The 55,887-nt window shown below is 66.5% G+C and carries 57 protein-coding genes and 2 rRNA genes (2 of these 59 running past the window's edge); 30 read left to right on the top strand and 29 right to left on the bottom strand.

Annotated elements, in window-relative coordinates; genetic code table 11:
* Together OU996_RS08280 and rrf are read left to right on the top strand one after the other, a co-directional pair.
* Positions 1–1,581 (top strand): 23S ribosomal RNA (locus tag OU996_RS08280) (it extends 1,240 nt beyond the left edge of the window).
* A gap of 91 nt (positions 1,582–1,672) precedes the next feature.
* A 5S ribosomal RNA gene (gene rrf / locus OU996_RS08285) occupies positions 1,673–1,787 on the top strand.
* Positions 1,788–2,393: 606 nt separating this feature from the next.
* Here the strand turns inward: rrf and OU996_RS08290 are convergent.
* Together OU996_RS08290 and OU996_RS08295 are read right to left on the bottom strand one after the other, a co-directional pair.
* On the bottom strand, positions 2,394–4,154 hold the full coding sequence (locus tag OU996_RS08290) for a chloride channel protein (RefSeq protein ID WP_267585126.1): 1,761 nt from the start codon (positions 4,152–4,154) through the stop codon (positions 2,394–2,396).
* A gap of 97 nt (positions 4,155–4,251) precedes the next feature.
* Positions 4,252–6,381, bottom strand: coding sequence for an ATP-binding protein (locus tag OU996_RS08295; protein ID WP_267585127.1), 2,130 nt, complete (start codon positions 6,379–6,381; stop codon positions 4,252–4,254).
* A gap of 431 nt (positions 6,382–6,812) precedes the next feature.
* On the opposite strand from OU996_RS08295, the gene OU996_RS08300 reads away from it, so the two are divergent.
* Genes OU996_RS08300 through OU996_RS08320 form a run of 5 tightly spaced genes read left to right on the top strand, consistent with a single transcriptional unit; the run spans position 6,813 to position 11,416 of the window.
* On the top strand, positions 6,813–7,259 hold the full coding sequence (locus OU996_RS08300; protein WP_267585128.1) for a hypothetical protein: 447 nt from the start codon (positions 6,813–6,815) through the stop codon (positions 7,257–7,259).
* Complete coding sequence (locus OU996_RS08305; RefSeq protein ID WP_267585129.1) at positions 7,240–8,976, top strand: ATP-binding protein; 1,737 nt, start codon at positions 7,240–7,242, stop codon at positions 8,974–8,976. The genes OU996_RS08300 and OU996_RS08305 overlap by 20 nt, the downstream gene beginning before the upstream one ends.
* A 9-nt stretch (positions 8,977–8,985) precedes the next feature.
* Positions 8,986–9,384, top strand: a complete 399-nt coding sequence (locus OU996_RS08310; RefSeq protein ID WP_267585130.1) for a response regulator — start codon at positions 8,986–8,988, stop codon at positions 9,382–9,384.
* A 2-nt stretch (positions 9,385–9,386) separates the two neighbouring features.
* Complete coding sequence (locus OU996_RS08315; RefSeq protein WP_267585131.1) at positions 9,387–10,604, top strand: EAL domain-containing protein; 1,218 nt, start codon at positions 9,387–9,389, stop codon at positions 10,602–10,604.
* Positions 10,604–11,416, top strand: a complete 813-nt coding sequence (locus OU996_RS08320; protein ID WP_267585132.1) for a response regulator — start codon at positions 10,604–10,606, stop codon at positions 11,414–11,416. Before OU996_RS08315 ends, OU996_RS08320 begins: the two co-directional genes overlap by 1 nt.
* A 39-nt stretch (positions 11,417–11,455) precedes the next feature.
* Here OU996_RS08320 and OU996_RS08325 read toward each other — a convergent pair whose 3' ends face one another.
* Positions 11,456–12,130, bottom strand: a complete 675-nt coding sequence (locus OU996_RS08325; RefSeq protein WP_267585133.1) for a response regulator transcription factor — start codon at positions 12,128–12,130, stop codon at positions 11,456–11,458.
* Between the two features lie 267 nt (positions 12,131–12,397).
* Positions 12,398–12,781, bottom strand: coding sequence for a response regulator (locus OU996_RS08330; RefSeq protein ID WP_267585134.1), 384 nt, complete (start codon positions 12,779–12,781; stop codon positions 12,398–12,400).
* 185 nt (positions 12,782–12,966) lie between these two features.
* Here OU996_RS08330 and OU996_RS08335 point away from each other — a divergent pair, with 185 nt between their 5' ends.
* Positions 12,967–13,716: a protein phosphatase CheZ gene (locus OU996_RS08335; protein ID WP_267585135.1), complete on the top strand. Its 750-nt coding sequence runs from the start codon at positions 12,967–12,969 to the stop codon at positions 13,714–13,716.
* A 147-nt stretch (positions 13,717–13,863) separates the two neighbouring features.
* Here the strand turns inward: OU996_RS08335 and OU996_RS08340 are convergent, their stop codons facing one another.
* The 24 genes from OU996_RS08340 to motA all read right to left on the bottom strand — a co-directional run bounded on the left by OU996_RS08340 (position 13,864) and on the right by motA (position 35,331).
* Positions 13,864–14,406 (bottom strand): lytic transglycosylase domain-containing protein, encoded by a 543-nt coding sequence (locus OU996_RS08340; protein ID WP_267585647.1) that lies wholly within the window; start codon positions 14,404–14,406, stop codon positions 13,864–13,866.
* Positions 14,384–16,144: a flagellar hook-length control protein FliK gene (locus OU996_RS08345; protein WP_267585136.1), complete on the bottom strand. Its 1,761-nt coding sequence runs from the start codon at positions 16,142–16,144 to the stop codon at positions 14,384–14,386. The genes OU996_RS08340 and OU996_RS08345 overlap by 23 nt, the downstream gene beginning before the upstream one ends.
* A complete protein-coding gene (locus tag OU996_RS08350; RefSeq protein ID WP_267585137.1) occupies positions 16,141–18,114 on the bottom strand; it encodes a hypothetical protein in 1,974 nt (657 codons plus the stop codon). Before OU996_RS08350 ends, OU996_RS08345 begins: the two co-directional genes overlap by 4 nt.
* Positions 18,111–19,412 carry a MotB family protein gene (locus OU996_RS08355; protein WP_267585138.1) on the bottom strand — a complete coding sequence of 434 codons (1,302 nt, stop codon included), beginning with the start codon at positions 19,410–19,412 and terminating at the stop codon, positions 18,111–18,113. Before OU996_RS08355 ends, OU996_RS08350 begins: the two co-directional genes overlap by 4 nt.
* 5 nt (positions 19,413–19,417) lie before the next feature.
* Positions 19,418–20,083, bottom strand: coding sequence for a hypothetical protein (locus OU996_RS08360; RefSeq protein ID WP_267585139.1), 666 nt, complete (start codon positions 20,081–20,083; stop codon positions 19,418–19,420).
* Positions 20,083–21,732, bottom strand: coding sequence for a flagellar basal-body MS-ring/collar protein FliF (gene fliF, locus OU996_RS08365; protein ID WP_267585140.1), 1,650 nt, complete (start codon positions 21,730–21,732; stop codon positions 20,083–20,085). The genes OU996_RS08360 and fliF overlap by 1 nt, the downstream gene beginning before the upstream one ends.
* Positions 21,733–22,095: 363 nt before the next feature.
* Entirely contained in the window at positions 22,096–23,349 is a 1,254-nt protein-coding gene (locus tag OU996_RS08370) for a flagellin (protein WP_267585141.1), read from the bottom strand.
* Positions 23,350–23,647: 298 nt separating this feature from the next.
* A complete protein-coding gene (gene fliP / locus OU996_RS08375) occupies positions 23,648–24,409 on the bottom strand; it encodes a flagellar type III secretion system pore protein FliP (RefSeq protein WP_420712722.1) in 762 nt (253 codons plus the stop codon).
* Positions 24,406–24,909, bottom strand: coding sequence for a flagellar basal body-associated FliL family protein (locus OU996_RS08380; RefSeq protein WP_267585142.1), 504 nt, complete (start codon positions 24,907–24,909; stop codon positions 24,406–24,408). The genes fliP and OU996_RS08380 overlap by 4 nt, the downstream gene beginning before the upstream one ends.
* A gap of 26 nt (positions 24,910–24,935) precedes the next feature.
* Positions 24,936–25,652, bottom strand: a complete 717-nt coding sequence (locus tag OU996_RS08385; protein ID WP_267585143.1) for a flagellar basal body L-ring protein FlgH — start codon at positions 25,650–25,652, stop codon at positions 24,936–24,938.
* Positions 25,649–26,425: a MotE family protein gene (locus tag OU996_RS08390; protein ID WP_267585144.1), complete on the bottom strand. Its 777-nt coding sequence runs from the start codon at positions 26,423–26,425 to the stop codon at positions 25,649–25,651. The genes OU996_RS08385 and OU996_RS08390 overlap by 4 nt, the downstream gene beginning before the upstream one ends.
* Before the next feature lie 86 nt (positions 26,426–26,511).
* Positions 26,512–27,639 carry a flagellar basal body P-ring protein FlgI gene (gene flgI / locus OU996_RS08395; protein ID WP_267585145.1) on the bottom strand — a complete coding sequence of 376 codons (1,128 nt, stop codon included), beginning with the start codon at positions 27,637–27,639 and terminating at the stop codon, positions 26,512–26,514.
* On the bottom strand, positions 27,636–28,244 hold the full coding sequence (gene flgA, locus OU996_RS08400; protein WP_267585146.1) for a flagellar basal body P-ring formation chaperone FlgA: 609 nt from the start codon (positions 28,242–28,244) through the stop codon (positions 27,636–27,638). Before flgA ends, flgI begins: the two co-directional genes overlap by 4 nt.
* Before the next feature lie 15 nt (positions 28,245–28,259).
* Positions 28,260–29,048: a flagellar basal-body rod protein FlgG gene (gene flgG, locus OU996_RS08405; protein ID WP_267585147.1), complete on the bottom strand. Its 789-nt coding sequence runs from the start codon at positions 29,046–29,048 to the stop codon at positions 28,260–28,262.
* Positions 29,049–29,061: 13 nt separating this feature from the next.
* Positions 29,062–29,385, bottom strand: a complete 324-nt coding sequence (locus OU996_RS08410; protein ID WP_267585650.1) for a flagellar hook-basal body complex protein FliE — start codon at positions 29,383–29,385, stop codon at positions 29,062–29,064.
* Positions 29,385–29,804: a flagellar basal body rod protein FlgC gene (gene flgC, locus OU996_RS08415; RefSeq protein WP_267585651.1), complete on the bottom strand. Its 420-nt coding sequence runs from the start codon at positions 29,802–29,804 to the stop codon at positions 29,385–29,387. The genes OU996_RS08410 and flgC overlap by 1 nt, the downstream gene beginning before the upstream one ends.
* Before the next feature lie 2 nt (positions 29,805–29,806).
* Complete coding sequence (gene flgB / locus OU996_RS08420; protein ID WP_267585148.1) at positions 29,807–30,190, bottom strand: flagellar basal body rod protein FlgB; 384 nt, start codon at positions 30,188–30,190, stop codon at positions 29,807–29,809.
* A gap of 95 nt (positions 30,191–30,285) precedes the next feature.
* A complete protein-coding gene (locus OU996_RS08425; RefSeq protein ID WP_267585149.1) occupies positions 30,286–30,738 on the bottom strand; it encodes a hypothetical protein in 453 nt (150 codons plus the stop codon).
* The gene (locus OU996_RS08430; RefSeq protein WP_267585150.1) at positions 30,725–31,801 is read right to left on the bottom strand and encodes an EscU/YscU/HrcU family type III secretion system export apparatus switch protein; all 1,077 of its coding nucleotides are present in this window, start codon (positions 31,799–31,801) and stop codon (positions 30,725–30,727) included. Before OU996_RS08430 ends, OU996_RS08425 begins: the two co-directional genes overlap by 14 nt.
* Positions 31,802–31,809: 8 nt before the next feature.
* Positions 31,810–32,838, bottom strand: coding sequence for a flagellar motor switch protein FliG (locus OU996_RS08435; RefSeq protein ID WP_267585151.1), 1,029 nt, complete (start codon positions 32,836–32,838; stop codon positions 31,810–31,812).
* 15 nt (positions 32,839–32,853) lie between these two features.
* The gene (gene fliN / locus OU996_RS08440) at positions 32,854–33,180 is read right to left on the bottom strand and encodes a flagellar motor switch protein FliN (RefSeq protein ID WP_267585152.1); all 327 of its coding nucleotides are present in this window, start codon (positions 33,178–33,180) and stop codon (positions 32,854–32,856) included.
* On the bottom strand, positions 33,177–33,512 hold the full coding sequence (locus OU996_RS08445) for a hypothetical protein (RefSeq protein WP_267585153.1): 336 nt from the start codon (positions 33,510–33,512) through the stop codon (positions 33,177–33,179). Before OU996_RS08445 ends, fliN begins: the two co-directional genes overlap by 4 nt.
* Complete coding sequence (locus OU996_RS08450; protein ID WP_420712723.1) at positions 33,493–34,431, bottom strand: flagellar motor switch protein FliM; 939 nt, start codon at positions 34,429–34,431, stop codon at positions 33,493–33,495. The genes OU996_RS08445 and OU996_RS08450 overlap by 20 nt, the downstream gene beginning before the upstream one ends.
* Positions 34,432–34,440: 9 nt before the next feature.
* Positions 34,441–35,331, bottom strand: a complete 891-nt coding sequence (motA, locus tag OU996_RS08455; RefSeq protein WP_267585155.1) for a flagellar motor stator protein MotA — start codon at positions 35,329–35,331, stop codon at positions 34,441–34,443.
* 167 nt (positions 35,332–35,498) lie between these two features.
* Between motA and OU996_RS08460 the strand changes: the two genes are divergently transcribed.
* The 22 genes from OU996_RS08460 to OU996_RS08565 all read left to right on the top strand — a co-directional run bounded on the left by OU996_RS08460 (position 35,499) and on the right by OU996_RS08565 (position 55,779).
* Complete coding sequence (locus tag OU996_RS08460) at positions 35,499–36,266, top strand: DUF1217 domain-containing protein (RefSeq protein ID WP_267585156.1); 768 nt, start codon at positions 35,499–35,501, stop codon at positions 36,264–36,266.
* A 3-nt stretch (positions 36,267–36,269) separates the two neighbouring features.
* Complete coding sequence (gene flgF / locus OU996_RS08465; RefSeq protein WP_267585157.1) at positions 36,270–36,989, top strand: flagellar basal-body rod protein FlgF; 720 nt, start codon at positions 36,270–36,272, stop codon at positions 36,987–36,989.
* A gap of 1 nt (position 36,990) precedes the next feature.
* Positions 36,991–38,313: a flagellar protein export ATPase FliI gene (gene fliI / locus OU996_RS08470; protein ID WP_267585158.1), complete on the top strand. Its 1,323-nt coding sequence runs from the start codon at positions 36,991–36,993 to the stop codon at positions 38,311–38,313.
* Positions 38,314–38,470: 157 nt separating this feature from the next.
* Positions 38,471–39,727, top strand: a complete 1,257-nt coding sequence (locus OU996_RS08475) for a flagellar hook protein FlgE (protein ID WP_267585159.1) — start codon at positions 38,471–38,473, stop codon at positions 39,725–39,727.
* Between the two features lie 7 nt (positions 39,728–39,734).
* A complete protein-coding gene (gene flgK, locus OU996_RS08480) occupies positions 39,735–41,189 on the top strand; it encodes a flagellar hook-associated protein FlgK (protein WP_267585160.1) in 1,455 nt (484 codons plus the stop codon).
* The gene (locus OU996_RS08485) at positions 41,189–42,226 is read left to right on the top strand and encodes a flagellar hook-associated family protein (RefSeq protein WP_267585161.1); all 1,038 of its coding nucleotides are present in this window, start codon (positions 41,189–41,191) and stop codon (positions 42,224–42,226) included. The genes flgK and OU996_RS08485 overlap by 1 nt, the downstream gene beginning before the upstream one ends.
* 16 nt (positions 42,227–42,242) lie before the next feature.
* Positions 42,243–42,590 (top strand): flagellar biosynthesis regulator FlaF, encoded by a 348-nt coding sequence (flaF, locus tag OU996_RS08490; protein ID WP_267585162.1) that lies wholly within the window; start codon positions 42,243–42,245, stop codon positions 42,588–42,590.
* Between the two features lie 10 nt (positions 42,591–42,600).
* Positions 42,601–42,999, top strand: coding sequence for a flagellar biosynthesis repressor FlbT (flbT, locus tag OU996_RS08495; RefSeq protein WP_267585163.1), 399 nt, complete (start codon positions 42,601–42,603; stop codon positions 42,997–42,999).
* Positions 43,000–43,009: 10 nt separating this feature from the next.
* Complete coding sequence (gene flgD / locus OU996_RS08500) at positions 43,010–43,408, top strand: flagellar hook assembly protein FlgD (protein WP_267585164.1); 399 nt, start codon at positions 43,010–43,012, stop codon at positions 43,406–43,408.
* Between the two features lie 2 nt (positions 43,409–43,410).
* Complete coding sequence (fliQ, locus tag OU996_RS08505) at positions 43,411–43,677, top strand: flagellar biosynthesis protein FliQ (protein ID WP_267585165.1); 267 nt, start codon at positions 43,411–43,413, stop codon at positions 43,675–43,677.
* A gap of 6 nt (positions 43,678–43,683) precedes the next feature.
* Complete coding sequence (gene flhA / locus OU996_RS08510; RefSeq protein ID WP_267585166.1) at positions 43,684–45,771, top strand: flagellar biosynthesis protein FlhA; 2,088 nt, start codon at positions 43,684–43,686, stop codon at positions 45,769–45,771.
* Positions 45,768–46,520, top strand: coding sequence for a flagellar biosynthetic protein FliR (locus OU996_RS08515; protein ID WP_267585167.1), 753 nt, complete (start codon positions 45,768–45,770; stop codon positions 46,518–46,520). The genes flhA and OU996_RS08515 overlap by 4 nt, the downstream gene beginning before the upstream one ends.
* Before the next feature lies 1 nt (position 46,521).
* Entirely contained in the window at positions 46,522–46,923 is a 402-nt protein-coding gene (locus OU996_RS08520) for a hypothetical protein (protein WP_267585168.1), read from the top strand.
* Positions 46,924–46,964: 41 nt separating this feature from the next.
* Positions 46,965–47,513, top strand: coding sequence for a rod-binding protein (locus tag OU996_RS08525; protein ID WP_267585169.1), 549 nt, complete (start codon positions 46,965–46,967; stop codon positions 47,511–47,513).
* Positions 47,510–47,893 (top strand): hypothetical protein, encoded by a 384-nt coding sequence (locus tag OU996_RS08530; RefSeq protein ID WP_267585170.1) that lies wholly within the window; start codon positions 47,510–47,512, stop codon positions 47,891–47,893. Before OU996_RS08525 ends, OU996_RS08530 begins: the two co-directional genes overlap by 4 nt.
* The gene (locus tag OU996_RS08535) at positions 47,893–48,411 is read left to right on the top strand and encodes a hypothetical protein (RefSeq protein ID WP_267585171.1); all 519 of its coding nucleotides are present in this window, start codon (positions 47,893–47,895) and stop codon (positions 48,409–48,411) included. The genes OU996_RS08530 and OU996_RS08535 overlap by 1 nt, the downstream gene beginning before the upstream one ends.
* A gap of 22 nt (positions 48,412–48,433) precedes the next feature.
* On the top strand, positions 48,434–50,107 hold the full coding sequence (locus tag OU996_RS08540) for a methyl-accepting chemotaxis protein (protein WP_267585172.1): 1,674 nt from the start codon (positions 48,434–48,436) through the stop codon (positions 50,105–50,107).
* A gap of 66 nt (positions 50,108–50,173) precedes the next feature.
* On the top strand, positions 50,174–52,870 hold the full coding sequence (locus OU996_RS08545; protein ID WP_267585173.1) for a hybrid sensor histidine kinase/response regulator: 2,697 nt from the start codon (positions 50,174–50,176) through the stop codon (positions 52,868–52,870).
* Positions 52,867–53,340 carry a chemotaxis protein CheW gene (locus tag OU996_RS08550; protein WP_267585174.1) on the top strand — a complete coding sequence of 158 codons (474 nt, stop codon included), beginning with the start codon at positions 52,867–52,869 and terminating at the stop codon, positions 53,338–53,340. The genes OU996_RS08545 and OU996_RS08550 overlap by 4 nt, the downstream gene beginning before the upstream one ends.
* Positions 53,341–53,363: 23 nt before the next feature.
* Entirely contained in the window at positions 53,364–53,744 is a 381-nt protein-coding gene (locus OU996_RS08555; protein ID WP_267585175.1) for a response regulator, read from the top strand.
* Positions 53,741–54,937, top strand: a complete 1,197-nt coding sequence (locus OU996_RS08560) for a protein-glutamate methylesterase/protein-glutamine glutaminase (protein WP_267585176.1) — start codon at positions 53,741–53,743, stop codon at positions 54,935–54,937. Before OU996_RS08555 ends, OU996_RS08560 begins: the two co-directional genes overlap by 4 nt.
* Complete coding sequence (locus OU996_RS08565) at positions 54,934–55,779, top strand: CheR family methyltransferase (RefSeq protein ID WP_267585177.1); 846 nt, start codon at positions 54,934–54,936, stop codon at positions 55,777–55,779. The genes OU996_RS08560 and OU996_RS08565 overlap by 4 nt, the downstream gene beginning before the upstream one ends.
* A 24-nt stretch (positions 55,780–55,803) precedes the next feature.
* Here OU996_RS08565 and OU996_RS08570 read toward each other — a convergent pair whose 3' ends face one another.
* Positions 55,804–55,887, bottom strand: the final stretch of a protein-coding gene (locus tag OU996_RS08570; RefSeq protein ID WP_267585178.1) for an AprI/Inh family metalloprotease inhibitor. The gene runs 675 nt beyond the window's last position; only the last 84 of its 759 coding nucleotides appear in the window; its start codon lies off the right edge, out of view — the gene reads right to left on this strand; it ends in the stop codon at positions 55,804–55,806.

Here is a 55,887-nt window from a genome sequence, read left to right on the forward strand (position 1 = left end):
GCAAGCGGTAGCGGAGCGTTCCGTAAGCCTGCGAAGGAGGACCCGTGAGGGCCTCTGGAGGTATCGGAAGTGCGAATGCTGACATGAGTAACGACAAACAGTGTGAGAGACACTGTCGCCGAAAGTCCAAGGGTTCCTGCGTAAAGCTAATCTGCGCAGGGTTAGCCGGCCCCTAAGGCGAGGCCGAAAGGCGTAGTCGATGGGAATCAGGTGAATATTCCTGAGCCTGTGGGTAGTGACGAATCCCGTGTGTTGTCAGACGAATTGGTTCTGTTCTGGCTTCGAAGGGGTTCCAGGAAATAGCTCCCACATTATAGACCGTACCCGAAACCGACACAGGTGGACTGGTAGAGTATACCAAGGCGCTTGAGAGAACTATGCTGAAGGAACTCGGCAATTTACCTCCGTAACTTCGGGATAAGGAGGCCTTCCACTTGGGCAACCAGGTGGGAGGGGCACAGACCAGGGGGTGGCAACTGTTTAGCAAAAACACAGGGCTCTGCGAAATCGCAAGATGACGTATAGGGTCTGACGCCTGCCCGGTGCCGGAAGGTTAAGAGGAGAGGTGCAAGCTTTGAATCGAAGCCCCGGTAAACGGCGGCCGTAACTATAACGGTCCTAAGGTAGCGAAATTCCTTGTCGGGTAAGTTCCGACCTGCACGAATGGCGTAATGACTTCCCCGCTGTCTCCAGCATAGACTCAGTGAAATTGAATTCCCCGTGAAGATGCGGGGTTCCTGCGGTCAGACGGAAAGACCCCGTGCACCTTTACTGCAACTTTGCACTGGCATTCGTGTCGGTATGTGTAGGATAGGTGGTAGGCTTTGAAGCGAGGGCGCCAGCTCTCGTGGAGCCATCCTTGAAATACCACCCTTATAGATATGGATGTCTAACCGCGGCCCGTTATCCGGGTCCGGGACATTGCATGGTGGGCAGTTTGACTGGGGCGGTCGCCTCCCAAAGAGTAACGGAGGCGCGCGATGGTGGGCTCAGAGCGGTCGGAAATCGCTCGTCGAGTGCAATGGCATAAGCCCGCCTGACTGTGAGACTGACACGTCGAACAGAGTCGAAAGACGGCCATAGTGATCCGGTGGTCCCACGTGGACGGGCCATCGCTCAACGAATAAAAGGTACGCCGGGGATAACAGGCTGATGATGCCCAAGAGTCCATATCGACGGCATCGTTTGGCACCTCGATGTCGGCTCATCACATCCTGGGGCTGGAGCAGGTCCCAAGGGTTCGGCTGTTCGCCGATTAAAGTGGTACGTGAGCTGGGTTCAGAACGTCGTGAGACAGTTCGGTCCCTATCTGCCGTGGGTGCAGGAATATTGAGAGGATTTGTCCCTAGTACGAGAGGACCGGGATGAACGTACCTCTGGTGGAGCTGTTGTGGCGCCAGCCGCAGTGCAGCGTAGCTATGTACGGTCGGGATAACCGCTGAAAGCATCTAAGCGGGAAACCCACCTCAAAACGAGTATTCCCTTGAGAACCGTGGAAGACGACCACGTTGATAGGCCGGGTGTGTAAGTATGGCAACATATTGAGCTTACCGGTACTAATCGTTCGATTGGCTTGATCGTTCTCATCCTCGATGTCCATCATCAGGATCAAAGAACTGAAGACCAGAATGGGCGCTACGCCCCTTGCTTCGCAAATGCTGTGTTTCGCCGGCCTGGTGGCTATGGCGAGGAGCCCCAACCCGATCCCATCCCGAACTCGGCCGTTAAACTCCTCAGCGCCGATGGTACTATGTCTTAAGACCTGGGAGAGTAGGTCGCTGCCAGGCCTGCAAAACACAGCAACAGCTTCTTCGCAAACCAACCAAAACGCCGCCCGCGCAGAAATGCCGGGCGGCGTTTTGCTGCGCGCGCGAAGCCGGCGGGCGGGGGGCGGAGAGCGGCGGACGGGAGACGTCATTTCGTCTTGGCCGGCAGCGCCGCGTTGATCCTCCGGCATCGGAGGGATGTCGCACGGCAGGGGAGAAGACACCGGCTGGGCGTCCCGCGCCCCTTCGCGTCGCTTGGCCATCAACTCCCCCGCTTGATCGTGCGCGGAAGTCCCGCCGTTGCAGCACCTCGGCTCGATGCGGTCTGACCCTGTGCCAACACGCGGATCCCCGGGCCATCGCACCATCGAACACTGGGTGTCCCGGCGTCGCGGCCGCTCTCTTGTCTCCAGTCTCAAGCGCCTATTTGCTCAGCGCGGCAGCGCGCCGGATCGCGCCAAACCGGTAACGCCGACGGCGAAGGGGAGTGCGCGGGGTGTTAAATCACAACATGGCGTGGGTCGCCGCGTGCGGTTGGATACATTCATGGCGCGGATGAATACATGAGCGAGGCTGGCGACAGCGATCGATAAACTAAAAAGATCTATCCAAGACGATGCCGCTCCGTTAATCCGCCCGGTCGCCTGTCAGTTCGCTCAAGCGCCGGCGCATCTCGTCGCTGTAGCGGCGGATGGCGTCGCGCTCGCTGAGCAGGCCGATGACTTGTCCGTCCGCGTCGACGACGGCCAGAGCCTCGGTCTCGGTGGTCTCGAACAGGGTGAGCGCGTCGCGGATTGTCATGTCCGGCCGGAGGCTTTCGTCAGCGTGGCGCAGCAGGCTGTATAGGGGCGCCGTGTCCTCGCTCTGATAGAGAATTGTGGGCGCGACCAGCCCGGCATAGTGCCCCTCCGCATCGACAATCACGATCTCGCCCGTCGAGCCGGGCGGGTAGAGATGGCGCGCCTCACGGAGGCTTGTCTCGGCCCCGAGTTGCGGCACTTCGCGACGCATCAGGCTTTCCACGGTGAGGTCGTGCAGCCAGCCGACATCATGCGCCCCGCGTATGTTCTCGCCGCGCAGATGGAAGCGCCAGGTGGCGAAGGAAAAGCCGAACAGGCGCCGCGTAACCAGCGAGGCCGTGCCGCAGGCGGCGAGAACGGCGAGGGTGAGACGCAGATCGCCGGTCATTTCCAGCGCCAGCAGCGTCATGGTCATCGGCCCGCCGACCACCGCGACCGCGAGCGCGCCCATGCCGATCAGCGCGTAGAAGGCGTGCGAGCCGTCAATGCCCGGCAGCAGCAGGTCGAGGCCGGCGGCATAGAGCCGCCCCGCGAAGACGCCCATCAGCAGCGAGGCGAAGAACAGGCCGCCGCGAAAGCCCGAGCCGATGGAGACGGCGGAGGCGGTGAGCTTCGCCGCGAGCAGCAGCGCGAAGGTGAGCAGCGCGCCATCAGCGGCGATGTAGTGGTAGACGGCGCCGTGGCCGGCCGAGAGCACGGCTGGGTTCCACAGCGCCATCGCGCCGATGATGCCGCCGGCGAGCGCCGGGCGCAGCCAGCCGGGAAGGCGCGAGCGGCGGAAACCGGCCTCGACCAGAGTGACACCGCGCATCACCGCGATGCCCAAGAGGGCGGCGAGGCAGCCGAGCAGGATGACGGCCGGCAATTGCTCCACGGGCGGCACGTCGAGCAGCGGCAGGGCGGGATGGGACACCGGTTGCAGCAGGTGCCGGGTCAGGCTGGCGGTGAAGGTCGCCGTCATCATCGGCACGAAGGCGGGGATGGCGTAGGTGCCGAGGATCAATTCGAAGCCGTAAAAGGCGCCCATCAGCGGCGCGTCGAAGGCGGCGCCGATGGCCGCGCCCGCGCCGCAGGCAACGAGCAGGCGCAGATCGGCGCGGCGCAGATGCAGCTTCTGGCCGAGAGCCGAGGCAAGTCCGGCGGCGGCCTGGGTATAGCCGGCTTCGAGACCGACCGAGGCGCCGACGCCGCTGGAGACGAGCGTCTGGGCGGCGACCACGCCGCTATCCCCCAGCGACATGCGCCCGCCATGCAGCGCATTAGCCTCGATCGGGTCGATCGGCGCGCTCGTGCCCTGGCGCGTGAGGCGGCGGGAGACGGTGCCGAAGACGAGACCACCAAGCACGGGCCCGAGCAGCAGCAGCACGACAGGAACGCTGGTCCAGACGGAGAGATGGGCATCGTCGGGAATGCGGAAGATCAGCACATGCAGCGCCTGCATCGCCCCATTCATGGCGATGACCACAAGTCCGGCGCCGGCACCGACCAGCGCGGCAAGGGTGACGAGGGCGAGTTCGCTGGTGCGAAAAAGCTGGCGCAGCCGACGAGGGAGCGTCGTCTCGGTTCCGGCGACGGGATCCAGGGGCACGGGGCTCTCGCGGGCAGCTTCGGTCCTCTGTTGAGTAGGTGAGGGTGTCGCCGCGTGCAACCCACCGCGATGGTCGGCTGATCCGTCGCCCCCGACGCTAGCTTGCCGCGGCGGTCGGCAGGGCGGTGCTATGGCCCTCAGTCACCTCGCCGGTCAGCGGCAGGAGAATGGTGAAGGCGGCGCCATCGCCTTCGTTCTCCACGGCGAGCGAGCCGCCATGGTCGCGGATGATGCCGAAGCTGACGGAGAGGCCGAGGCCCGTGCCCTTGCCAGCGGGCTTGGTGGTGAAGAAGGGCTGGAAGATCTTGCCGATAGCCGCCTCGGGAATACCGCCGCCATTGTCCTTGACGGCGATGCAGGCAAAGCTGCCCCCGGCCTCGTCACGAAGGCCGGTCGAGATGGCGATGCTGCCCTGGAAATAGGGCTCGCGGTCGCGCCGGCTGCGGATGGCGTCGCGGGCGTTGATCACCAGATTGATGAGCACCTGTTCAAGCTGCTCCTGCCGGCAGAGCACCTGGAGATCGTCGTCCGGTGCCGCGAGGGTGAGGTCGATGGCATCGACGCGCAGCTCGGCGCCGAGGATCTGCACCAGTCCCTCCATCGCCGCGCGCACCGAGCAGGGCTCCGGTGCCAGCGAACTGCGGCGGCCGAAGATCCGCATGTGATCGATGATGACCTTCATGCGCTCGACCTGGCGGACGATGCGGTCGAGCTTCTCTTCCATATGTGTGGAGGGCAGGCCGTTGCGCACGCCGTTCAGCGCGTTCTTGGCGGCGAGGCGAATGACGCCGAGCGGCTGGTTGATCTCATGGGCGAGGCCGGTGACGAGTTCGCCAAGCGATGCCATCTTCGACATCTGGTAGAGCTTGTTCTCCTCCATGCGCTTGGCGGTCTCGTCCACCGCGAACACCACCGCCGCCCGGTCGCTGCCAATCTGCGCGGAGGCGTTGGGGTCGGTCAGCGGGTTGTGCAGGTCGGTCACCACGAACTGCACCTCGAACTCCTCGCCGTCGCGGGAGAAATGCTCGACCGAGGCGAAGGGCGTGCCGGCGGCGTGCAGGCGGCGCAGGAAGTCGGGGCTCGACGCGCGCTCCTCGATCAGCCGGGCCAGTGGCCCAGGCGTGGGCGTGCCGACGGGCGTGACATGGCCGCTCTCCATATGCAGCACGCTCACGCCGGGAACCTGGCTGATCGCCTGCAGCACCTGCGATTCCCGTTGCCGCGCGGTGGCCTGCATCGCCTGCTCGCGATAGGCGCGCTCCAGGCGGAAGCGGCGCAGGGTGAGCGACGCCACGGCCATCAGGGTGAGGCTCAGCGCCACGGCGGTGATAGCGATGGCGAGCTGAAAATCAGCGGACTGCGCGAGGATTGCCCAATAGTCGGCCGCGACCAGCACAAGGATGGGGAAGCGGCTCGAGCGAACGAAATAGCCGATGCGCTCGACCCCGTCAGGCCCCTCGCCCGCATAGGGGCCCATCTCCTTGCCGCTGAGCGCCTCGAAATCGGCGAATACCTCCAGCGCCTTGGCGTCGTCAGGCTTGCTATCGGAGACGCTGGCGCGCACCACCCCGTCAAAACCGATCAGTGCCACGAGGCCCCGGCCGTCGGGTCGCAGCTCGTTGTAGAAGTCGATGAAGTTCGAGATCTGGAAGGAGGCCGCAATGATGCCCGCGAACTCGCCGTTTTCCTTGCGGATGGCCTTGGTGAACTGCATCGACCAGGCGCCGGAAATGCGCCCCTTGACCGGCTTGCTGAGAAACAACCCGGAATCGGTGTCGGTGTCGCTGTGAAGATGAACGCGGATGTGCTCGCGGTCGCTCAGATCGGGGAGGTTGCCGGGGGGGGCCAGATTGCTCGCCACCATCCGGCCTGTCGGGTCGACAAAGGACACCTGGATAACGGAAGCGGGCAGCTTGGCGTCCTTCAATCGGGCATAAATCTCGTTCGGCGACTGCGGCTGGGCGAGATCATAGAAGCCGTCGAGGAACGATTCGATCGACTCCGTCGTGCGCTCGAAGTTCGCCAGCAGCACCAGCGCCAGCTTGCGCGAGTCCGCCATGGAGAGGTTCAGCTCGTGCCGCTGGTGCAGCTTGATCGTGACATAGGCGACTGCGGTGGGCACCAGAATGGACAGCAGGAAGAGCACGGCAATCAGAAGGCGCTGGCGCGACTGGCGCTGTTCCCTTCGCTGGATGCTGCTCTCCGCCCCGGCGGTCGGCTCTGCCACGATGTTTTCCGCAGTACTCATGTCACCTGAACAGGATCGGCGCTCCCACCTGAGGTGGGTTCAATACGCCCTGCGGCACCCCTTGTGAGTGCCGTGGCATCACGGATAGAGGGCTTTGGCGGCTCCAGGCATGGGCAGGCGGATAACTATCCAGCTTGCCGCAGTGAACATTCGGCTTCCCCAAGGCGAACAGGTTCAGCTTAATCCAACAACTTCCAAGCGTGTAGCGAAGGCCTCTGGAATTCGTTCCAAAATGGATCAGTCTGTCGTCGATTGCTGCCGTTCCGGTTCCAATCGATCTTCGTTCGGAGGGCTTCCATGCGAGAATGCGGCCGCCGAACGGTGGGGCATCGGTACAGTCGGAGTCGGTTGGCATGTGTGCACGGGCGCGCGGATTACTCGTCTTGGTCGCCTGGTTGGCGTGTGCCGTCATGGCTCCCGTCAGCGCCCAGGAACTTACCCTTCGGTGGCTCACGCCGGCCGGTCAACTGCTCGATCAGAAGACGCTGACTCTCGAGCAGATTGACGGGCTCAAGCAGACCACCATCGTGACCCATACGCCCTGGACTGAAGGCTCGCAGACCTTTACCGGACCATCCCTGGCGGTTCTGGCCGGCCTCGCCGGGCCTGCCGGCGCGTCGCCGACCGAGGCCAAGGTTGTCGCCCTCAACGACTATTCTGCTACCATTCCGTCGACGGACTGGACCAAGGTCGGCGCCATACTTTCGACGCGCCACAACGGCCAGCTCATGCGGGTTCGCGACAAGGGGCCGTTCTGGGTTATGTACCCGATCGACACGGATCCGGCCCTTGCGCACCAGTTCTATCAGTCGCGCATGGTTTGGCAGGTGAAGTCCGTTGATTTCCTCACGCAATAGACACACCATCTTCCTGCTGAAGGGTGGGCTGATCGTTGCGTCCGTTGTCCTCTTCGTGGCGACGGTGATGCTGTATGTCTCGCAGGCGCGGCAGGGCGCGCTGCTGACCGCCACTGTCCGCAGCTCCGGCTGGGTCGCCTATCAGGCGCATATCGAGCTGGTGAAGACCGAGGCGGCATTCGCCACCACCTCGATCATCCCGACCAATGACGGCCTGCGCGCGCTACGGATGCGGCTGGAGATCCTGCGTTCGCGCCTGCCGCTGCTCTACAATTCGGATGAGGGTCGGCTGCTGCGGGGCGTGCTTGATATCGAGCCGCAGGTTCGCGACTACGAGATCAAGGTGGATCGCATCCTCGAAGAGGTGGAAACGCTCGACGCCGAGGACGGCGACAGCGGGCACCGGCTGAAGGAACTCGGCGCCACGCTCGAGCCGCTCGGCCGCCTGCTGCACAGCACGCTGATGCAGTCGGTCGCCTATAATCAGGAAATCTTCCGCCGCGAGAAGGAACTCGCCCAGGCGACCGGCATCGTGCCGCTGGTGCTATTGTTCATCTCCGGCACCGCGCTGGCGCTGCTGCTGTTCTTCCAGGCGCGCAACGACCGCCTGCGGCTCGACCAGATCATGCAGGCGCAGTCGACGCTGAAGGCCATGGAGGAGAATCTCCGCGCGGTCATTCAGTCCGTTCCCGCCTGCATGGTGGTGATCGATCCGGTCGACGACACGGTTAGCTTCTTCAATTCCACCGCCGCCTCGCTGATCTCGACCTCGCCGGATGATCCCGGCTGGCGCCGGCTGGTGCGCGGCGCCCGCGATGCGTCCAACGACATGAGCGGGCGCCAGTGGGGGTATCTGTCGATGGCCTATACCCGCCCGGGCGGTGAGATCGTCTCGTTGCGCGGCTCCTTCTGCGAGGTGCTGTGGCAGCAGCGGCCCCAGCAATTGCTGGTGCTGGTCGACACCACACGGGTGCGCAACGCCGAGCTCCAGGTGATGCAGGCGGCCAAGCTCGCCACGCTCGGCGAGATGGCGACGGCCATCGCCCATGAGCTCAACCAGCCGCTCGCCGTCATCAAGATGGCGGTGGCCAATGCCAAGCGCCTTCTGGAGCCGCTGGAGGGCGGCGAACCGGTCGCCGTCAAGCTCGATCGCATCTCCGCGCAGGTCGACCGTGCCAAGCGCATCACCGACCAGGTGCGCCGCTATGGCCGGATGCCGACCGAGCAGCATCAGCTCTTCTCGCTGCGCACGGCGGTGGAAATGGCGATGAGCTTCGTCACCGAACAGTTCCGCGCCGCCGATATCCGGCTGTCGATTCAGGCCGATGTGCCGGCCGAGGTGTCTGTGTTTGGCGAGCAGACCATGTTCGAGCAGGTCATCGTCAACCTGCTGGTGAACGCGCATGACGCGTTCGAGACCGCGACACCCAACCGCTCGCGGGCGGTGCGGGTGACGGTGCGCCGGGAGGCCGAGCAGGCTTTCGTCGAGGTCGAGGACAATGCCGGCGGCATTTCCCCCGACATGCTGGCCCGCCTGTTCGAGCCCTTCGCCACCACCAAGCCGGCCGAGAAGGGCACGGGGCTCGGCCTGTCGCTGGCTCGCAGCGTGGTGCGCGACATGGGTGGCTCGATCATTGGCGAGAATGCCGAGAATGGGGCGCGCTTCGTCATCAGCCTGCCCACCGCGCTCGCCTCCGTTTCCCGCGACGCGGCCTGAGACGCGGCGATGAGTCAGCCTCGGACCATTCTCATCTGCGACGACGAAGAGGAACTCGCCAATGAACTTGGCGAGTTCTTTGAAGGCAATGGCTGGAAGGTCGATGTCTGCGTGACCGGCATGGCGGCGGTCGAGAAGCTCCGAAGCGGGCTGGCCCCGCTCGTTCTGATCACCGATCTGCGCATCTCCGATTTCGACGGGGCGCAGGTCGTCGCCGTCGCGCGGGAACTGCCGGACGGCGAACGTCCCCTGATGACGATCATCATCACGGGCCATGTCATGGATACGGCGCGCGCGGGGGATTTCATGTGCGATTATCTTTATGTGAAGCCGGTCGATCCTGACGCGCTTCTGCTCACCATTGACGAGTTCCTGGCCACGCACCTCGCGCCCGACACGGGGAGCTGAGCGTGACGGCCGGTCCGTCATTTTTCGTCCTTGATGACGATGTCGAGTTTCGCGAGGCGCTGATGGAGGCCCTCGCTGCCTCCGGCTGCGCGGTCGAGGGCGCTGGCAACCCGATGGCGGTTCCGCTCGCGGCCTTCGCGCGGGCCGACGTGCTGGTGCTCGATCTCGCGCTCCCGTCCATTGACGGCTTCGGCATTCTCGCGCCGCTGGCGGGGCTTCCCCAGCCGCCGCGCGTCATCTTCATCAGTGGCAATGGCGAGGAACTGCTGCGGGCCGCGGGCGATCTCGGCCGGCTGACCGGCCTCACAGTCCTCGGCGCGTTGGAAAAACCCATCGAGGTGGAGGAACTGCTCAGCCTTGCCCGTCGCCCGACCACGCTGCCCGCCGGCGACTCGGCGCTGATGGCGCAGAATGCCGGGCAGATCCGCGAGGCCGTCGCGGCCGCGCTGGCCCGGCAGGCGCTGCCGGTGATGTTCCAGCCGCTGGTGCGCGCCTCCGATCTCGGCTTTGTCGGCGCCGAGGCTCTGCTCGGCAATCAGCTCGACGGTTTCGGCTCGGTCAGGCCGCCGCAGATCATCGCCGCGCTGGAAGAGGCGCCGCAGATGCTGATCGATCTCAGCTACCAGGTGCTGGATGCCGCTGCCGCGCTCTGCGCCCGCTGGACGGCGGCCGGTCATAATGGGCTGGTCAGCGTGAACATGCCGCTCCAGGTGCTGCTCACCCCGGATGCGGTGGTACGTATCGGCGCGATCGTCGCCCGTCATGGCGTCCCGCCGCAGCGCGTGGTGTTGGAGCTGCCGGAGGACGCGATCTATGACAGCTCCGCCAGCGCCCTCACCACGCTGGCGCGCCTGCGTCTCGCGGGCTTCGGCCTGGCGCTCGACGATGTCGGGCAGCGCCAGAGCGGGCTGATGCAACTCGCCAAGCTGCCGGTGACGGCGATCAAGATCGACCTGGAACTGCTGCGGCAGGCGCGCGACTGGGCCAAGCCCCGGCGCATCATCGCCTCGCTCTCGGCGCTCGGCCATCAGCTCGGCCTGAAAGTGGTCGCCGAGGGCGTGGAGACGCGGGAAGATCTTGAGCGCGTCCGTAAAGTAGGGGTTGATTATCTACAGGGATTTCTTGTTTCCCATAAGCTGCCGGCTGACGGTATCATGACATTGCTCAACCGAGCGGACGATGGTTGCCTGTCAGTCAACGGGGGTATGACGGCCGCGTGATGAATGACGATAAGACGGAGAAGCCCCGTGTTCTCCTCGTGGATGACGATCCCGATGTGCTCATCGAACTGAGCGAGGGGCTGGCATCGCTCGGGTTGCCGGTGTTGACGGCCGAAACGCCTGTCGCGGCGATCGACCTTGTCCAGCGCAATGAACAGCTCCAGGTGGTGGTGACCGATCTCCAGATGCCGCGCATCGACGGGATCGAGCTTCTGCAGAAGCTCACCATGCTGCGCCAGAAGCGGCCGCTCGCCACCATCATCATCACCGGCCACGCCTCGCTCGACCGGGCGGTCGGCGCGCTGCGGTTGAACGCGGTGGACTTCCTCCAGAAGCCGGTTCTGCCGGAGGAGGTCGCTCATTCCATTCGCAGGGCGCTGGCGCTGGTCGAGGACAGCCAGAAGGCGGCGGCGGCCGTTGCCAACGGCAATGGTGGTGGCGATGCGGTGCCGGCCAAGCCGGTCAACCGGCCCAATTACCTCAAGGCTCTGGTGGCCGCGCGCGCCGACCGGGACGCTATCTTCCAGTCCGGCCTGTTCTCGGATCCGGCCTGGGACATGCTGCTCGACCTCGCCGTGGCTGAAGCGAGCGGACGTCCCATTTCGGTGACGAGCCTATGCATCGCGTCGGGGGCCCCGACGACGACGGCGTTGCGCCGGATTGATGAACTGAAGGAGGCGGGCCTGTTGGACCGCCGGCCCGATCCCATGGATCGCCGGCGCATTATTGTGGAACTGACCGATCTCGGCCGCTCCCGCATGGAGGCCTTCGTCAAGCGACAGGCCGAACGTCTCGGTCTGCCTCTGGATTGATCCGATTGCCGCCGGCCCGCGGGCTGGCGGCGCCCTTCATCAGCCCACGAACTGATAGCCGAGGTAACGCTTGGCGTCGATGACGTCGTAGCCGAGCTTCATGCGCAGCTTCTTGCGCAGCTTGCTCATGTGACCTTCGACGACACTCTCGTCCACGTCATCGTTGAAGATGCCGTAGATGGTGTTGAAGATCTGGGTCTTGGTGACCCGCTTGCGGGCATTCTTCACGAGATATTCGAGGATGTGACGCTCGCGGCGCGGCAGCGGCAGCGGCTCGCCGTCGATCTCGGCGTCGCGGCCATCGAAGAAGACCTTCAGGCGGCCGGTGGCGGGCGTCTGGGCTTCGGTGAGGGAATTGACCCGGCGCCAGATGGCGTCCGTGCGGGCGACGATCTCGCGGACATGGACGGGCTTGCGGACCACATCGTCAATGCCGGCGGTGAACAGTTCCAGCGTCTGCGTCAGGCACTTCTGGTCGCTCAGCGCCAGGATGGGCGCGCGGCTGTGGGTGCGGATGACATCGGGATAGGCCGGGCGGCGGTCGAAGTCGCCGAGGAGAAAGCCTTCCACCGCGGCCAGATCCTGGTCCGACGCGGTCTCGATCCAATCCTTGAACTCATCCTCACCCAGGCCGAAACTGGAGAAGCCTTCGCGAGAGAAACTGGAAACGTAGCTTTCGGTGACCGTGGAACGATCATCAACGATAATGTACATCTTTGCACTCCCCATCGACTGACTTTGGCTTGCAGAGTTTTTTCTTTCCGAGCTCTGCAGCCCCGCCGTTGCTGAAGTGAATAGGTCGCTAAATACATCCACTCAATCGCAGTTGCTTCGGATGTGGAGTACGTTCCGCGCCAGATTGGGTGCTAAAATGGAGTGAAATGTCGCAAAGCGAATGGGGTGAATGTTGCAAAACGAAAACGCCCCCCCGCTGGCGGGCGGGAGGGCGTTGTGACCTGAGGTCTCGAAGGCGGGCGGATATCAGCCTTCGAAGACGGTCTCGATCTTGCTCTTCAGCGTCTGCGCGTTGAAGGGCTTGACGATGTAGTTGTTCACGCCGGCCTTCTTGGCGGCGATCACGTTTTCCGACTTGGCCTCGGCCGTCACCATGATGAACGGCAGGGCATTCAGAACCGAGTCATCACGTACCTGCTTCAGCAGCTCGTAGCCCGTCATGGGCTCCATGTTCCAGTCGGAAATAACGAGTCCGTACTGGCGCTCCTTGAGCTTCGCCAGGGCCTCGGCGCCATCGGCAGCCTCGTCCACATCCTCGAAGCCTATCTGCTTCAGCAGGTTCCGGATGATCCGGACCATGGTCTTGTAATCGTCGACCACAAGAACCGGCATCGACAAATCCACGGCCATTCTTCGCTCCGTTCTTAAGCTGATGCGTGTTGCCCAATTACGGGGAACAGCCCCCGTCGTTGCTTTACCTTTTGAAACCGGTTGCTTGCGTGAGGCTTGCAAGGTGAAATGCTGGGTGCTTCACGGTGTGCCAAGTTCGATCTATAGAATAATTCACACGAATACTGGCATTCTCGGAGATTAGTATGTCTTCCACTCGCCGACCCTTCCGCATCGAGATGAACCACGTACAACCCAGCGGTCCGGAGCTCGCGGCCCCCATTCCGGTCGCCGCGCCGGCCCCCGCGCCGTCTTCGACGGCGGGGCCGATCGCCACCCAGGTGGAGCGCATTTTCGACGAGCTGCAGGCCCTGCGCGATACGCTCGCCCGCTTCAACCGCAACCGCAGTTCCGAGATCTCCCAGAGCGGCCCGGCCAAGTCCATGTGGCTGGACATTGAGGCGATCCGCGAGGCGATCGACAGCACCAAGCACGAGCTCGCCTCGATTCAGACGACCAATGTGAAGGGCGCTCAGTTCAACCGCGCCACCGACGAGCTGGATGCTGTCATCGCCGATACCGAGGCGGCGACCGAGGACATCCTGCAGATGGCGGAGAACATCGACGGCGCCGCGGCGAGCCTGATCGAGGAGCTCGAAGGCTCCAAGAAGGCGACCGCCCGCGCCATCCAGACCTATGCCACCCGCATCTTCGAGGCGTGCAACTTCCAGGACATTAGCGGCCAGCGCATCCGCAAGGTCGTGCAGCTCATGATCTTCATCGAGGAGAAGATGGCGCGCATGGCGGAGATCTGGGGCGCCGAGCAGGAGATCGCCCGCATCGCCGAGGAGATCGGCGACAACCGCGAGGGCGACGCGGCGCTGCTCAATGGCCCGGCGCTGGCCGATGAGGCCAACGTCGTCTCGCAGAACGACATCGACTCGCTCTTCGCCTGATCCCACACCCCACCCGACCGAACCCGGCCGCGCCCCCTCGCGGCCGGGTTTTGTCGTTTGTACGGGGAGTGAGCCGGGCATGAGCCGTGCCGCCGCCGCCGGTCACCGGAGGCGCTGACAGACGCGTCAAACACGGGGAGGGTGGGATCAGGCGCAGAAGGCCTGCGACTGGGGCGTCCAGCTACCGAAGCCCGAGCGCACCAGATTGCGGATCACCGCGCACACATAGCGCTTCTGGGCGGGATCATTGTTCGGCCCGGCATTGTAGCGGGCCGCCGCCATGGTCCAGTTGCCATGGCGCTGCTTCAGCTCGGCGAGGAAGCGGGCGGCGTAATCGACGTTCCGCTCGGGATCGAACATCTGCGCCGGGCTGGCGAATTTCTCGCCGTGCCAGCGGTAATTGATCTGCATGCAGCCGAGATCGACCAGCGTGACGCCGCGGGCGCGATACTCCTCCAGCTTGCGCAGACCTTCGGCGGCGCTCGATGCGGTGTAGCTCTTGCCGGCCGCATTCATGGCATAGGGCCTGAGATAGCCGGCGCCTCCGGTTTCCGTCATGCCGACCGCGTAGAGGATCGCCAGCGGCACACCATGGCGCACCGATGCGTGCTGCATCGCCGCCTCGCAGGGCCCGAGCGCGCTGGCCGGCGTCGCCGTGAGAGCCAGGCTACTCAGCAGCGCCGTCGTCAGTATCGCGATCAGCCGGGTTTTGTTGCTGGCGTTCGTCACGGCGTGCTCCGGAATGCGACTGGCGTTCGCCGGCATCCTCATCGGGAGCGCGCCAGGTGGTGGTGGGGGCCACGCGCACATCATGACCGGTGAGACCGGCGCTGGCGCTGATCGAGGTGATGGTGAGGTCCGCCGGGGCATGGCCGTGCTCGGACAGGCTGGCGAGCAGCGCGCCGCGATCCTGCGCGAGGAGCTGTGCCGTCTCGGCGCGGGCCGCCTGCACGCGGATTTCGAGGCCGTCCCGGCCATTGCGCAGGCGCACCGTCACCACGCCCAGTTCGACCGGGTGAAGCTGGATTTCGAGAATGCGCACCGGGCCGCGCGCCGCAGTCTCGAAGGCGCCGCCACCACCAAAGGGCAGGGCGCCCGCCCGCTGGATCGCCGCGCCGACCTGCTCGGAGGGTGTGCCGAGCACGGGGGCAAGGGAGGTCGGGGCCGCGACCGGTGTGGGGGCAGCGGCAGGGGCGGACGCCGCGCCGAGTGCGGGCGTCTCGACCGCCAGTGCCGCGCGGGTTTCCTCGCGGCGCACCGCGCGGGGCGCTGTCTCCGGTATGGCCGTCTCATCCCGCGCCGCATCTGGGTCAGGCGTCTCGCCGGCGGTGGCCGGACGCGCCGGCTCGGCACGCGGCAGGCGCGTTTCCGGCATGGCGGCCGGTGCCGTTTCCGGCAGGACGGGGACCATTGCCGGCGCGAGGGCGGGCGACGCATCGGTGCCGGCGCTGTCGGGAAGCTGGAAGGCGGGTGCGGTGCCGGCGAGTGCAACCTTTGCGGCCTCCACCGTCGTCACCGGGGCAAAATGCGTCTCGCGCAGCAGGATGCGCAGCGGCAGCGGGTTGGCCGGCTCGGCGGCCTCGGGCGCTGGTTGCATCTCGACCGCCCCGCGCATCGGCGGGTCGATCAACCGGCCGAGCAGCGTTTCGGATGTCGCCTCCCGCATGGGCAGGCGGGCTGTCGCCGCGTTGACCATCTCGGCGCCGGTGGTCGAGACCATCTCCACCACCTTCGGCACGTCGTCCAGCGGCACGCCATCACGCTCGCGCGGCGTCTCCTCGGTCGGCGCCCGCGATGCCGTCGGAAGCGCTTCCTCACTCTCCGGCAGTTTCGGGGCAAGGTTCCCGCTCAGGGCGGCGCGGGTATGATGGCCGGCTGCGGCATTCTCGGCATGCGGCGTCAGGCGCGGGGGGGCGACTTCCATCGTCTCCGGCATGGCAGGCTCAAGAGCCATGTCCTGCTTTGCCGACATGTCCGGCGGCATTGCCGCGCGCATCTGCACGGGCGTGTTGGCTGACGTCTTGGCCGGTACCTCGGCGGACGGTTCCGCCGGCACCATGGCGGGCATGGCCGTGGGCTTGCCGGGATCGTTGTCGGGAATGGGATTCAGTGCCCGCGCTGGCGTGGGACGCGCGTCAGGCCCGGCGCGGTGCAGCAAGGCGGTCAGGCGATCCATAAGGGTCGGTGCGTCGCTCTCAGCCGGCGAAGCCGCCGGTTTGGCGTCGGCGGCCGGTTCGGCATCGGCCGGCATGGCTCGCTGCCAGGTCTCGCCCTGCCGAGCCGGCACGGGCGCGCCCTTTCCCGTGACGTCCGCGAGGGCGCTGAGCAGCTCACCGAAATCGCCGCCGTCGCTCGCCTTGTCGGGACGCGGGCGCGCGTCCTCGGAGGCATGGCCGGAAGTAGCCTGATGCGACAGGACAGGGATCATAGCGGCGCCTCCGCGAGGAGTTTCTCGGTGCTACCCAGAAGATTGCGCGCCTTGCCGACCATGGTGCTGTCGTCGGTGGCTGGAGCCGCCTCGCCGGCGGCGGGTGCGGGCGCGGAGGCGTCTACTGCCGCCAGCGTCACCAGCCCGGCCTGCTCGATGGTGTTGACCACGGAGAGGGCGGTGTTGAGCAGCGCGAGGTCCGCATTGGCCAGCCGGTCGCGGCTCACCGCGCGCAATTGGCGCCCGGCGGCTTCATACTCGGTCGCGGAGGCGGCCATGGCGGCGCCGCGATAGAGCGTGGCGCGTTGGGAATCCAGGCTGCCGACCGGCGCGGCCTTCAGCACGCGGTCGGCAGCCATGATGGCCGCCGCCGTCTTGCCCTGCACCACGGCGCCCTGTGCGATGATGAGCAGGATGTCGCGCCGGCCTTCCGGTTCGATGGGGCGCAGCACACCGTCGAGGCGGTGGAACTCGTCCGCATTGTCGATGAAGCTCATGCGGGTGAGGGCGGCGGCGAAGCGCTGGCGAAAATTGCCGGCATAGACCGAGTGGCGGAAGCGGCCGAGATAGGTGGCGGTCAGCCGCTCGAAAGTGTCGAGGTCGTTGGCCTGCGCGGCGATGAGGATGGCGCGGCGCAGCGCGCCTTCCTCCACCAGCGTGCCCGGCGCGAGCACGCGCGCCTGATCGAGCAGGAGGGCGGCGCGCGCCTGATCCTTACGCACCCAGAGCGCGGCCTGCGCCAGTGCGACCTGGCCGCCGAGGCTGGCGGGGAGGCTGCGCGCGTCGATTTCGCCGAGATCCTTCACCGCGTCAGCTTCGCGTCCTTCCACATAGGCGAGGGCGCCGCGCACCAGGCGCGGGTCGACGGCCGGGTTGGCGCCGTTGGCCAGAACGGTGCGTACCGTCTTCGGGCTTCCGCCGCTCAGCAGATAGAGCACCAGCGCCCGAGCATTGCTCGGATCCTTCCAGGCGCTGACATCGACGCTGCGGAACTGCAGGTCGAGGGCCATGAGCAGCGCGTTCTGTTCGTCGAGCGCATTGGGTTCGCCCAGCGCCATGCGGTCCTGCAGGCGCTGGAGCTGGCGCAGGTCGCGGAAGATCGGCGGCGGCGGTGGCGCCTCGGCCTTGGTCGCCGCCTCGTCGGCGTCCTTCGGGGCGCCATCCACCGCCTTCGCGTCGCCATTGGCAGCATCGCTGGCGGGCTCCTCCGATCCGGTGAAGATGCCGGTGAGGGTACCCATCGCAACCTGCTGCGGGGCAGGCCCGGAAGGCGTGCCGACCGGCAAGCGCTCCGGCTCCGGCATGGCCGGCGCGGCGAAGGCCGGCGGGAAGAGCGAATTCAGCGGCGCACCGAGAATTTCCCAGGACAGCGTCGTCGCCGCGGGTGCGGGCGCGGAGGGGCGCGCCGCCGCGACCGTCACCGGCGCGGGCAGGGCCGGCTCGGCCGGCGGGACGAGAGGGGTGGAGGCGGCATCGGTACCGGCGCTCGCCGGGGCTTCGGGCCCGGCGTCGGCGGTGGTCGCGTCAGCGAGGGGCGCGACCGTCTGGAGCGGCTCGCCGGGTATCGTTGCCGCCGATGGGGGGTCAGCAAGCGGCGCTTCACCGACGGACGTTGGCGCATGCTGCGCGTGCGCAAGGGAGGTGTCGGCAGGGCTCGCCGACGCGACAGTCGGGGTGACGTCCTCATAGGGGACCGGACGGGCCGGCGGCAGCGGCGCGGTGGCCGGCAGGGCCAGGCGCTGGCGAGCCTGTGCGGACGTCGGTCTTTGAGTTGCGCGCACGGCCGGCAGGCCCGCGCCGCGGCCCGCGGCGCCCTGCAGCGCAGCGGCGGCGTCGATCGCGCGTACATCCGCCCAAGGATCCTCCTGGGCGAACGCGGTGGAGGACACCGCCATCAGTACGAGCAGCGAGGCGGTTCCGGCAAGCTGGCTCCCGGCGCGGCGTAGCGCGTCCCTCTTCGCATGGGTCATGATGTGGGTTCCCGCAGAACGATTTCGATACGGCGGTTTTCCGGCGCGTTGGGATCGGCCTTGTTCTTCAGGTTGCGGTCGGCGAAGCCTTCGATCTTGCCGACGCGCTTGTCGTCCAGCCCGCCGCGTACCAGCATGTAGTGGGCGATGTTGGCGCGGGCGGCAGAGAGCTGCCAGTTGTCGTAATTGGCCGAGCGGAAGGGGCGCCCGTCGGTGTGGCCGCGCACGACAACCTCGCCCGGCCGGGCCGCCAGCGTGTTGGCGATCTTCGCCATGGCGTTGACCAGCCGTCCATCCGGGACGGCGGAGCCGATCGGGAACATGGTGAAGTCGATATCGTCGGTGAGGCTGATGACGATGCCGTCCTTGGTACGGCGGACATCCACCCGCGGGCCGACCGCGCTGCCCATGGCCTCGGCGATGTCGGCCTTGATCTCGCTCTCCAGCTTGCCGACGGTATCCGTCTTGCCGGACGCGTCAGTCTTGCCGGACGTATCCGCCTTGTCGGACGCATCCGCCGCGGCCGCGCCGGCCTGTTGCGCACCGGCCGTCTCGGGCTTGGGGACGCCCGTCGTGGCGGCGCTGCCGGCGGAGGGGGAGCCGGTCGCCGTGAGCGTGGTGACCCCGGCGACGTCGACGGAGTCATCGGGGCCCATCTGCATCTCAGCCATATTGGCCGTCTCTTCGCCGGTGCGCGGAGCGCTGGCGTCGGGCTTGACGCCCTTCTGCTCGGACATGCCCTTGGCATCGGCGAGCTTGCGCGACTTGGGCGAAGAGTTCATCTGCCAGTAGACCGGATCGAACGGATCGCGGTGCTGCTCGCCGCTGCCGGCGCCGTCCGGCGAGATGTCGCCGATGGCCGCGTCCGGGGAGGTCGGCGTGTTTGGCGGCGCTTCGGCGGCGATCTGGGCGAGCACCGCATAGGGATCCTGGAACAGCGTGCGCTCGGCCTTGCCCTGCTGCACGTCGTCGCCGGCACCGGTGCCTTCGCCGGTGGTGTTCTTCAGGGTCGACGCCGCCTCGCCATCGGCCGAGGTGCCGAGATCCTTGATGTCTTCGGGGTCGTTGAGTCCCTTGCGCTCGCTGATCGCGTCCGAAAGGTTCACCGGGTTGAAGTAGTTGGCGATGGCCTTGCGCACATCCTTATCGGTGACGTTGATCAGCCACATGATGAGGAAGAACGCCATCATGGCCGTCATGAAGTCGGCATGCGCGACCTTCCAGGCGCTCGAGTGATGCTCGTGCTCCTCGTCGTCGTGCCGCTTGATGATGATGAGCTCGTGCCCGCCTTCGGCCATTCTTCTTAGTCTCCGGCGGTGGCGGCACCGAGCCGCGCCGTCCATGCCTGCATCTGGGTCTCAAGGGTTGTCGCCCCGACCGTGACGATCACTTCGCTCTGGCTGCCCGGCTCGAAGCTGACCGGCGCGCGCGGGTCGATCCGGGTGCGCAGCTCGTCGATCAGGTCGGGTGAGCCGGTCACGCGCATCACCGGGTTGTCGCTGCCGGTCAGCGTGTCATTGATCACGGCGGCCATTTCGACGAGGGCCCGCTCGCGCACGGCGGTCTGAAGGAACGGGCTGATGAGGCGGGCGAGGCTCTGCGCGAGTTCCTGACGCAGCGCCTCCAACCCGGAATCGATGGCACCGGCGAGCCGGTTGCTCTCCGAGTCGATCCAGCTTCGCCGTTCCTCGGCGACGCGCTGCTCGGCACGGGCCATATCCTCGGTGCGCAGGCGCTCGAATTCGACGCGGGCATCGGCTGCCCCGGCGCGACGGCCCTCGGCCGCGGCCTGGGCGGCGATGGCCGCGAGATCGGGCCCGGAGCTGACAGCCGGCTTGGGCGGGGCGATCGCCGGAGGCGCCGCGGGCTTGATCAGCGGCGTGGGAGGAGCCTCCTTCGCCGCCTCGGCACCGGGCCGGCGGGGCATGCTGTGCGAGAAGTCGGGGAGATGACCGATCAGCATATGCATCAGGCACGCACCTCCTGCTGCAGCCACTGCCGGAGGATGGCGGCGGCCTGCTCCTCATCGAACTCGACGATCTGTTCCAGCCGCTTCTGCGGCGAGCGGTTCATCTTGCTGGTGAGATCCTCGATGAGGTTCACCGGCTCGATCACGCCAGGGGTGCCGCTGCCTTCGGGCGCGGGAAGCTCGCCGACGGCAAGGCTGCCGGTGCCGGCCAGCATGGCGGCCTCGATGGCCTCGGCTTCTTCCGGACGGGCCACGATGGCGCGCACCGCCGGCTTCAGGCCGAACCAGATGAGCAGGGCGGCGACGATGAGGATGGTGGCGGCGTTCACCAGCGTGCCGGCCTGCCGCATCATCACGTCGGTCCAGCTCAGCGGGGGAACGGGCTCCAACTCGCCATTACCGGCGGCGAAGGCGACGGCGGAGACCTTGAGCTTGTCGCCGCGCGCCTTGTCGAAGCCGGCCGCGGCGCCCGCGAGCTGCTCGATCTCATAGATCTGTGTCTCCAGCGGCACCGCCTCCTTGGCATCGCCGGCGGCGACGAGCCGCTCGCGATTGACCAGGATGGCAATGGAGAGGTTCTCGACCGTGAAGCCCTCGCGCACCGTCTCCGTGCTGCGGGAGGAGATCTCGAAATTGGTCAGTTCCTCGCGGCGGTTATTCTCTTCATTGGAGTTGTTGCCGGCACCGCCAGCGCCGCCCGCCTGCTGCTGCGGGATGTTCTGCTGCACGGTGGCGGCCTGCTGCTGCGAGCGGTTCTGCGAGGTGCCGGTCTCCTTGATGACGCGCACAGAGCGTTCGGTCTTGGAAGCCGGGTCGAAGGTGGTCTCGTTCATCGTCACGCGGTCGGTGTCGAGCCGCGAGGAGACGCTGATCTGGAAATTGTCGATACCGAGATAGGGCGTGAGGGCGCGGCGGATCTTGGCCTCGGTGTCGCGGTTCACCTGGTCCTGCAGCAGCGCCTTCTTCCCGCCGGCCGCGTTGGACGGATCATCGCCCGCCGCGAGCACGGCGCCTTCGGTGTTGAGGACGGTGACCGAGTCCATCTTCATGCCGGGCAGGGCCGCGGCGACGAGATGGCGGATGGCGTCGGCGCTGGACGCGTCGGCGGCACTCTCGGTGCGGATGACAACGGAGGCGGAAGCCTGCTGCTGTTCGCGGCGGAACGAGCCGCGATCGGGCAGCACGATGTGCACGCGGGCGGCCTTGACGCCCTTCATCGTCTGGATGGTGCGGGCGAGCTCGCCCTCCAGCGCGCGGACCTTGGTGATCTCCTGCATGAAGGAGGTCAGGCCGAGCGAATTCATGTCGTTGAACAGCTCATAGCCGGAGCTTGAGCTCTGCGGCAGGCCCTTCTCGGCCAGCAGCATGCGGGCGCGGGCCGTATCGGCGGGCGCTACCAGCACGGCTGTGCCGTCGGAGTTCACATCGAAGGTGACGCCGGCGTCCTTGAGGGCCCCGCCGATGCGGGTGACGTCCTCGCGGTTGAGGTTGGCGTAAAGCGTCTCGGTGGCCGGGCGGCTGAGGAAATAGGCTCCCAGGGAGATGGCGGCGAGGACGGTCAGGCCGATGAGGCCGAGCGCGATGAGGCGCCGAGCGCCAAGCTGGCGCAGGTTGCTCAAGAGCATCTCGATCTGCTGGCCACCGATCATCGGCTATCCGCTCCATCCCCGCTATCTCCCGCCATCATGGCGGTAGTTCCTTGGTCTCGCGGCGTGACGCCCCGGGGCGGGGGCCCGGGGCGTCAGCTTCGACGGTCGCGTCGTTCCCGGGGGGCGTGGGTTCAACGCGGGTCGGCGCGGGGTGCCGCGCAAGGGCAGTGCCGGGCTGGGGTACACCGACTGCCCGAGGACACCATGCGCCGGCGAGCTTGCCTGGAGATTGCGTGGCGTGGCCGTCGTGATGCGAGGCGGCGGCGGGCCGGAAAAAAGAAAGGCCACGCTCCGGGGGCGGGAGCGTGGCCAGTTGCGCCGCGAACGGCGGGAGACACACTTAGGAGGGCGTGAGCCCCTACATCAGCCGCGGAAGAGGCTGAGCACGCTCTGCGAGCTGGAATTGGCGATGCCGAGCGACTGAACGGCGAGCTGCTGCTGGGTCTGCAGCGCCTTCAGACGGGTCGACTCCTCTTCCATGTTCGCGTCAACAAGAGCGCCGATGGCGCGGTTGTTGGCGTCCTGAAGAGCCTGCACGAAGTTCGTCTGCGACTCGATGCGGCTGGCCGTCGAGCCGAGGCTCGTCGACGCGTCGGTCAGGTCGCTCAGGGCGGCATCGACGATCGAGGTGTAGTTCGCGATCTTGTCGAGGTCGGCCTGGCTCGAGGTCAGGGACGAGATGTCGATGTCCATGATCGAGCTGACGGTGGCGGTGCCGTTGTCGGTGGCGGCCACGCGGGACTTGTCGAGAATGCCGAGGTTGTCGGTACCCGACGCGGCCAGCGAGTTGGTCAGCGCGAGAACCGCACCATCCAGAGCCGTCTTCTTCGCGGTTTCCGCAGTGGTGATGGCCGCGTCGCGCGTGTTGGTGGCCGTCGCATAAGCGGCGTCACGAGCGGCAACGGCGGCGGCATCCATGGCGCTGCCGGCGAACGTGGTATCAGCGGTGCTGATAGCCGTGTCGTAGGCAGTGGTCGCCGTGGTCTTGGCAGTGTCGAAGGTGGTCGTCGCCGTGGTCTTGGCGGTCGCGTAAGTCGCCGACGAGGTGGTCACGGCGGCGTCAACCGCGGTATGCACGGTGGAGTTGTCATCGAGCAGCTTGAACGCGCTGGTGTCGATGTCGATCGTGTCCACCTGCACCGAGTCGCCGGTGCGGGAGAACGAGGCAACCACCGCCTTGGTGGCATTGTAGTTCGCCGCGCTCGAGTCGACGGCCAGCCAGTTGCTGCCGGAGATGACGGTGCTCTTGGCGTTGTTCTTCAGCTCATCGAGCAGGCTGCCGATTTCGGTCTGCAGCTTGGCGCGGTCGGCGTCCGGGGACGCGGCCGTGATGAGCTTTTCCTTCACCTTCTGCAGCGCCGTGCGAACGGTATCGAGACCGGTGTTGACGGTATCAACCGAAGACTTGGCGAGGCCGAGGGAGTCCTTCACCGCGCCGAGCGCGCCGTTGTCGGAGCGGGTCGTCGTGGCGATCGACCAATAAGCCGCGTTGTCGGACGCCGAATTGACGCGGAGGCCGGTGGAGACGCGGTTGTTGGTCTGGTCGAGGCTCGAGTTGATCGTCCGCAGGGTCTGCAGGGCAACCATCGAGGAGGTGTTGGTCATAAGGCTGGTCATGACGAAATGTCCCTTTGTCTGGAGAGAGAGGTTTCAAGGGGACATACCGGGCTGAAACCGGCATGGCAGAAGCGGCATCATGCCTTTGGCGGAGGCCCCACTCGGGGCGGCCTCACCTGCGGGCCCACCTGGGGGCCAGCAGTCAATCTGCCATGGCGTCACCGTCGCATGGTGGGCTTGCGCGAAGCTTGCAGCCCGGGTGCTGTGGAAATTCCCGGCGCGCGGCCAAAGAAAAAGGGCGGTCCGCCTGCGCGAACCGCCCCCCGGAAGGCGCCCTGGGGCCCTTGCCGACTACTCGCTAATAGAAGGAACGCACCAGCCCGCCGACCAGCAGGTTCCACCCATCAATCAGGATGAAGAAGAGAATCTTGAACGGCAGCGCGATCACCGCCGGCGGCATCATCATCATGCCCATGGACATGACCAGCGTCGCCACGATCATGTCGATGATCAGGAAGGGCAGCATGATCAGGAAGCCGATCTCGAAGCCGCGGCGCAGCTCGGAGATCATGAAGGCCGGGATCAGGATGCGCAGCTCGACATCTTCGGGCGCCGTACTGGTGGCGGCCTGTCCATTGGCGGCGGCGAGGTCGGCGAAGGTCTGGAGATCCTTCGGCCGGACCTGTGACAGCATGAACTCGCGGAATGGGGCGGCGACGCGTTTCAGCGCCTCCTGCTCGGAAATCTCGTTGGCGGTGAGCGGCTGGATGCCGTCCTTCCAGGCGCGATCGAAGGTCGGGCCCATGACGTAGAAGGTCATGAACAGAGACAGCGAGATCAGCACCAGGTTGGCCGGCGTCGACTGCAAGCCGAGGCCCGAGCGCAGGAAGGACAGGGCGATGACGATGCGGGTGAAGCTCGTCACCATGATCAGCAGGCCCGGCGCCAGTGACAGCACGGTGAGCAGGGCGATCATCTGCACCATGCGGCCCGAGGCAGCGCCGCCGCCGGCTTCGTTCAGAAGTTCCGACAGGCTCGGCGTCTGCTGGGCGAGTGCAGGCATGGCGAAGACGAGGCCGGCAAGGAGCGCCAGCCCGCCGACCAGATTACGCGGTGTCATTGCACCACCAGCGTTTCGATCACCAGTTCCTCAACGTGACCTTCCGAGCGCATCCGGGCGCGCTCATTAAGGTCTTCGCGCAGGTGAATGAGGCCGCTCGGGCCTTCAAGCTGGCTCAGCGGAATGGTGCGCAGATACGCCATCACGTCTTCGCGGATTTGCGCGGCGGCGATCTGCGGGTTGGGCAGCGAGCCGTTCTTGTAGATGATCGAGGCCTCGATGCGCACGAAGGTGCTGCTGGGCGCGGCGAGGTTGGAGACGATGGGCTTGAGGCTTTCCATCATCATTTCGGGGTTGGAATAGCGCAGCGGCGGCTTCTCGGGCTCGGCCGCTTCCTGCTCTTTCGCCTTCTCCGTCACGGCCTTCTCGACCGTGGAGGCGAGCTGGATGCCGAGACCACCACCACCGGCAGCGGCGAGGAGTGTCAGCAGGCTCAGCGCCACGATCACCCCGAGCTTGCCGCCCCCGCTTTTGCCTTCTGCCTTGACTGCCTGTGCCATGTTGGCCCCCGCCGGTTGCGTGTTCGTCAGAAAGGAACGACGGCGTCGTAGATGCGCTGGCCCCAGGCCGGCTGCTGGACGTCGTTGAGCCGGCCGCGGCCGGCGTAGGAAATGCGGGCTTCGGCGATCCGGTCGTAGGCGATCTGGTTGCCGCCGGTGATATCCAGCGGGTTCACCATGCCGGCGATCGTCAGCACGCGGACCTCGTAATTCACCAGGATCTCCTGCGAGCCGCGGATCATCAGGTTGCCGTTTGGCAGCACCTCGGTGACGACCACGGCGACCGCGAGGCGCAGCTTTTCCGAGCGGTCGATCGAGCCTTTGCCCTTGGCCTCGGTATCCGAGTTCATGGTGAGCGAGCCGGTGGCAGAGCCATAGCCGCCGGCCCAGCCGTAACCTTCGGCGCCGGCGGCGATATCCAACCCGGCATCCTGCGCGGATTTGCGCGAGCGGCCGGTCTCGTTGTCGAATTCGGCCTTGTCGTCGAGCGAGATGTCGACCTTCAGCGTGTCGCCGACCTTGGTGGCGCGGATGCTGCGGTAGAGGCTCTGGCTACCCTGGTCCCAGGTCGAGGCGAAGCTGCGCGAGGGCGGTGGCGGGTAGGCCATCGGGATCGGATCCGCCTGCGCCTGGATGCCATAGCCGACCGGCGTCAGCGACGGGCCATTCGCCAGGCTGTCATATTTGTTGGTTTGACAAGCACTTAGCCCGAGGGCGGCGAGCGGCAGGAGGAGCAGTCTCATGACGATTTGTCCTGGCTCGCGGCCTTCGCCTCATTGGCCCGCTTGGCGATGCCGACCATGACGCCGGTGAGGCGGGCGGCACGGGTGGAGTCCATCTCGTTCATGATGGCGCTGGCGACGCGCGGGTTGAGCTTGGCGAGGATCGCCGCGGCCGGGTCGTCGCCCATCACGGTGAGCTGGGCGGCGGCGGCGTCGGGGCGCATCTGGGAGATCACGGCGATCACCGATTCATCCGCCTTGCGCAGGAATTCTTCGCGACGCGTCAACCACTTCTCATATTCAGCGCGCTTGGCCTCGAGCTGCGCGATGCGCTCCTCGAGATCCTTCTCCATCCCCTCGATCGCCGCCTTCTGGCGGGCGAAGCGGGCGTCGCGGGCGGTGTCGATGAGGCTGGCGCAGTACTGCTCGGTGTTGCTCAGATTGGACGGCATCGGCACCGCCGGAACCGGCGCCTGGGCCGGCAGCGCCTGCACCGGCGCGGTGGATTTGGCGGCGGCGGCTTCGGCCCGGCCCTCGTGGAGTGTCAGTGCAGTGAGGGGGACAGTCAGGCCGATGAGGATCAGAAAAGAGCTGCCCCGGCCGGTGAGGCCGCGCGCCGGCAGATGGGCCGGCCGGCGGGTGCGCGCGGGAACCGGGACCGGCTCCTGCCCGCCCCAGCCTTCCTCGTCCCCGACCGAATGGCGGGCGGCGAAACACAGCGCCGCCGAGATGAGGCCGAAGGCTCCGCCGAGGATGAAGATGAACAGGTGCGACAGAACGGTCACGATGCTCATGGGCGTGGCTCCTCGATTGGGTGGCGGCAACAGACCGGTCGGCAGGTTGGGCGATGGCTGAACGGTCGGCCCGTGGGCCGTCCCGGTTACTGGACCACCAGGTCCGCTTGCAGCGCGCCCGAGGTCTTGATCGCCTGCAGGACAGCGATGATGTCCGTCGGCCTCATTCCCATACGGTTCAGACCTTGCACGAGGGTCTCCAAATCGGGGCCCCGCACGACGGCGAGGTAGCCGCCATCCTGCTCAATGCCGATATCGGTACGCGGCACCACGACGGTCTCGCCGTCGGAGAAGGGGGCGGGCTGGGAGACTTCCGGCGTCTCGGTGACGCGCACCGTGAGGTTGCCCTGGGTGACGGCGACGGTGGAGATCTTCACGTTGCGCCCGATCACCACCGTGCCGGAGCGCTGGTCCACCACCACGCGGGCGGGGGTATCCGGCTCGATCGGCAGGTCGCCGATCATGGCGAGGAAGCGGGCGGGGTTCATCTGCGGCGGGCGCTGGACCACGACGCTGCGCAGATCGCGCTCCTGGGCCAGCGGCTTGTTAGGACCACCAAGCTTGCCATAGTCGAACTTCATCTTGCCGAAGCGGGCATTGATGACGTCGGCGACGCGGGCGGCGGTGGCGAAATCCGGGTTGTTCAGCTCCAGCACGAAGCTGGTCAGCTCGTTCAGCACGCCGGGCGCCGGCTTCTCCACCAGCGCGCCATTGGGAATGCGGGCGGCGGTGGGAATGCCCTGGGTGATGCTCTCGGCCTGGCCCTCGGCGGTGAAGCCGGTGACGGCGAGCTGGCCCTGCGCCACGGCATAGGTCTGCCCGTCGGCGGCGGTGAGCGGGGTGAGCAGCAGCGTGCCGCCGCGCAGCGAGGTGGCATCGCCCATCGAGGCGACGTTGATGTCGATGCGCGAGCCGACGCCAGCGAAGGCCGGCAGGTCGGCGGTGACCGCGACGGCGGCGACGTTGCGCGCGCGCAGCGGAATGCCGCGCGTGCTGATGCCGAGCCGGTCGAGCATGGACTGCATGGCCTGCTCGGTGAAGGGCGAGTTGCGCAGCGTGTCGCCCGTGCCCTGGAGGCCGATGACAAGGCCGTAACCGATGAGCTGGTTCTCGCGCACGCCCTGCACCGAGGACACGTCCTTGATGCGCGTCGCGGCGTTGGCGCTGGCAAGGCCGGCGAGCACCAGCAGGGTGGCGGCGAGGAGGCGCTTCATTTGCCGCCGACCTTGACCGAGCCGTCCGCCTGCACGATGCCGGTGACGATCTTGCCGCTGTCGACGTTCTTCAGCCGCACCATCGCGCCGACGGTGGCGGAATCCAGCGGCACGCCCATGGCGGTGATCAGCAGGCCGCCCTGCTCGAAGCGCAGCTCGGTGGCAACGCCGCGCGTGACGACCTTGGCCTCGCCCACCGCCCCGACCGGCACGGCATTGCCGGCCAGCAGCACGCGCCGGGCGACCTTGCCGACAAGCTGGCCGCGATTGACGGCGATCGGATATTCGCTGGTCACATGGGCGGGGAACGACTTGTCCACCAGCATGGCGTCGGTGATCGTCTCGCCGGGCGCCACCGTGGTCGCGGCGACGGGGAGCATGACCTGCTGCGGCAGCGGCGCGCCGGCGACCGGCGGCGTGGCCGGGGCGGCGCCTGTCGGGGGCGCCCAGTCGGCCAGGGCCGAGCTGTCGACCCGGCTGTCGGCGATCGAGGCGGCGAGCGCGCCACCGGCGAAAGCGAGCGAGCCGAGGGCCAGCACGCCGATACGGGCGAGCGCATGGGAGAGGGCACGCGCACGGGCGGCGCCCCCGAAATGCCGACGCATGGCGCGGTTCCTTTGTTAGCGGATGCCCTTGGAGACCGTGGCGGCCATTTCGTCGGCGGCCTGGATCACCTTGGAGTTCATTTCATAGGCGCGCTGGGCGGAGATCAGCTCGGTGATCTCCTTCACCGGGTCCACGTTCGAGGACTCGAGATAACCCTGGTGGACCTTGCCGAAGCCGGTATCGCCGGCGACGCCGGTCACCGCCGTACCGGAGGCATCGGTCTCGCGGTAGAGATTGTTGCCGATCGGCTCCAGCCCGCCATCATTGGGGAAGTTGGCGACGGTGAGCTGGCCGAGCATCTGCGGCGTCGCCTGGCCGGCGACCTTGGCATAGACCTGCCCGGTCTCGTTGATGGCGATCTCCACCGTGTCGGCGGGGAAGGTGATGGCGGGTTCCACCACATAGCCGTCATTGGTGACGAGCTGGCCCTCCGGCCCCTTGTTGAAGGAGCCGGCGCGCGTATAGACGGTCTCGCCGGTCGGGCTGGTGATCTGGAACCAGCCACGCCCGTTGATGGCGATGTCGAGCGGGTTGCCGGTCTGGGTGAGCGGGCCCTGCATGTGCAGGTTGCGCACACCCACGGTGCGCACGCCGAGGCCGACCAGCGCGCCGTCCGGGATCGGCAGGCCGCCATCCACATTGGGCACGCCCTGGGCGCGTTCGGCCTGGTAGAGCAGGTCGGCGAATTCGGCGCGCGCGCGCTTGAAGCCCGTCGTGTTGATGTTCGCGATGTTGTTCGCGATCACTTCCACATTGGTCTGCTGCGCGCTCATGCCGGTGGCGGCGATGGCCAGTGCTCTCATGTCGCTATGTTCCTCAGATCGCCATCCGCGAGATTTCCTGATAGGCCGCGACGACCTTGTCGCGGACCGCGAGCGCGGTCTGGAGCGTCTGCTCGGCGGTCATGATCGTCTGCACGACATGAGCGACGGACGCCTTGCCCTGAATGCCGCTGATGGCGGTGGCTTCCGCCGTCTTCAGCGAATTTACCGCCTGGCCGGAAACATCGGCGAGGATGTCGCCGAAATCCGTGCCGGAGACGGACCGGCTGGGTGCCGCCGCCGCGGCCGGGCCGGTCGCGGACGACGCGGCGGGGCCATTGGTGCGGATCGGGGTGAAAGAACCAATCGCGTCAAGCATCATCCAGCCCTCAGCAGGTCGATGGTCTGGGAGATCATCGACCGGGCCTGTTTCATCATCTGGAGGTTGGCGGAGTAGGAGCGACCGGCTTCACGCAGGTCGGCCATTTCCACCAACGGGTTCACATTGGGCATCTTCACATTGCCCTGCGCGTCCGCGGCCGGGTTGCCCGGATCATGCTCGACGGCGAAGGGGGTGTTCTTGTCGGTGCCGAGCTGGCTCACCGACACCTGCGAGGCGCCGAGGCCGCGCATCGGCTGCGCCGCGAAATGCACGGTCTTGCGCACATAGGGCGCGCCGTCGGGGCTTGTCGCCGTGGAACGGGCGTTGGCGATGTTCTCCGAGGCGATGCGCATGCGCAGCGACTGGGCTTCCATGCCGGAGCCGGCGATGGACGATATCGACTTGAGGGGATCGATCATCACACATTCCTCACGCTGGCTAACACCATCCGGTGAAACGAGCGGACAATGCTCGTGTTGAGGGTAAAGGCACCGCTGACCTCGTTCGCCTTGACCATCTGCTGGTCCAGACTGACGGTGTTGCCGTTTTCGGAGATGCTCCAGCTCTCGGCGTCGTCCATCTTCACCGTCGCCGCCCCTGGGGCGGACATGGAAAGATGAGCCGCGTTGGTCCGCGCTTCCGCCAGATGGGTCTTGTCCAGCACCGCCGAGAAGGGTTCCACCTCGGCCGCCCGGTAGCCGGGCGTGTTGGCATTGGCGATGTTGCCGGCGATGGTCGCCTGCCGCACTGAGGCCCATGCAGAGTGGCGGGAGGCGAGATCGAAGAGATAGACCTTGTCCACGAGAGGCTCCGCATTCCGATGGGAGCACCCTAGGTACAGAACCTTGCACGAGGCTGGACTCGCCGATGGGCGGCAGCGTCTGCCCCCGGCAGGGCTTAGTTCGCGGCGATCCGCGCCGCCGCGAGGGCGCTGGCGAAGCGCTGGAGATTGTCCTCCGGCGAGGCCGGGCCCCCGGCGAAGTCGATCCGGTCGATATGCACGCCGATTGTCGTGTCGTCGAACACGACGCGGAACGCGGCGGTCAGCGTCGCCTCGCGCAGTATCATGCTGATGCTGACATTGGGCGGGGAACCCCAGTCGCTTTCGACCGCCGCATTGCGCCCGTAATGCAGCAGGCCCGGCTTCAGGAATAGCTCGGCCGAGGAGTTGATGAGATCCTGGATGTTCTCGTCCTGCCGCCGGCTGATATAGGCGATGACGACGCCGGCGCTGGTGAAGCACAGCTCGCTGAGAAAGCCGCGCAGCGTATCCGCCAGCATCTTCTCATAGGGTAGCAGCGCCAGCGGCGCATCCTTGTCGAGGCTAAAGGCGCCATCAGGTCCGGGCATTCTTGCCTCTTGCATAGATGAAATAGAGTATCTTGGCGATCGGCCGGTAGAATTCGGCCGGAATCCACTGGTCCACCTCGACGGCGTCATACATGGCGCGGACAAGGGCCCGGTCCTCGACGACGGGGATGTTGTGGCTCTCGGCGATGGAGCGGATCTTCAGGGCGATGAGGTCGGCGCCCTTGGCGAGTACGAGCGGCGCGCCGCCCTTCTGGCGGTCATAATAGAGCGCGATCGCATAGTGGGTCGGGTTGGCCAGCACGATGGAGGCGCGCGGGACGGCGTTCATCATGCGGTGGCGGGCGCGTTCCTGGGCGAGGGAGCGCATGCGCGCCTTCACCAGCGGGTCGCCCTCGGCCTGCTTGAACTCCTCCTTCACCTCCTGCTTGGTCATGCGCAGCTCGGCCTTCCAGTGCAGGCGCGACCAGACGAGGTCGACGCCCACAAGCGCGATGGTCGCCACGCAGACGGCGGAGACCAGACGCACGGCGAGGCCGAGCAGCATGGAGGGGACCAGCACCGGGTCGCTCGACATGGCGGCGGTGATGCTGTCCTGGCCGGAGAACAGCAGCAGCCCGCACACCAGCGCGATCGCGCCGAACTTGAACAGCGACTTCAGGAACTCGACCTGGCCGTCGCGGCCGAACAGGCGCTTCCAGCCGGAGGCGGGCGAGATGCGCGACCATTGCGGACGGATTCGCTCGCCCACCATGCTGGGCGTGTTCTGCACCAACGCGGCGACGAGGCCGCAGATCGACAGCACGATGACGATGGGCAGAAGGAAACGGGCGCCGAGCTCGAAGGCGACCCAGAGAATATGCGTGACGTCCTCACTGGTGTTGAGGCGCAGGCTTCCGGGGTCGTCGATGAAGCGGGAGAGCCCCTGCATCAGCGGTCCGCTCTGCGGGCCGGCGAAGAAGCTCAGGCTGATGAGAATGCCGATGAGGGAGGCAAACAGGGTCGCCTCCTTGGAGAAGGGGATGTTGCCCTTCTCCAAGGCGTCGGCGATCTTCTTGTCGCTGGCTTCCTCGGTTTTGCTTTCCTTGTCGTCATCCCCGGACATGGCGGGCCCTAGCGCACATAGGCGTCTTCCTCACCGCCGGAGTTGAGTTCGATTTCGCCGCGCCCGGCCATTTCGAGCGCGAGGTCGGTAATGGCGCGGCGCGCTTCCGCCACGTCGCGGGCCGAGGCCGGCTCGCTGGACGACAGTTCCTGCTCGACCATGCGGCGCACGCGCGAACCGAGCGATTGCAGGATGATCTCGCGGAACTCCGCATCCGTGCCCTTGAGCGCCAGCACCGTCTTGTCGTTCGGCACCTGGTCGAACAGCGAGGTGCGCGCGCGGGGCGGCAGGTTGATGATGTCGTCGAAGGTGAAGAGCAGGCCCTTGAGGATCTCGGCCGATTTCGGCCGGGTCGAGCTCAGGCTGTTCAGCACGTTCTCCATGTCGTTGCGCTCCATCTTGTTGATGATGTCGGCGATACGGGCATGGGTGTCGGCGCCGGCGTTGCGCGCGAGGTTGACCATGAAGTCCTCATGGATCGTGCTCTCGATGATGCGCATCGTCTCGTCGACGATCGGCTTGAAGGCGAGCATCCGGCGCATGACGCCGTTGCGCATGTCCTCGGGCAGGTGGCTGAGCACCTTGGCGGCGCAGGCCGGCTTCACCTTGGAGAGCACCAGCGCGGCGATCTGCGGGTGCTCCTTCATGATGTAGGTCGCGATGGTGCCTTCCGAGACGCCGGAGATGCGGTCCCAGATCGAATGGTTCGCCGCGCCCAAGACATCGTTCATGATCTCGCTGATCTGGTCGGGCGGCAGCACGCCGGCGAGCAGACGTTCGACATCACTCGCCGAGCCGCCGACATTGGCGCCGGCAACGAACTGGGTGGCGAATTCCTCGATGGCCATTTCCACCTGGGAGGTGGTCACGGGGCGCATCTCGGCGATGGTACGGGTGATGAGGCGGATTTCTTCCGGCTCGAAATGCTTCATCAGGCGCGCCGCGGCGGGCTTGCCCATGGTCATGAGCAGCGCGGCGACACGATCGATGCCGTGCAGGGGGCGGTTGCTTACGCTCCGCGTGGCGGCTGCGGCCATTTACGGCTCCGGCGATCAGCGGTTGGAGTCACTGCCCGTCGTCCCGACGATCTCCGTCAGGGAGACGCCGAAGCGCGAATTGTCCTCATCCACCACGACGACCTCGCCGCGGGCCAGGATGCGGCCGTTCACCACCACTTCCACCGGCTCGCCGACGCGGCGGTCAAGCGGGACGATGGCGCCGCGGCCGAGCTTCATGAGGTGAGCGACCGGCATGTTGGCCGAGCCGAGCACGACCTGCATGGTGACCGGCACGCGCAGCAGGGATTCGAGGCCGCGGCCGCCGAAGGTCTCCTCGACGGAGCCGCCGGTGATGGTTTCAGGCGCAAAGGTATCGGTCATGGCTTCACCTTGGGCGAGGGAGTGGAACCGCCGGCCGGGCCGTTACCGGGCTTGGTGCCGGCGGCGGTCTGAGCCTGGTTGAGCTGCCAGAGCAGCGTCTCGGCGTCCTGGATCTTGTGCGACAGGAGGGTGAGCAGCTCGCGGCTGTCATCGTTGAGCAGCGCCATCGCGTTGCGCGCGTGGTGCAGGGCGTTGGCGCTGTCGTCGAGCGCGACGCGATAGTCGCGCTGATAGGCGGAGAGATTGCCAAGCTTGCGGTACATCAGCACGACACAGGTGCTGGTCACCACGAGGGCGACGAACAGCACGGCCTCACCGGGGGAGAATATCATCGAGGAACTCCTGAGCCTGATCGACGGCATCTTCGATACGCAGCACATACGCACCCTCGGCTTGCCCGAGGCTGCACCAGAAGAGCCCCTCCTCGGCGCTCTCCAGCTTGACGCGGCTGCGCGGGGTGGCCTGCAGCGAGAGAACCTGACCAACCTTGAAGTCTGCGGCCTCGCCCAGCGTGATCTCGCGCTGTTCCAGCACGGCGCGCAGCCGCACCTCGGTGCGCTGCACCTCGCCGCGAATGTGCTTGCTCCACACCGGATCGCGCGGCGCTGATTCGCCCGCCGTGGTGCTGGCGAGTTGCTGGCGCATCGGGGTCAGCGCACCCTGCGGGACGAGAATGAACATCTCGCCGCCGCGGTTGATCGCCTGCAGCAGGAACTTGGCGCAGATGGCGAGGTTGTTGCGCCGGCCGATGACGGCGAAGTCCATGCGCGTCTCGTGCCGCTGGAACTTGAAGGTCGCCTTGCTCACCAGCGCGAAGGCGCTCTGCAGCGCCTTGGCCATCTGCTCGAACAGCGCCTGGGCGATTCGCATCTCGATGTTGGAGAAGGAGCGCTCGTCGTCGATCGGCGGCTCGGAGCCGTCGGCCCCGAACAGCACCTCGACCATGGTGAAGATGAAGTCGCGGTCGAAGCCGACGATGAGGTGGCTGTCCCATTCCGGCGAGTGGAACACGCCGACGACGGCCATGCCTTCATAGGCGTCGAGGATGTCGCCGATGCGCCCGCTCTCGACGTCGCTCAGCGAGTAATAGGCCTGCGAGGCGACGAGCTGGCGCAGGCTTTCCGCGCACTGTGTCGCCATGCGGTCGAAGATGACGTTCAGCATCGGCAGCTTGTCGAGGGACAGGCCGGCGGCGTCCAGCAGCAGATTGCGGATGTCGGTGGTGGAGCCGCTCATGGAACCCGTTTGCATGTTCATCGCTTAGGCCGCCTGTGCCTGGGCCATGGAGGAGAGGTTCGGAACGTTGGAGATCGCTTCGGCCTCGACCTCGTCGATGGTCGGGCGCTCGCCAGCGGAGATGGTCTTGCGGCCATGTTCCAGGGCGATCTGCGGCAGCGCGCCGTTCATGTAGGCGATCAGCGACTGCTTCGCGATGATGTAGGGCTGGACCTGCTTCTCTCGCATGATCTTGATGTAGTGCGCCATCGGCCCGAGGATCGCGTAGGAGGCGTAAATGCCGATGAGGGTGCCGACCAGCGCCGACGCGATGTAGCCGCCAAGGATTTCCGGCGACTGGTCGATGGCGCCCATCGCCTTGATGATGCCGAGCACCGCCGCGCAGATGCCGATGGCCGGCATGCCTTCCGCGACCGTGCTGAGTGCTCCGGCTGGCTTGGTCTTGTACTTCTTGATGGTCGAGATTTCCTGTTCCATCAGCCCTTCGATCTCATGCGAGCGGGCATTGCCGATGACAATCAGGCGCGCATAGTCGCAGATGAACCCGGTGAGTTCCTTGTCCTTCAGAATGTCCGGGAAGTGCTGGAACAGCGGGGAATTGGTGGGGTCGTCGATGTGCCCTTCGACCTCGTTGCGCGGCTTGGTGCGCAGCTCGCGCATCAGCGCATAGAGAAGGCCGAGCAGGTGCAGGAAATCCTTGCGCTTGGGCGCCTTGCCCGACAGGGCCTGTCCCATTGCCTTGCCGGTGTCCTTGATCGTCGACATCGGGTTGGCGATGACGAAGGTGGCAAAGGCAATGCCGAAAATGATGACATATTCAAAGGGTTGCCAGATCACCTCGAGATGGCCGCCCATGGCCACGAAGCCACCGCCGATCGAGGCGAAGCCCAGGAAGATGCCAATCAAGATGCCCAAAGCGATACCCCTCCGTTGTTGAGTGAGGGTCTAGGTGGGCAAGGTTGCGTGAGGCTGGCGGGGGGGCAGGGAGGCGGCGCGCCGCTCTTTATGAGGCGCGGCCGGCAGGCCAGCCCGGCGCAAGGTTACTGGGCGAGGGTCAACACCGGACACACGCACGGTGCGCCATGGCCACGACCTACGATTCCTATCGTCTTCTCACGCGCAACATCGACCGGACCCTCAAACTGAAGGCGTCCGAGCCGACGGTGGCGCTTGAGACCAAGCATTACCTCGAGACCATCCCGAAGATTAAGTCGATCGACGACTTCATCAAGAACACCCGCGTGTTCAACTACGCGATGAAGGCGTTCGGTCTCGAGGAAATGGCCTACGCCAAGGCCTATATGCGCAAGGTGCTGACCGAGGGCATCACCGATTCCAAATCCTTCGCCAACCGGCTGAACGACGACCGCTTCACCGCCTTCGCCAAGGCGTTCGACTTCGACAGCTATGGCGCGCTCACCACCTCGCGCTCGGCGACCAAGCAGGAGGTCGCCGACAAATATGTCCGCCAGACGCTGGAAGTGGACGCGGGGGCGGAGAATGAGGGCGTGCGGCTGGCGCTGTACTTCAAGCGCGAGGCGCCGAACGTGTCCTCCGCCTATGGGCTGATGGCGGACGCGGCGCTCTGGAAGGTGGTGAAGACCGTCTATGGCTTTCCCGCCGAGATGGGCAATGCCGACATCGACAAGCAGGCGGCGGCGGTGAAGAAGCGCCTCGACATCGCCTCGCTGAAGGATCCGGTCAAGCTCGACCGGCTGATCCAGCGCTTCACCGCGCGCTGGGACATGGACCAGGCCGCCACCTCGCCGACCCTTGCCCTGTTCAACCGCGGCTATTCCGTCGGTTCGGGCGTCGCCATGTCGCTGCTTTCCCTGAAGTATGGAGGTTGATGCGTGACAAGCATCTATGTCGGCCTGTCGATGCAGATGGCGGCGGAGCGCCGCCTCGCCACCATCGCCGGCAACATCGCCAATGTGAACACGCCCGGCTATCGCGCCGAGGAAGTAAAGTTCGAGACCATGCTTTCGCAGGCGGGCGCAAGCGACGTGGCCTTCGTCTCGGAGGGTGACAGCTACACCTCGCTGAAGCCGGGCAATGTGTCCTACACCGGCAACCCGCTCGACCTTGCCCCGCAGGGCGACGCCTGGTTCGCGGTGCGCGGCCCCTCGGGCCCGCTCTACACCCGTGACGGGCGCTTCCAGCTCGGGCCGAATGGCGGCCTGCGCACGGTGGACAACATGCCCGTGCTCGATTCGAGCGGCACGCAGATCACCATCGATGCCTCCGCCGGGCCGGTGAACATCAGCGCCGATGGCGCGATCACCCAGGCCGGGAACCGGGTTGGCACGGTCGGCCTGTTCACCCTGCCGGCCGGGGCGACGCTGACGCGGCACAGCTCCTCCACCGTCTCTCCGGACCGCCCGGCGAGCCCGGTGCAGGACTATTCCCGCTTCGGCATCCGCCAGGGCTATGTCGAGGGCTCGAACGTCGATCCGATCATGGAGATGACACGGATGATCGCCGTGCAGCGCAGCTTCGAGATGGCGGCGCAGTCGGTGCAGCAGGGCGAGGATTCGACCTCGGAAGCCATCCGCACGCTGGGGCCGTCCTGAGATGAACGCGCTCAGGCGCCTTGAGGCGGCGGTGCAGTCGAGCCTGGTCGAGATCCCGCTGGTGCGCGCGAGTGGCACGGTGCGCGAGGTCGCGCCGACCCATTTCCGCGTCGCCGGCCTGTCGTCCCATCTGCGCCTCGGCGAGTGCGTCTCGGTCGAGGCGGATGGGCGCCGCATCATTGGCGAGGTGGTGCGCCTCGATGGCGACGGCGCGACGGTGAAGCCGTTCGACGAGCGCGTGGCGCTCGGCATGGGCGCCAGCGCCTATAAGAGCGGGCCGCTCTCCTTCCGCCCCGATCCCTCCTGGAAGGGCCGGGTGATCAATGCGCTGGGCCAGCCGCTGGACGGGCAGGGCCCGCTTCTCGTCGGCGATGTCGCCATGCCGCTCGACGCCGACCCGCCGGAGGCGATGAGCCGCTCGCGCATCGACAAGCCGCTGCACACCGGCGTGCGGGTGATCGACCTGTTCACCCCGCTCTGCGAGGGCCAGCGCATCGGCATCTTCGCCGGCTCCGGCGTCGGCAAGTCGACGCTGCTCTCCATGCTGGCGCGTTGCCAGGGCTTCGACACGGTGGTCGTCGCGCTCGTCGGCGAGCGCGGGCGCGAGGTGCGCGAATTTCTCGAAGGCCCGCTGGCGCCGAACCGGCACCGCGCGGTCGTCGTCGTCGCCACCAGCGACGAGAGCCCGATGATGCGCCGCCTCGCGCCGCGCGCCGGCTTCGCGGTGGCCGAGTATTTCCGCGATGCCGGCGACAGCGTGCTGCTGATCGTCGACAGCGTGACGCGCTACGCCCATGCCGCGCGCGACGTGGCGCTGGCGGCCGGCGAGCCCGCCGTGGCGCGCGGCTATGCGCCGAGCGTGTTCAGCACCCTGCCGCGCCTCCTGGAGCGGGCGGGACCGGGGCGCGAGGGCACCGGCTCGATCTCCGCCGTGTTCTCCGTGCTGGTGGATGGCGACGACCATAACGACCCGGTCGCCGACGCCATTCGTGGCACGCTGGACGGGCATATCGTGCTCGACCGCGCCATCGCCGATCAGGGCCGCTTCCCGGCGGTGAACGTGCTGCGCTCGGTCTCGCGCCTCGCCGATCTCGTCTGGACGCCCGAGCAGCGCGAGCTGGTGCGCCGGCTGAAGGGGCTGATCGCCCGCTTCGAGGACACCAAGGATCTCCGGCTCATGGGCGGCTACACGCCCGGCACCGATGCCGAGCTCGACCAGGCCGTGACCGTGGTGCCGCGCATCTATGACGCGCTGCGCCAATACGCCGACTCCCCGCCAAGCGGGGATCCTTTCGCCGAACTCGCCCAAGCCATTCGCGGCTAGGCCATACGTGGCTAGACCATGCGTGGCTAGACCATTCGCGGCTAAGTCCTTCGCAGCTCAGCCATTTTCGGCGGAGCTTCCGGTTCCGAGAGCGAGCGCCAGTTTCGCGCAAGCCACAGCGGCTCATATGCGAGCACGCCCAGTCAGGAGTGAATAGATGAGCCTCTACGGCATGATGCGCACCGGCGTATCCGGTATGTCGGCGCAGTCGAACAAGCTCGGCACCATTGCCGACAACATCGCCAACTCAAACACCGCGGGCTACAAGCGCTCCACCACCGAATTCTCCACCCTGCTGCTGCAGAGCGGCACGGGCGAGTATAATTCCGGCGCGGTGAACACCTCCGTGCGCTATTCGGTCAGCCAGCAGGGGGCGCTCAACTACACGACCTCCGCGACCGATCTCGCCATTCAGGGCAACGGCTTCTTCCTGGTCGCCGATCCCGACGGGACGTCCTATCTCTCGCGCGCCGGTTCCTTCGCCGTGGATGCCTCGACCGGCAATCTGGTGAACACCGCCGGCTTCACGCTGATGGGCTACGACATCACCGCCGGCGACCCGGACGTTGTTCTCAATGGCGCCGGCGCCCTGCAGGCGGTCAAGGTCGCCGATGTGCGCCTCGCGGCCAATCCGAGCCGCATCGGCACCTTCGCGGCGAACCTGCCCTCGGCCGATACTGCCATCGCCGGCGATACCCCGGCCGACAATGCGGCGACCTCGACCTATTCGCAGAAATCCTCGCTCGTCACCTTCGACAATCTCGGCAACGAGGTCACGCTCGACATCTATCTGAGCAAGACCAGCAACGCGCCGATCGAATGGGAGATGACGGTGTTCGACCGCGCCGACGCGCCGGCGACGGGCGACTTTCCCTATACGGCGGCCCCGCTCGCCTCGCAGGCGCTGACCTTCGACAATCTCGGCAACCTGACCTCGACGCCGAGCTTCGCGCTCAACGTGCCGAACGGCCAGACGCTGACGCTCGATCTCACGGGCATGACCCAGCTCGCCGACGGATACACCCCGCTGTCGGCGACGGTGGACGGCAACGCGCCGAGCTCGGTCTCCGGCGTCGAGATTGCCAAGGACGGTGTGGTCTCGGCCATCGACCTGAACGGGCGCAAGTCGCCGCTCTACAAGATCCCGCTCGCCTTCGTCACCAGCCCCGACAAGCTGAACCCGAAGGCCGGCAACGTGTTCGAGACCACCAATGAATCCGGCGCCATCCAGGTCGGCTTCGCCAATGACGGTGGGCTCGGCACGATGATCTCCGGCGCCACCGAACGCTCCAATGTCGACATGGCGAACGAGCTCACCGAGATGATCGCCGCCCAGCGCGACTACACCGCCAATTCCAAGGTGTTCCAGACCGGTTCGGAACTGCTCGACGTCCTGATGAACCTCAAGCGGTGAGGCGTAGATGAGCCTCTCGGTCGCCTTCAACGCCGCCCGGTCCTCGCTGTTCAGCACGTCCTCGCAGATCGAGACGACGGCGCGGAACATTTCGGGGGCCGGTCAGGCCGGCACATCGCGCAAGCTTGCCATCACCACCACCATGGGCGATGGCGGGGCGACCGTGATCAGCGTGTCGCGCGCGAGCGACAACGCGCTCTTCACGCGCATGCTCACCGCCACCTCGCACACCGCCGACAAGCAGGCGTTGCTCAATGGGCTGGAGCGGCTGCAGACGACCGTGGGCGATCCCGAATCCGACGCCTCCCCGGCGGCGCGCCTCGGCGCGCTGTCCGATGCGCTGGCGCAATATGCCAACATGCCGGACGACCCTTCTATCGCCGGCGAGGTGGTGGTCAAGGCACAGTATCTGGCGACCTCGCTGAACACGGCGGCCGATGCCGTGCACAAGGTGCGCACCGACGCGGACACCGCGATGGCGCGCTCGGTCAGCCGCGTCAACGACCTGCTGAAGCAGTTCGAGGTGGAGAACACCACCGTCGTGCGTGGTACGGCGATCGGCGCGGATGTGACCGACGCGATGGACCGGCGCGACACGCTGCTCGCCTCGCTCGCCGAGGAAATGGGCGTTACCGCGATCAGCCGCGGCAATAACGACATGCTGATCTACACCGATGGCGGCGCGACCCTCTTCGAGACACGCCCGCGCACGGTGAGCTTCACCACCACGCCCGTCCTCACCGCCGGCATGACCGGCCGGGCGGTGATGGTCGATGGCGTCAGCGTCACCGGCGACGACGCCACCATGCCGCTGCGCTCGGGCCGGCTGGTCGGCCTCGCCGAACTGCGCGACCGCACTAGCGTGGTGTTCGAGAACCAGCTCGATCAGATGGCGCAGGGGCTGATGAGCGCCTTCGCCGAGATCGACCACACCGGCGGCGGCGCGCCCGACATGCCGGGCCTGTTCACCGACGGTTCGGGCACGCTCCCGGCCACCTCCACCGGTGCGGCGAGCCGCATCGCGGTCAACCCGGCCGTCGACAACGCGCAGGGCGGCACGCTGACCCTGCTGCGCGACGGCGGCATCAACGGCGCGGCCTATGAGGCAAACGCGACCGGTGCCGCCAGCTTCGCCGATGAAATCCGCCGGCTGCACACCAGTGTCTCGGCGGTGCGCACCTTCGATCCGGCCGCGGAGATCGGCAGCTCGGCGAGCCTCGCCGATTTCGGCCAGGCCTCCGTCGGCTGGCTGGAGGGCGCCCGCCAGGCGGCTTCCACCAAGGCGGAGAGCGAGAAGGCGCTGCTGGCGCATGCCTCCGACGCGCTGTCCAACGCTACCGGCATCAATATGGACGACGAATATGCCCGCCAGCTCGAGCTGGAGCGCAGCTATCAGGCGTCGTCCAAGCTGATCGCGATCATCAACGATCTCTACGACACCTTGCTGCAGGCGGTGCGCTGATGCGAACGACCTTCATCTCCACCCTCACGCTGATGAATTCGCCGCGCAACGCGCTGCCGCGCCTGCAATCCGAACTTGCCGATGCGAGCAAGGAGCTGACCACCGGCCGGCGCGCCGATCTCGGCCTGTCGCTCGGCGTCGGCACGGCGGAAAGCGTGCGGCTGCGGGCCGAGGACGCCTCGGTTCGCCGCTATTTCGACGGCAACTCGGCGATGGCCGCGCAGCTTGAGCGCACCCAGGCGACGCTCGACGACATGCGCACCCAGGCCGACAAGTTCCAGCAGATGCTGTCGAGCATCTCCGATGCCGACGGCGCCGCGTCCGTGCTGCAGCAGCAGGCGGGGGGCTTTCTCGATGCCCTGACCTCGACGCTGAACCTGACCGATGGCCGGCGCTATCTGTTCGGCGGCATCAATAGCGGGCAGAAGCCGATCAATAATCTGGACGAGGGCCCCGGCGCGGCAATCGTGACCGCGTTCAACACGCGCTTCGGCATCGACCCGTCCGATCCGGCCACCGGCAACATTCCCGCTGCCGACCTCGAGAATTTCATCGACAACGAGTTCGCCGCGATGTTCGAGGAGCCGGGCTGGAGCGCCACCTGGTCGGACGCGTCGAGCACCAATCTGCGCAGCAGCATCTCGCCGCTCGAGCGCATCGAGACCTCCGCCAACGCCAATGAACCAGCCATGCGCAAGCTTGCGATGGCATACACGATGGTGGCGGCGCTGGGGACCGAACATCTCAAGGGCTCCGCGCTGGCGATGGTCATGGACAAGGCGCGCTCGCTCACCGGCACCGGCACGAGCGAGCTTATCTCGATCAGCACGCGGCTCGGCACCTCGCAGAACCGTATCGAGGCGGCGAATTCGCTGATGCAGCGCGGGCTCGACACCATCGGCAAGCGCATCGATAAGCTGGAATCCGTGGATCCCGCGGAAGCCAAGACGAAGCTGGATATGATCTCTACCCAGATCGAGATGTCCTACTCGCTGACGGCGCGAATACTGAAAATGTCCATCATGAACTACGTCTGATCGGAAGGGTCGCCACATGTATCGCTTCACCTATGCCGAGATCCTGGGAGACTCCGGTGTCGAGGGGCGCGAGGAAGAGCGGCTTGCGCTCGACCATGCGCTGGCTCTGCTGACCAAGGCCCAGGAAAACGGCCCTTCCTCGCCCGAAGCCGCCCAGGCGGTGCTCTATCTCCAGAAGCTCTGGGGGTTCCTCATCCGCGACCTCTCCGATCCGCATAACGAGCTGGCCGAGACGCTGCGCGGCAACCTGATCTCCATCGGGCTCTGGGTCATCAAGGAGGCGGATCAGATCATGCAGGAACGCTCCACCAACTTCTCCGGCCTCATCGAGGTCAATCGTTCCATCCGTGATGGCCTGATGTGAGGCGCTGCCCATGCTGATTTCGCTGAAACCCGGTGAACGCATTTTCCTCAACGGGGCGGTGATCCGCGTCGACCGCAAGGTGACGATCGAGCTGCTCAACGACGTCGCCTTCCTGATGGAAAGTCACGTCCTGCAGGTCGAGGACACCACCACCCCGATGCGCCAGCTCTATTTCGTGGTGCAGACCATGCTGATCGAGCCCCGCAAGATGGAGGCGGCGCAGGCCGTGTTCACGCAGCAGCTCGCCGGGCTGATGACCAGCTTCAACAATGACTCGATGGTGACCGCGCTCGCGCAGGTCGGCGAGCTCGTCGAAGCCGGCCGACTTTTCGAGGCGCTGCGGGTGATCCGCCGCCTGTTCATGATCGAGGCGGCCATTCTCGCCACCGACGCGCCCAAGGCGGCGTGAGGAGAGCTCCATGACATCGGTTAACCCGCTCGCCTCGACGGGCACGGCCTCGGCCGCGTCCGCCGCCGCCAAGCCGCAGACGCTCGACTACACGGCGTTCCTCCAGCTCCTCATCGCCCAGATGAAGAACCAGGATCCGACGGAGCCGATGGACACGGCGCAGTATATGGGCCAGCTCGCCTCCTTCTCGCAGGTCGAGCAGAGCATATCGGCCAACGCCAAGCTCGACTCGCTGCTGACCTCCTCCTCGCTGCAGATCGCCGACGCCGCCATCGGCCGGACGGTGACCAGCGCCGACGGCACGGTTTCCGGCACGGTCACCTCGGTGCGCATCGCGGCCGATGCACCCATGGCCATGCTCGCCGACGGGCGCGAAGTCGCGCTCACCTCCGGCGTGCGGATGTCCTGAGAATGAACGAGGTCGATGCGCTCGATGTCGTCCAGTCGGCGATCTGGACGATCATCGTCGCCTCGGGGCCCGCGGTGGCCGCCGCCATGCTGGTGGGCGTTGCCATCGCCCTGTTCCAGGCGCTGACGCAGATCCAGGAGGTCACGCTGACCTTCATCCCGAAGATCATCGCCGTTCTCGTGGTTTCCGCCCTCACCGCCACCTTCATCGGCCAGCAGATCCTCGCCTTCACTGAGGAGGTCTATGGCCGCATCGGCACCGGATTCTGATGCGTCATGACCGATCTCACCGCCACCTCCGCCGGGACTGAGCCCAAATCACGCCGCGATATCGGCTTCGCCGTCGGCGTCGTCGCCATCCTCGCGGTGCTGTTCCTGCCGATCCCGCCGGCGCTGATCGATTTCGGCCTCGCTCTGTCGATCGCCGTGTCGGTGCTGATCCTCATGGTGTCGCTGTGGATCCAGAAGCCGCTTGAGTTCTCCGCCTTCCCGACCGTGCTGCTGATCGCGACGCTCTTGCGCCTCGCGCTCGGCATCGCCACGACGCGCCTCATCCTCGCCCATGGCGCGGACGGGGTGCATTCGGCCGGTCACATCATTTCCGGCTTCTCGCAGCTGGTGATGGGTGGCGACTTCGTCATCGGCATCGTGGTGTTCGTGATCCTGATCACGGTCAACTTCCTCGTCATCACCAAGGGCGCGACGCGCATCGCGGAAGTCGGCGCGCGCTTCACCCTCGATGCCATCCCCGGCAAGCAGATGGCGATCGACGCCGATCTCAACGCCGGCCTCATCGACGACAAGCAGGCGCAGCTGCGCCGCTCCGAGCTGGAAGAGGAAAGCTCCTTCTTCGGCTCGATGGACGGCGCCTCGAAATTCGTGCGCGGCGAGGCGGTCGCCGGCCTCATCATCATTGCCGTCAACATCTTCGGCGGCATCATCATCGGCGTGACGCGCCACGGCCTGCCGCTGGGCGAGGCGGCGGACATCTTCACCCGCCTCTCGGTCGGTGACGGCCTCGTCTCGCAGATCCCCGCCCTGATCGTCTCGCTCGCTGCCGGCCTGCTGGTGTCGAAGGGCGGCACGCGCGGTTCGACCGACAAGGCGGTGCTCGGCCAGCTCGGCGCCTATCCGCGCGCGCTCTACGTCGCGGCCAGCCTGATGTTCGGCCTGGCGCTGGTGCCGGGCCTGCCCTTCCTGCCCTTCGCGGCGCTGGGCGGTGTGATGGCCTTTGTCGGCTACCAGGTGCCGCTGCACCTCGCCCGGCAGAAGGAGATGGCGCGCGCCCAGGAAGCCGAGGCACAGAAGGCCATCGCCGCCGATATCAAGGATTCGGTCAAGGAGACGCTGCGTACGGCGGAAATCGAGATCGCCGTCGGCAAGCAGCTCGCCACCGTCGTCATGCGCAATCCCGGCGAGCTTGCCCACCGCATCGGCAAGATGCGGCGCAAATTCGCCGAGCGCTATGGCTTCGTGGTGCCGGACATCAAGGTGACCGAGGCGCTCAACGTCCCCGGCAAGTCCTACCAGATCCGCATGCACGGCACCGTCGTCTCCTCCTTCGAGATGCGCATCGGCGAATTGCTGGTGGTGGTCGGCGAGGGCCCGCGCCCGGACGTGCCGGGCGACGATGTACGCGAGCCGGCCTTCGGCATGAAGGCGCTCTGGGTCTCGGAGGCCTACACCACGGAGGTGAAGCGCGAGGGCTTCGCCGCCATCGACGCGCTGTCGATCATGCTGACCCATGCCAGCGAGGTCGTCTCCAACAATCTGGCGCAGCTCCTGTCCTACAAGGACATGCGCGCGCTGCTCGACCGGCTCGACCCCGAGTACAAGCGGCTGATCGAGGACATCTGCCCGGCGCAGATCTCCTATTCCGGCCTTCAGGCCGTGCTGAAGCTGCTGCTGGCCGAGCGCGTCTCGGTGCGCAACCTCCACCTCATCCTCGAAGCGGTGGCCGAAATCGTGCCGCATGCCCGGCGCTCGGAGCAGGTGGTCGAGCATGTGCGCATGCGCATGGCGCAGCAGATCTGCGGCGATCTTTCCGAGGGCGGCCATCTCAATGTGCTGCGTCTTGGCGGTAAATGGGATCTCACCTTCCATGAGAGCCTGAAGCGCGATTCCAAGGGCGAGGTCGCCGAGTTCGACATCGACCCGCGCCTCGTCGAGCAGTTCGGCGCGGAAGCCTCGACGGCGATCCGCGAGCGGATGAAGACCGCCGGCAGCTTCGCCCTGGTCACTGCCCCGGATGCGCGGCCCTATGTGCGCATGATCATTGAGCGCATGTTCCCCTCGCTGCCGGTGCTCTCCCATGTCGAGATCGCGCGCGGCGCCGAGATACGCTCGCTCGGAGCCATCTCATGATGTCGCAGGCGGACGCGCTGATCGTCCCCGGCTTCCTGATCTTCTGCCGCATCGGCGCCTGCTTCATGCTGATGCCCGGCTTCGCCAGCGCCCGCCTGCCGATGAAGGTGCGGCTGTTCCTCGCGCTCGGCGTCTCGCTCGCCCTGCTGCCCCTGCTGGAACAGCGCGTTGTCGTCGCGCTGTCGGGCGCGCGGCTGTCGGACTTTCTGCTTGCCATTGCCAGCGAACTGGCGACCGGAGGCATCATCGGCCTGCTGGCTCGCATCTTCGTGCTGTCCTTCCAGACGCTCACCACGGCGGCCGCCCAGTCGATCGGCGTCGCCATGCCGGCGGGCATGACCATCGAAGACGAGCAGATGCCGGAAATCACCATTCTGCTCAGCGTCGGCGCCGTCGTGCTGATCTTCGCTACCGGTCAGCACTGGGAGATCATCCGGGCGCTGGTGGATTCCTATGGCCGCATCCCCCCGGCCCAGGCGCTGAACGCCGGCGGCGTGCTCACCCAGGCGGTGGACCAGCTGTCCGCCACCTTCGTGCTGGCACTGCGGCTGGCGAGCCCCTTCCTGATCTATTCGGTGATCGTGAACCTCGCCGTCGGCATCACCAACAAGCTGACGCCCCAGATTCCCGTCTACTTCATCGCCATGCCCTTCGTGACGCTGGGCGGCCTGCTGCTGCTCTACGCCATCGCCGACGACATGCTGGCCATGTTCATCGACGCCTTCGGCGTGTGGATGAAAGCTGGCTGACATGAAGGACCGGCTGGCCAAGCTCAAGCGGATCGAGGCGTTGCAGACCCGCCTGCAGCAGCGGGCGGACCATGAGCTGATCCGCCTCCAGCGCGGCCTTGCCGAGGCCGAGGCGAATCGGCGCGAGGTCATGGCGGTGCTGAACGACGAATGGCTGGCGCCGATCGTGGTCAGCTTCGTGTCGCGCCGGCTCAAGGTGATCGACGGCGAGATCGACCAGCTCAACGCCGCCATCGAGACGCAGAAGGCCATCGCCCTGCGCGAAGCGATGCGGCTGAAGCGCGCCGAGCGCTCGACCGGCGCGGCGCGCGAGGATGTGCGCGCGCATGAGGATCGCCTGGCACTGGATGAGGCGCTCGAAGCGAGCGTTCTCCGGGCGGGCGCAAGCTTCCCACCAGCCTGATTTGCGAGCCTGCAACCGTCGAATTCCACACGGTGCGGCACATGAGCATTCAACTCCCTTCGGACCTCATTCTCGATGTCGTCAAGGCGGCCGATCCGCAGAAGGCGCAGGCGATAGCCACGCGCCTGCGGCAGGCGTCCGCGGCCAACCCGGCCACGCTGCCGGCCGACGCGATGAGCTTCGATGCGGCGTTGGCCAATAGCTCAACGGCGCTCGCGCCGGCGCGGGCCCTGCCTATGGAAGGCCTGAGCCCGCTGGCCGGCACCTCCTCGCTGGCGCTGCGCAACGCCACCGCTCTTTCCGACAAGCCGACCGGCGCGACCCCGGAAGCCTATCGCCGCTTCGAGTCGATGGTGCTGAGCGGTTTCGTCGACTCCATCCTGCCCGAGGCCAAGGCCTCGTTGTTCGGCTCCGGCACCGCCGGCCAGGTGTGGCGCTCCATGCTCGCCGAGCGCATCGCCGACGAGGTCGCCAAGCATGGCGGCGTTGGCCTTGCCGAGCGCATCGCCGGTTCGGCCACCCGTGGCGCTGCCAATTTAGCCGTGCAGTCCGCCGGGCTCGCCGGTGACACCACCGGAGTGCGCTCATGACCGCTATGTCCTTCAACGTCTCGGCGCCGACCCCGGCCACGTTGCTGCTTGGCCTCCTCGACCGTCTTGAGGACGCCATCGAGCAGGAGAGCGAGGCGCTGCGTCGCCGGCTGCCGCTCGATTTCGACGAGATGAACCGGCGCAAGAGCCGCAGCCTGCTGGAGCTCAGCCGCGCCGCGCGCGCGCTGCCGGCGGCGCTCGACGGCACCGCGCTGGAGCGTCTGGCGAAGCTCCGCGGCAAGCTGCTGCGCAATCAGGAGCTGCTCGCGCTGCATCTCGCTGCCGCCCAGGAGGTCGCCTCCATTCTCGGCGCCGCGCTGCGCGATGCCGAGTCGGACGGCACCTACTCGATCTCCCTCGCGACACGGTATGGCGCGTGATGTTCAAGGTGCTGCTCATCGGCCTCTGGGTCTGCGTGGTGACGCTGCTGTCGAGCTATGGCGGGGTCTACTGGGCGTCCGGCCAAGGCGCCAAGGCGGAAGAGGAACCCTTCCTCGCCGGCCTTGAATATCGCCGGCTCGACGCGATCAACGTGCCCATGATCATCGACGGCAGCGTGCGCGGCTATGTGGTCGCCAAGCTGGTCTACACCGCCGATGCCGGCACGCTCCGCAAGATCTCGATCGATCCGCAGGTGTTCGTCACCAACGCCGCCTTCGATGAGATCTACATGAATGGCCGCATCGAGTTCGGCAAGATGTCAAAGTACAATCTTGCCGACATGCTCGGGAACGTGAAGAATCGAGCCAACAAGCAACTGAATGGCGATGTTGTTCAGGAAGTGCTCGTCGACTCTGTCAATTACATCGACAAGAGCGAAATACGTGCGCTCGTCGACAAATCCGCCGCCAAAACAAATCCGCCACCTCGCGGCAAAGCTGAACCCGCGACCCACTGACGTATCAATTGGAATATCCCAAATGAAGATCACCGGCAAAATCTATGCGATCGTCGCGGTGCTCGGCCTGTCCACCTTCACCGTCGGGGGCCTTGCGCTCTACGCTCTGAACACACAGGACCAGCTCTCCAGCGAACTTGACCGCTATTCCCAGCGGGCCTTCCTCGCCGAACGGATGAACGGGCTCATCAGCACGGTCGTCATGGACGCGCGCGGCACCTACATGGCCGAAAGCGTGGAGAAGGCAAAGCCGTTCTCCGCCGGCATGCTGAAGACCCTCGATCAGCTCAACGCCACTCTGACCCATGCAAAGTCGGTGACCGAAGGCACTGACGATCTCGGCCTCTCGGAGGTCGCCTCCGACCTCGCGAAGTTCGTCACCTTCCGCAAGGAGACCGCGCGCCTCGCCGTCGAGGAAGGTCCGAAGGCCGCCAACGAGCAGGGTAACAACGAGGCGAACCGCGCCAACCGCAAGGCGCTGCAGGCCTCGCTCGCCACCCATGTCGAGCAGGTCCGCGCCCGCCTCGAGCCGCTCCGCCAGGAGGCCGTCGAGACCGGCCAGTGGGCCCGGCAGATGATCATCACCACCACCATCCTCGGCCTGCTGATCGGCATCGGCGGCGCGCTCTTCATCGGCGTGTACACGCTGAGCCGCCCGATCCGCCGCGTCAGCGAGACCCTGAAGTCGGTGGCCGGTGGCAAGCTCGACGTCGAGGTCGAGGCCAATCCGGGCGCCGACGAAGTGGGCGATCTGTGGCGTTCCACCGCCGATCTTCTCGGCACCATCCGCGAGGCCGAGGCCATGCGGGCCGAGCAGACCGCGCAGGCCGAGCGCCTCGAGGTCGAGAAGCGCGTCGCCATGCGCCAGCTCGCCGAGCAGTTCGACAGCGAGGTTTCGGGCGTCGTGCGCTCGGTGGCCGCCGCCGTCAGCCAGCTTGAGCACTCCGCCTCCAGCATGAACAAGTCGGCGGACGAGACCTCGCGTCAGTCCACCGTGGTCGCTGCGGCGGCCGAGCAGGCGACCAGCAACGTGCAGATCGCCGCCTCCGCCGCCGAGGAACTCGCCGCCTCGGTGCGCGAGATCGGCTCGCAGGTCTCCACCGCCGCCAAGATCGCCGGCGAGGCGACCGACCAGGCCAGCGGGACCGCCGAAGTGGTGCGTGGCCTCGCCGCCAGCGCCCAGCGCATCGGCCAGGTGGTGAACCTCATCACCGATATCGCCTCGCAGACCAACCTCCTCGCGCTCAACGCCACCATCGAGGCGGCGCGTGCGGGTGAAGCGGGCCGCGGCTTCGCGGTGGTCGCGATGGAAGTGAAGACGCTGGCCGAGCAGACCTCCAAGGCGACCGACGAGATCTCCTCGCAGATCGCCGCCGTCCAGGGTGCCACCAACGACGTCGTCAAGGCGATCGAGGGCATCTCCGGCACCATCCGTCGCATCGACGAGATCTCGACCGCCATCGCCACCTCGATCGACGAGCAGGGCGCGGCGACCGGCGAGATCGCCCAGAACGTGCATCAGGCGGCCCAGGGCACGCAGGAGGTTTCCTCCAGCATCGCCACGGTCAGCTCCGCCGCCGCCGATACCGGCCGTGTCTCCAACGAGATCGTCCGCTCCGCGGCCGACCTGTCCGCCCAGGCCGATCGCCTGCGCACCCAGGTCGACACCTTCGTCAACCGTGTTCGCGCGGCCTGATCGCCTGCCGCCGGCGTCTAAGTGCCGGCGGCCCCCGCCGCCCATCGCCACCTTTGAGATTGAGCCATGGATGATCTCCTCCGCGAATTCCTGACGGAAACTTCCGAGAGCCTCGACGTCGCCGACGTTGAGCTCGTGAAGTTCGAGACCGACCCGAACAACCGGGATATCCTCAACAACATCTTCCGCCTGGTCCACACCATCAAGGGAACCTGCGGGTTCATCGGGCTGGTGCGTCTGGCCGGTCTCGCCCATGCCGCGGAAACGTTGATGGACGAGTTCCGCAACGGGCGGCCGGTAACCACCGGCGCGGTCGGGCTGATCCTGCGCACCGTGGATCGCATCAAGGCGATCCTGATGGAGATCGAGCGCAATGATGGCACTGAGCCGGTCGGCTCCGACGCGGATCTGATCGACGAGCTCGAAGCCGAGGTGGCGCGCACCGATGTGACGGCGGACGCCCCGCCGCCGCCCCCGCCCGTGGCCGACAAGCCGCTGATCGTGCAGGAGCGCGAGACGCTGCCGGGCGAGGTTCCGCTCGACGAGCTGGAGCGCATGTTCCGCGAGACTGAGGTGGAGGCCAAGGCACCGGTCGCCAAGGCCAAGCCGGCTGCGGCCGCCGCTCCCGCGCCGGTTCCCGTTCCGGTTGCCGCCAAGCCGATGGTGACCGATGGCGCTCCGCCGCCGGCGGCCAATGACGCCAACTCGGTCGCCAATCAGACTATCCGCGTCAGCGTCTCGGTGCTCGAGCACCTGATGACGATGGTCTCCGAGCTGGTGCTCACCCGCAACCAGCTGATGGAAATCAGCCGTCGCAACGAAGACAACGAATACAAGAGCCCGCTGCAGCGCCTGTCCACCGTGACCGGCGAGTTGCAGGAGGCGGTCATGCGCACGCGCATGCAGCCGATCGGCAATGCCTGGCAGAAGCTGCCGCGCATCGTCCGCGACCTCGCGCAGGATCTCGGCAAGCAGATCGAGCTGGAGCAGCACGGCGCCGAGACCGAACTCGACCGCCAGGTGCTCGACCAGATCAAGGATCCGCTCACCCACATGGTGCGCAACTCGGCCGACCACGGGCTTGAGTTGCCCGCCGCCCGCCGCGCCGCCGGCAAGCCGGAGAAGGGCACGATCCGCCTCTCGGCCTATCACGAGGGTGGCCATGTCATCCTTGAGATCGCCGATGACGGGCGTGGCCTCGACGTCGAGCGCATCAAGGTCAAGGCCGTGGAGAACGGCCTGTGCTCGGAAGCCGATGCGGCTCGCATGACCGATGCGCAGGCCTTCCGCTACATTTTCCACGCCGGCTTCTCGACGGCGGCGGCGGTGACCAGCGTGTCGGGCCGCGGCGTTGGCATGGATGTCGTGCGCTGCAACATCGAGCTGATCGGCGGCACCATCGACGTGCGCTCCAAGCGCGGCGAAGGCACCACCTTCACCATCAAGATCCCGCTTACCCTGGCCATCGTGCCGGCGCTGATCGTGGAGAGCACTGGCGAGCGCTTCGCCCTGCCGCAGACCTCGGTGGTCGAGCTGGTGCGGGTGCGCTCGGACAGCGAGCACTCGCTGAGCTTCATCAAGCACGCCCATGTGCTGCGCCTGCGCGACAGGCTGCTGCCGATCGTCGATCTCGGCACGGTGATGAACCTGTCCTGCCATTGGGGCGAGCGTCCCGAGGGCGAGCTGATCGTGGTGATGCAGGTCGGCAGCCATCGCTTCGGCGTCGTCGTCGACAGCGTCTCGCACACCGAGGAAATCGTGGTGAAGCCGCTCTCCACGGTGCTGCGCGGGCTCTCGCTGGTCTCCGGCAGCACCATTCTGGGCGACGGCCGCGTGATCATGATCATCGACCCGAACGGCCTGGCGCAGCTTGCCGCCAGCCGTGCCGACAAGGCGACGGACAGCATGGGTGCGCAGCAGAAGGGTGACACCGACAGTGCCTCCGATACCACCTCGCTCCTGCTGTGCCGGGCTGGCCCGCGCGGCATGAAGGCGGTGCCGCTCTCGCTCGTCACCCGTCTCGAAGAGCTCGACGCCGCCCAGGTGGAGATCGTCTCCGAGCGCAGCGTCGCGCAGTATCGCGGCACGCTGATCCCGATCGTCTATGCCAATGACGAGGTGGAGCGGAAGACCTCCGGCAAGCAGCCGCTGCTCATCTTCTCGGAAGGCCAGCGGACCATGGGTCTCGTGGTCGACGAGATCGTGGACATCGTCGAGACCGAGTTCAACCTCAAGCTCTCCTCCGGCGCGCCGGAAATCATGGGCGGCGCGATCATCAACGAGACCGCCACCGAGGTTCTCGACGTTGCTTACTTCATGCAGGCCGCGTTCGGGGCGAGCTTCGACATCCCGCCCGTGCGCCATGCGCATGAGCGCGCCGGCCGCCTGCTGCTGGTGGATGGCAATGCCTTCCACCGGGCCATGCTGGAGCCGGTGCTCAAGGGCAATGGCTACGCCGTGACGGCCTGCTCTTCCGCCAGCGAGGCGCTGGAGAAGCTTGCCGGCGACCTGCACTTCGATGCGGTCGTCAGCGAGGTCGACATGCCCGGCGTGGACGGCTTCCGCTTCGCCGAGCGCGTGCGCCGCGAGCTGCTTCTGGAGGATCTCCCGATCATCGCCATGGCGAGCGGGCGCAACCCGGACTCCATCGAACGCGGCCGCATCGCCGGGTTCACTGATTACGTCGCCAAGTTCGACCGCACCGGGCTGATTGCCGCGCTGCGCGAATTCGCGGCCCACGAGGATGAGGAGAAGGCGGCATGAGCACCGCAACCGCTACTGTTGAAGGGCTCAGCGACGCCCGCCAGTTCGTCACCGTCCGCATTGGCGGGCAGCTCTTCGGGGTTCCGATCTCGTCGGTGAACGAGGTCTTCGTTCCCGACCGCATCACGCCGGTGCCGCTGGCACCGCGCGAGATCGACGGGGTGCTGAACCTGCGCGGGCGCATTGTCACCATGGTCGACATGCGCCGGCTCCTCGGGCTGCCCGACAGCTCGCTCGCCCGGATGGCTGTGGGCATCGAGCGCACCGGCGAGGCCTTCGCACTGCTGATCGACGGGGTGGGCGACGTGCTCCTCCTTGACGCCAGCACGCATGACAGCAACCCGCCGAACCTTGAGGACGAGTGGATCCGCTTCTCCGAGGGCGTGCATCGCCTCGAGGGTGAGCTGCTGGTCCTGCTCGATGTCGAACGTGTCCTGGCGACCGTCGGCAGCACGCGGGTCGCGGCATGATGGAACATTCGGGACATTCGCCGATGAAGACGTTTCTTGTCGTTGATGACTCCGCCGTGGTGCGGAAGATCGCTCGCCGCATGCTCGAAAGCTGGTCTTTCGATGTCGAGGAGGCCGAGAATGGCAAGCATGCGCTGGAGCGCTGCTCCCGCGCCATGCCGGACGGCATCCTGCTCGACTGGAACATGCCCTATGTGACCGGGCTCGAGTTCCTGGAAAAGCTGCGCCAGAGCGCCGGCGGCACTGCGCCGAAGGTCGTCTTCTGCACCACGATGAATGACATGGACCACATCGCCCGCGCGCTCTCTTCCGGCGCGGACGAGTACATCATGAAACCCTTCGATGAAGACATCCTGCGCGAAAAGCTCGAAGAAGTGGGCTTGCTGGAAAAAAGCGAGACATGATCATGGCGACAGCCCCCAGCACAGCGGCCCCTCCGCAGGCCGGCCCTCCCATCAAGGTGATGATCGTCGACGACTCCGTGTTCATGCGCGGTGTGCTGTCGAACTGGTTCGGTGAGAGCGGCGAATTTCAGGTCGTCGCCAGTCACCCGAACGGCCGCCGCGCGGCGGACGACGTGCAGCGCGCGCAGCCCGACGTGATCATTCTCGATCTCGAAATGCCCGACATGGACGGCCTGACCGCCCTGCCGCTGATCCTGGAGCGCAAGCCCGGCACCGCCGTGCTTGTCGCCTCCTCGCTGACGCGGCGCGGCGCGGAAGTCAGCCTGCGCGCCCTCACGCTCGGTGCGGCCGATTACATTCCCAAGCCCGACGCCAATCGCGGCGTCAGCGCAGCGGAAGAGTTCCGGGCTGAACTGATGGCGAAGGCGCGTGGCCTCGGCCAGCGTGCGCGCCGCCGCTCTCTGCCGCGTCCGCCCGTCGGCGCGGTGCCGGCTCCTGCGCCGGTCGCCGTGAGCGTGCCCGTCAGCGCACCTGTTGCCACACCCTCGCCCATGTCGGCTGCGTCGGCGGCCAAGATGCCGCAGAAGCTGCGCAGCTATTCGATGATGCCGGTCGGCGTGCTCGCCGTCGGCAGTTCCACGGGTGGTCCGCAGGCGCTCACGCGCCTGTTCACCGACATCGGGCCGGCGATCGCCACTCTGCCGGTGCTGATCGTCCAGCACATGCCGCCGACTTTCACCTCGATCCTGGCCGAGCATGTCGCCCGCGCCTCGGGTCGCCCCTGCGCCGAAGCCAAGGATGGCGAGCCCATCCTTCCCGGCCGCATCTATGTCGCGCCGGGCGGCATCCACATGGATGTGGTGCGCGACGGCGGCACCGCCAAGATCCGCCTGTTCGACGGCCCGGCGGTGAATTTCTGCAAGCCGGCGGTCGATCCGATGTTCCAGACGGTGGCCTCCGTCTACGGCGCCGCGACGCTGGCGCTCGTGCTCACCGGCATGGGGTCGGACGGCGCCAAGGGCGCGCTGCGTGTCGCCGAGGCGGGCGGCAGCGTCATCGCGCAGGATGAAGAAAGCAGTGTCGTCTGGGGTATGCCGGGCGCCACCGCTCAGATCGGAGCCTGCTCGGGGATCCTCCCGATTGGGGAAATCGGCCGCAAAGTGACGCGGCTTATCGTCGGGGGGCGGGAATGATTGCGTTTTCCGAATATGACTTTCTGCGCCGCTTCCTCAAGCAGCGATCGGGCCTGATCCTCGGCGACGACAAGCAGTATCTGCTCGAGAGCCGCCTGGAGCCGGTGCTGCACCGCATGAAGGTGCCGGATTTCAGCCGGCTCGTCGCGCTGCTGCGTGACGGGACCGCGCCGGTCGGCCTCGCCGATGCGGTGGTGGAGGCGATGACCACGAACGAGTCGCTGTTCTTCCGCGACAAGAACCCGTTCGAGCTGCTCTCCTCGTTCATCCTGCCGGAGCTCATCGCCAAGCGCGGCCCGCTGCACACGATCCGCATCTGGTGCGCGGCGGCATCGACCGGGCAGGAGCCCTATTCCATCGCCATGCTGCTCAAGGAAAATGAGCGGCTGCTCGGCGGGCGCCGGGTCGAGATCGTCGGCACCGACCTCTCGTCGGACGTGCTCGCCCGTTGCGAGGAGGGCATCTACAACCAGTTCGAGGTGCAGCGCGGCCTGCCGGTGCATTACCTTCTGCGCTACTTCACCCAGGTGGGCGACAACTGGCGCATCTCGCCGGAGATCCGCTCCATGGTGCGCTTCTCGCGGCTCAATCTGCTGCAGCCCTTCGGCCATCTCGGCACGTTCGACATCGTGTTCTGCCGCAACGTGCTGATCTATTTCGACTCGGCCACCAAGTCCGATGTGCTCACGCGCATCGCCGGCGTGACCGCCCGGGACGGCTATCTGATCCTCGGCGGCGCCGAGACGGTGCTCGGCCTGTCCTCCGACTTCGTGGCCGGCAGCCGTCGCGGCTTCTACGTGCCGCGCACCTCCACCGGCGCGATGGCGACGGCGGCGAAGTGACGATCGGCTCCCGGGGCTCGCGCCTCAGGGAGCGCGGGTGAGGTGGAGCGGCTGGCCTTCAACGGGTACCTTGCTCCACACTGCTTCCTCGCCGGCGGCGAAGCGCAA

Origin of the sequence: Ancylobacter sp. SL191 (genome assembly GCF_026625645.1) — a bacterium.
Classification (GTDB): Bacteria; Pseudomonadota; Alphaproteobacteria; order Rhizobiales; family Xanthobacteraceae; genus Ancylobacter.

Excerpts from the sequence above, each read along its gene's own strand:
- OU996_RS08560 (WP_267585176.1), top strand. The coding sequence starts at position 53,741 with ATGATCATGGCGACAGCCCCCAGCACAGCGGCCCCTCCGCAGGCCGGC.
- flgI (WP_267585145.1), bottom strand. The coding sequence starts at position 27,639 with ATGAAGCGCCTCCTCGCCGCCACCCTGCTGGTGCTCGCCGGCCTTGCC.
- flhA (WP_267585166.1), top strand. The coding sequence starts at position 43,684 with ATGACCGATCTCACCGCCACCTCCGCCGGGACTGAGCCCAAATCACGC.
- OU996_RS08515 (WP_267585167.1), top strand. The coding sequence starts at position 45,768 with ATGATGTCGCAGGCGGACGCGCTGATCGTCCCCGGCTTCCTGATCTTC.
- flgK (WP_267585160.1), top strand. The coding sequence starts at position 39,735 with ATGAGCCTCTCGGTCGCCTTCAACGCCGCCCGGTCCTCGCTGTTCAGC.
- OU996_RS08485 (WP_267585161.1), top strand. The coding sequence starts at position 41,189 with ATGCGAACGACCTTCATCTCCACCCTCACGCTGATGAATTCGCCGCGC.
- fliQ (WP_267585165.1), top strand. The coding sequence starts at position 43,411 with ATGAACGAGGTCGATGCGCTCGATGTCGTCCAGTCGGCGATCTGGACG.
- OU996_RS08460 (WP_267585156.1), top strand. The coding sequence starts at position 35,499 with ATGGCCACGACCTACGATTCCTATCGTCTTCTCACGCGCAACATCGAC.
- OU996_RS08355 (WP_267585138.1), bottom strand. The coding sequence starts at position 19,412 with ATGGCCGAAGGCGGGCACGAGCTCATCATCATCAAGCGGCACGACGAC.
- flaF (WP_267585162.1), top strand. The coding sequence starts at position 42,243 with ATGTATCGCTTCACCTATGCCGAGATCCTGGGAGACTCCGGTGTCGAG.
- OU996_RS08410 (WP_267585650.1), bottom strand. The coding sequence starts at position 29,385 with ATGCTTGACGCGATTGGTTCTTTCACCCCGATCCGCACCAATGGCCCC.
- OU996_RS08525 (WP_267585169.1), top strand. The coding sequence starts at position 46,965 with ATGAGCATTCAACTCCCTTCGGACCTCATTCTCGATGTCGTCAAGGCG.
- flbT (WP_267585163.1), top strand. The coding sequence starts at position 42,601 with ATGCTGATTTCGCTGAAACCCGGTGAACGCATTTTCCTCAACGGGGCG.
- fliI (WP_267585158.1), top strand. The coding sequence starts at position 36,991 with ATGAACGCGCTCAGGCGCCTTGAGGCGGCGGTGCAGTCGAGCCTGGTC.
- OU996_RS08555 (WP_267585175.1), top strand. The coding sequence starts at position 53,364 with ATGAAGACGTTTCTTGTCGTTGATGACTCCGCCGTGGTGCGGAAGATC.
- OU996_RS08300 (WP_267585128.1), top strand. The coding sequence starts at position 6,813 with ATGGCTCCCGTCAGCGCCCAGGAACTTACCCTTCGGTGGCTCACGCCG.
- flgA (WP_267585146.1), bottom strand. The coding sequence starts at position 28,244 with ATGCGTCGGCATTTCGGGGGCGCCGCCCGTGCGCGTGCCCTCTCCCAT.
- fliF (WP_267585140.1), bottom strand. The coding sequence starts at position 21,732 with ATGATCGGTGGCCAGCAGATCGAGATGCTCTTGAGCAACCTGCGCCAG.
- OU996_RS08545 (WP_267585173.1), top strand. The coding sequence starts at position 50,174 with ATGGATGATCTCCTCCGCGAATTCCTGACGGAAACTTCCGAGAGCCTC.
- flgD (WP_267585164.1), top strand. The coding sequence starts at position 43,010 with ATGACATCGGTTAACCCGCTCGCCTCGACGGGCACGGCCTCGGCCGCG.
- OU996_RS08565 (WP_267585177.1), top strand. The coding sequence starts at position 54,934 with ATGATTGCGTTTTCCGAATATGACTTTCTGCGCCGCTTCCTCAAGCAG.
- fliP (WP_420712722.1), bottom strand. The coding sequence starts at position 24,409 with ATGACACCGCGTAATCTGGTCGGCGGGCTGGCGCTCCTTGCCGGCCTC.
- OU996_RS08520 (WP_267585168.1), top strand. The coding sequence starts at position 46,522 with ATGAAGGACCGGCTGGCCAAGCTCAAGCGGATCGAGGCGTTGCAGACC.
- OU996_RS08310 (WP_267585130.1), top strand. The coding sequence starts at position 8,986 with ATGAGTCAGCCTCGGACCATTCTCATCTGCGACGACGAAGAGGAACTC.
- OU996_RS08385 (WP_267585143.1), bottom strand. The coding sequence starts at position 25,652 with ATGAGACTGCTCCTCCTGCCGCTCGCCGCCCTCGGGCTAAGTGCTTGT.
- OU996_RS08360 (WP_267585139.1), bottom strand. The coding sequence starts at position 20,083 with ATGCATATGCTGATCGGTCATCTCCCCGACTTCTCGCACAGCATGCCC.
- OU996_RS08390 (WP_267585144.1), bottom strand. The coding sequence starts at position 26,425 with ATGAGCATCGTGACCGTTCTGTCGCACCTGTTCATCTTCATCCTCGGC.
- OU996_RS08435 (WP_267585151.1), bottom strand. The coding sequence starts at position 32,838 with ATGGCCGCAGCCGCCACGCGGAGCGTAAGCAACCGCCCCCTGCACGGC.
- OU996_RS08370 (WP_267585141.1), bottom strand. The coding sequence starts at position 23,349 with ATGACCAGCCTTATGACCAACACCTCCTCGATGGTTGCCCTGCAGACC.
- OU996_RS08475 (WP_267585159.1), top strand. The coding sequence starts at position 38,471 with ATGAGCCTCTACGGCATGATGCGCACCGGCGTATCCGGTATGTCGGCG.
- OU996_RS08345 (WP_267585136.1), bottom strand. The coding sequence starts at position 16,144 with ATGATCCCTGTCCTGTCGCATCAGGCTACTTCCGGCCATGCCTCCGAG.
- OU996_RS08425 (WP_267585149.1), bottom strand. The coding sequence starts at position 30,738 with ATGCCCGGACCTGATGGCGCCTTTAGCCTCGACAAGGATGCGCCGCTG.
- OU996_RS08450 (WP_420712723.1), bottom strand. The coding sequence starts at position 34,431 with ATGCAAACGGGTTCCATGAGCGGCTCCACCACCGACATCCGCAATCTG.
- OU996_RS08350 (WP_267585137.1), bottom strand. The coding sequence starts at position 18,114 with ATGACCCATGCGAAGAGGGACGCGCTACGCCGCGCCGGGAGCCAGCTT.
- OU996_RS08380 (WP_267585142.1), bottom strand. The coding sequence starts at position 24,909 with ATGGCACAGGCAGTCAAGGCAGAAGGCAAAAGCGGGGGCGGCAAGCTC.
- OU996_RS08330 (WP_267585134.1), bottom strand. The coding sequence starts at position 12,781 with ATGGCCGTGGATTTGTCGATGCCGGTTCTTGTGGTCGACGATTACAAG.
- OU996_RS08320 (WP_267585132.1), top strand. The coding sequence starts at position 10,604 with ATGAATGACGATAAGACGGAGAAGCCCCGTGTTCTCCTCGTGGATGAC.
- OU996_RS08430 (WP_267585150.1), bottom strand. The coding sequence starts at position 31,801 with ATGTCCGGGGATGACGACAAGGAAAGCAAAACCGAGGAAGCCAGCGAC.
- OU996_RS08445 (WP_267585153.1), bottom strand. The coding sequence starts at position 33,512 with ATGATATTCTCCCCCGGTGAGGCCGTGCTGTTCGTCGCCCTCGTGGTG.
- OU996_RS08535 (WP_267585171.1), top strand. The coding sequence starts at position 47,893 with ATGTTCAAGGTGCTGCTCATCGGCCTCTGGGTCTGCGTGGTGACGCTG.
- OU996_RS08325 (WP_267585133.1), bottom strand. The coding sequence starts at position 12,130 with ATGTACATTATCGTTGATGATCGTTCCACGGTCACCGAAAGCTACGTT.
- OU996_RS08530 (WP_267585170.1), top strand. The coding sequence starts at position 47,510 with ATGACCGCTATGTCCTTCAACGTCTCGGCGCCGACCCCGGCCACGTTG.
- flgG (WP_267585147.1), bottom strand. The coding sequence starts at position 29,048 with ATGAGAGCACTGGCCATCGCCGCCACCGGCATGAGCGCGCAGCAGACC.
- OU996_RS08335 (WP_267585135.1), top strand. The coding sequence starts at position 12,967 with ATGTCTTCCACTCGCCGACCCTTCCGCATCGAGATGAACCACGTACAA.
- OU996_RS08540 (WP_267585172.1), top strand. The coding sequence starts at position 48,434 with ATGAAGATCACCGGCAAAATCTATGCGATCGTCGCGGTGCTCGGCCTG.
- fliN (WP_267585152.1), bottom strand. The coding sequence starts at position 33,180 with ATGACCGATACCTTTGCGCCTGAAACCATCACCGGCGGCTCCGTCGAG.
- OU996_RS08550 (WP_267585174.1), top strand. The coding sequence starts at position 52,867 with ATGAGCACCGCAACCGCTACTGTTGAAGGGCTCAGCGACGCCCGCCAG.